This window comes from Anabaena sp. PCC 7108 (genome assembly GCF_000332135.1).
GTDB lineage: Bacteria > Cyanobacteriota > Cyanobacteriia > Cyanobacteriales > Nostocaceae > Anabaena.
Map to the genome: position 1 here is coordinate 1,204,807 of NZ_KB235896.1, position 56,902 is coordinate 1,261,708.

General features: G+C 39.1%; 54 protein-coding genes and 3 pseudogenes (2 of these 57 running past the window's edge). 23 read left to right on the top strand and 34 right to left on the bottom strand.

What is annotated here, in order from left to right; genetic code table 11:
- Together mreD and ribD are read left to right on the top strand one after the other, a co-directional pair.
- A protein-coding gene (gene mreD, locus ANA7108_RS0106240; RefSeq protein ID WP_016949913.1) for a rod shape-determining protein MreD crosses the window boundary here: on the top strand, positions 1-526 show its 3' portion. It extends 92 nt beyond the left edge of the window; the window shows 526 of its 618 coding nt (coding positions 93-618); its start codon lies off the left edge, out of view; the stop codon is at positions 524-526.
- A 22-nt stretch (positions 527-548) separates the two neighbouring features.
- The gene (ribD, locus tag ANA7108_RS0106245) at positions 549-1,757 is read left to right on the top strand and encodes a bifunctional diaminohydroxyphosphoribosylaminopyrimidine deaminase/5-amino-6-(5-phosphoribosylamino)uracil reductase RibD (RefSeq protein ID WP_016949914.1); all 1,209 of its coding nucleotides are present in this window, start codon (positions 549-551) and stop codon (positions 1,755-1,757) included.
- Positions 1,758-1,792: 35 nt separating this feature from the next.
- On the opposite strand, the gene ANA7108_RS0106250 is transcribed toward ribD, so the two are convergent.
- Complete coding sequence (locus ANA7108_RS0106250; RefSeq protein ID WP_016949915.1) at positions 1,793-2,011, bottom strand: hypothetical protein; 219 nt, start codon at positions 2,009-2,011, stop codon at positions 1,793-1,795.
- 457 nt (positions 2,012-2,468) lie between these two features.
- Here ANA7108_RS0106250 and ANA7108_RS0106255 point away from each other — a divergent pair, with 457 nt between their 5' ends.
- Complete coding sequence (locus ANA7108_RS0106255; protein WP_016949916.1) at positions 2,469-4,664, top strand: DNA phosphorothioation-associated putative methyltransferase; 2,196 nt, start codon at positions 2,469-2,471, stop codon at positions 4,662-4,664.
- Positions 4,665-4,677: 13 nt separating this feature from the next.
- Here ANA7108_RS0106255 and ANA7108_RS0106260 read toward each other — a convergent pair whose 3' ends face one another.
- Positions 4,678-5,256: a hypothetical protein gene (locus ANA7108_RS0106260; protein WP_016949917.1), complete on the bottom strand. Its 579-nt coding sequence runs from the start codon at positions 5,254-5,256 to the stop codon at positions 4,678-4,680.
- 83 nt (positions 5,257-5,339) lie between these two features.
- Complete coding sequence (locus tag ANA7108_RS0106265) at positions 5,340-6,323, bottom strand: Rieske 2Fe-2S domain-containing protein (RefSeq protein ID WP_016949918.1); 984 nt, start codon at positions 6,321-6,323, stop codon at positions 5,340-5,342.
- 97 nt (positions 6,324-6,420) lie between these two features.
- On the opposite strand from ANA7108_RS0106265, the gene ANA7108_RS0106270 reads away from it, so the two are divergent.
- The gene (locus ANA7108_RS0106270) at positions 6,421-7,107 is read left to right on the top strand and encodes a TetR/AcrR family transcriptional regulator (RefSeq protein WP_016949919.1); all 687 of its coding nucleotides are present in this window, start codon (positions 6,421-6,423) and stop codon (positions 7,105-7,107) included.
- A gap of 19 nt (positions 7,108-7,126) precedes the next feature.
- Positions 7,127-7,696, top strand: coding sequence for a pentapeptide repeat-containing protein (locus ANA7108_RS0106275; RefSeq protein ID WP_016949920.1), 570 nt, complete (start codon positions 7,127-7,129; stop codon positions 7,694-7,696).
- A gap of 21 nt (positions 7,697-7,717) precedes the next feature.
- Here ANA7108_RS0106275 and ANA7108_RS0106280 read toward each other — a convergent pair whose 3' ends face one another.
- On the bottom strand, positions 7,718-8,158 hold the full coding sequence (locus ANA7108_RS0106280; protein WP_026104012.1) for a hypothetical protein: 441 nt from the start codon (positions 8,156-8,158) through the stop codon (positions 7,718-7,720).
- Between the two features lie 175 nt (positions 8,159-8,333).
- Positions 8,334-8,553: pseudogene (locus ANA7108_RS30850) on the bottom strand (DUF72 domain-containing protein); the annotation flags it as partial.
- Between the two features lie 227 nt (positions 8,554-8,780).
- Between ANA7108_RS30850 and ANA7108_RS0106290 the strand changes: the two are divergent.
- Entirely contained in the window at positions 8,781-9,215 is a 435-nt protein-coding gene (locus ANA7108_RS0106290) for a molybdopterin-binding protein (protein ID WP_016949923.1), read from the top strand.
- A 156-nt stretch (positions 9,216-9,371) separates the two neighbouring features.
- On the opposite strand, the gene ANA7108_RS0106295 is transcribed toward ANA7108_RS0106290, so the two are convergent.
- The 3 genes from ANA7108_RS0106295 to ANA7108_RS0106305 form a co-directional block, all read right to left on the bottom strand.
- Complete coding sequence (locus tag ANA7108_RS0106295; RefSeq protein ID WP_026104013.1) at positions 9,372-9,656, bottom strand: DUF427 domain-containing protein; 285 nt, start codon at positions 9,654-9,656, stop codon at positions 9,372-9,374.
- 217 nt (positions 9,657-9,873) lie between these two features.
- On the bottom strand, positions 9,874-10,959 hold the full coding sequence (locus ANA7108_RS0106300; RefSeq protein ID WP_084777006.1) for a formylglycine-generating enzyme family protein: 1,086 nt from the start codon (positions 10,957-10,959) through the stop codon (positions 9,874-9,876).
- Between the two features lie 645 nt (positions 10,960-11,604).
- Positions 11,605-12,048 carry a DUF29 domain-containing protein gene (locus ANA7108_RS0106305; RefSeq protein WP_016949926.1) on the bottom strand — a complete coding sequence of 148 codons (444 nt, stop codon included), beginning with the start codon at positions 12,046-12,048 and terminating at the stop codon, positions 11,605-11,607.
- A gap of 161 nt (positions 12,049-12,209) precedes the next feature.
- Here ANA7108_RS0106305 and recQ point away from each other — a divergent pair, with 161 nt between their 5' ends.
- On the top strand, positions 12,210-14,375 hold the full coding sequence (gene recQ, locus ANA7108_RS0106310) for a DNA helicase RecQ (RefSeq protein WP_016949927.1): 2,166 nt from the start codon (positions 12,210-12,212) through the stop codon (positions 14,373-14,375).
- A gap of 469 nt (positions 14,376-14,844) precedes the next feature.
- Here recQ and ANA7108_RS0106315 read toward each other — a convergent pair whose 3' ends face one another.
- From ANA7108_RS0106315 to nagA, 4 genes are all read right to left on the bottom strand, one after another.
- The gene (locus tag ANA7108_RS0106315; RefSeq protein ID WP_016949928.1) at positions 14,845-15,225 is read right to left on the bottom strand and encodes a DUF423 domain-containing protein; all 381 of its coding nucleotides are present in this window, start codon (positions 15,223-15,225) and stop codon (positions 14,845-14,847) included.
- A 30-nt stretch (positions 15,226-15,255) separates the two neighbouring features.
- On the bottom strand, positions 15,256-15,768 hold the full coding sequence (locus tag ANA7108_RS0106320) for a hypothetical protein (RefSeq protein WP_016949929.1): 513 nt from the start codon (positions 15,766-15,768) through the stop codon (positions 15,256-15,258).
- 376 nt (positions 15,769-16,144) lie between these two features.
- On the bottom strand, positions 16,145-16,828 hold the full coding sequence (bchM, locus tag ANA7108_RS0106325) for a magnesium protoporphyrin IX methyltransferase (protein ID WP_016949930.1): 684 nt from the start codon (positions 16,826-16,828) through the stop codon (positions 16,145-16,147).
- Positions 16,829-17,115: 287 nt separating this feature from the next.
- On the bottom strand, positions 17,116-18,297 hold the full coding sequence (gene nagA / locus ANA7108_RS0106330) for an N-acetylglucosamine-6-phosphate deacetylase (protein WP_016949931.1): 1,182 nt from the start codon (positions 18,295-18,297) through the stop codon (positions 17,116-17,118).
- 98 nt (positions 18,298-18,395) lie between these two features.
- On the opposite strand from nagA, the gene purE reads away from it, so the two are divergent.
- Together purE and ANA7108_RS0106340 are read left to right on the top strand one after the other, a co-directional pair.
- Entirely contained in the window at positions 18,396-18,914 is a 519-nt protein-coding gene (purE, locus tag ANA7108_RS0106335) for a 5-(carboxyamino)imidazole ribonucleotide mutase (protein WP_016949932.1), read from the top strand.
- A gap of 457 nt (positions 18,915-19,371) precedes the next feature.
- Positions 19,372-20,841, top strand: coding sequence for an ammonium transporter (locus tag ANA7108_RS0106340; protein ID WP_016949933.1), 1,470 nt, complete (start codon positions 19,372-19,374; stop codon positions 20,839-20,841).
- A 205-nt stretch (positions 20,842-21,046) separates the two neighbouring features.
- Here the strand turns inward: ANA7108_RS0106340 and ANA7108_RS0106345 are convergent, their stop codons facing one another.
- From ANA7108_RS0106345 to ANA7108_RS0106360, 4 genes are all read right to left on the bottom strand, one after another.
- Entirely contained in the window at positions 21,047-21,313 is a 267-nt protein-coding gene (locus ANA7108_RS0106345; RefSeq protein ID WP_016949934.1) for an NIL domain-containing protein, read from the bottom strand.
- 108 nt (positions 21,314-21,421) lie between these two features.
- Positions 21,422-22,261 (bottom strand): sulfate ABC transporter permease subunit CysW, encoded by an 840-nt coding sequence (gene cysW / locus ANA7108_RS0106350; RefSeq protein ID WP_016949935.1) that lies wholly within the window; start codon positions 22,259-22,261, stop codon positions 21,422-21,424.
- Positions 22,248-23,117, bottom strand: coding sequence for a sulfate ABC transporter permease subunit CysT (cysT, locus tag ANA7108_RS0106355; protein WP_016949936.1), 870 nt, complete (start codon positions 23,115-23,117; stop codon positions 22,248-22,250). The genes cysW and cysT overlap by 14 nt, the downstream gene beginning before the upstream one ends.
- A gap of 175 nt (positions 23,118-23,292) precedes the next feature.
- Positions 23,293-24,405, bottom strand: a complete 1,113-nt coding sequence (locus ANA7108_RS0106360; protein WP_016949937.1) for a sulfate ABC transporter substrate-binding protein — start codon at positions 24,403-24,405, stop codon at positions 23,293-23,295.
- A 518-nt stretch (positions 24,406-24,923) separates the two neighbouring features.
- On the opposite strand from ANA7108_RS0106360, the gene ANA7108_RS0106365 reads away from it, so the two are divergent.
- The 3 genes from ANA7108_RS0106365 to ANA7108_RS0106375 all read left to right on the top strand — a co-directional run bounded on the left by ANA7108_RS0106365 (position 24,924) and on the right by ANA7108_RS0106375 (position 28,290).
- Entirely contained in the window at positions 24,924-26,027 is a 1,104-nt protein-coding gene (locus tag ANA7108_RS0106365; RefSeq protein ID WP_016949938.1) for a sulfate ABC transporter substrate-binding protein, read from the top strand.
- 384 nt (positions 26,028-26,411) lie between these two features.
- A complete protein-coding gene (locus ANA7108_RS0106370; protein WP_016949939.1) occupies positions 26,412-27,179 on the top strand; it encodes a hypothetical protein in 768 nt (255 codons plus the stop codon).
- Positions 27,180-27,540: 361 nt separating this feature from the next.
- Entirely contained in the window at positions 27,541-28,290 is a 750-nt protein-coding gene (locus ANA7108_RS0106375) for a hypothetical protein (RefSeq protein ID WP_026104015.1), read from the top strand.
- A 259-nt stretch (positions 28,291-28,549) separates the two neighbouring features.
- Here the strand turns inward: ANA7108_RS0106375 and ANA7108_RS0106380 are convergent, their stop codons facing one another.
- The gene (locus ANA7108_RS0106380) at positions 28,550-29,533 is read right to left on the bottom strand and encodes a PRC-barrel domain-containing protein (protein ID WP_016949942.1); all 984 of its coding nucleotides are present in this window, start codon (positions 29,531-29,533) and stop codon (positions 28,550-28,552) included.
- A 176-nt stretch (positions 29,534-29,709) separates the two neighbouring features.
- A pseudogene (locus ANA7108_RS28605) lies at positions 29,710-29,912 on the bottom strand (hypothetical protein); the annotation flags it as partial.
- Between ANA7108_RS28605 and ANA7108_RS31170 the strand changes: the two are divergent.
- A complete protein-coding gene (locus ANA7108_RS31170) occupies positions 29,897-30,025 on the top strand; it encodes a hypothetical protein (protein ID WP_255344871.1) in 129 nt (42 codons plus the stop codon). The pseudogene ANA7108_RS28605 and the gene ANA7108_RS31170 sit on opposite strands and share 16 nt — an antisense overlap.
- A 235-nt stretch (positions 30,026-30,260) precedes the next feature.
- Here ANA7108_RS31170 and ANA7108_RS0106400 read toward each other — a convergent pair whose 3' ends face one another.
- Positions 30,261-30,611 carry a MarR family transcriptional regulator gene (locus ANA7108_RS0106400; protein WP_016949946.1) on the bottom strand — a complete coding sequence of 117 codons (351 nt, stop codon included), beginning with the start codon at positions 30,609-30,611 and terminating at the stop codon, positions 30,261-30,263.
- Positions 30,612-31,020: 409 nt separating this feature from the next.
- Between ANA7108_RS0106400 and ANA7108_RS0106410 the strand changes: the two genes are divergently transcribed.
- A complete protein-coding gene (locus ANA7108_RS0106410) occupies positions 31,021-31,272 on the top strand; it encodes a type II toxin-antitoxin system Phd/YefM family antitoxin (RefSeq protein ID WP_015081441.1) in 252 nt (83 codons plus the stop codon).
- Positions 31,265-31,681, top strand: coding sequence for a putative toxin-antitoxin system toxin component, PIN family (locus ANA7108_RS0106415; RefSeq protein WP_016949948.1), 417 nt, complete (start codon positions 31,265-31,267; stop codon positions 31,679-31,681). Before ANA7108_RS0106410 ends, ANA7108_RS0106415 begins: the two co-directional genes overlap by 8 nt.
- Before the next feature lie 635 nt (positions 31,682-32,316).
- Here ANA7108_RS0106415 and ANA7108_RS0106420 read toward each other — a convergent pair.
- The 6 genes from ANA7108_RS0106420 to ANA7108_RS0106440 all read right to left on the bottom strand — a co-directional run bounded on the left by ANA7108_RS0106420 (position 32,317) and on the right by ANA7108_RS0106440 (position 35,396).
- Positions 32,317-33,153 (bottom strand): hypothetical protein, encoded by an 837-nt coding sequence (locus ANA7108_RS0106420; RefSeq protein ID WP_016949949.1) that lies wholly within the window; start codon positions 33,151-33,153, stop codon positions 32,317-32,319.
- Positions 33,154-33,203: 50 nt separating this feature from the next.
- Entirely contained in the window at positions 33,204-33,347 is a 144-nt protein-coding gene (locus tag ANA7108_RS30115; protein WP_158318345.1) for a hypothetical protein, read from the bottom strand.
- A 5-nt stretch (positions 33,348-33,352) separates the two neighbouring features.
- Positions 33,353-33,772 carry a type II toxin-antitoxin system VapC family toxin gene (locus ANA7108_RS0106425; RefSeq protein WP_016949950.1) on the bottom strand — a complete coding sequence of 140 codons (420 nt, stop codon included), beginning with the start codon at positions 33,770-33,772 and terminating at the stop codon, positions 33,353-33,355.
- Positions 33,759-34,037 (bottom strand): CopG family transcriptional regulator, encoded by a 279-nt coding sequence (locus ANA7108_RS0106430; protein WP_190382954.1) that lies wholly within the window; start codon positions 34,035-34,037, stop codon positions 33,759-33,761. Before ANA7108_RS0106430 ends, ANA7108_RS0106425 begins: the two co-directional genes overlap by 14 nt.
- Positions 34,038-34,812: 775 nt before the next feature.
- Positions 34,813-35,163 carry a DUF5615 family PIN-like protein gene (locus tag ANA7108_RS0106435; RefSeq protein ID WP_016949952.1) on the bottom strand — a complete coding sequence of 117 codons (351 nt, stop codon included), beginning with the start codon at positions 35,161-35,163 and terminating at the stop codon, positions 34,813-34,815.
- Positions 35,160-35,396, bottom strand: coding sequence for a DUF433 domain-containing protein (locus tag ANA7108_RS0106440; RefSeq protein WP_016949953.1), 237 nt, complete (start codon positions 35,394-35,396; stop codon positions 35,160-35,162). The genes ANA7108_RS0106435 and ANA7108_RS0106440 overlap by 4 nt, the downstream gene beginning before the upstream one ends.
- A gap of 60 nt (positions 35,397-35,456) precedes the next feature.
- Between ANA7108_RS0106440 and ANA7108_RS29505 the strand changes: the two genes are divergently transcribed.
- Complete coding sequence (locus tag ANA7108_RS29505) at positions 35,457-35,633, top strand: hypothetical protein (RefSeq protein WP_158318346.1); 177 nt, start codon at positions 35,457-35,459, stop codon at positions 35,631-35,633.
- 178 nt (positions 35,634-35,811) lie between these two features.
- On the opposite strand, the gene ANA7108_RS31350 is transcribed toward ANA7108_RS29505, so the two are convergent.
- The 3 genes from ANA7108_RS31350 to ANA7108_RS0106455 are packed head-to-tail and all read right to left on the bottom strand — an operon-like array spanning position 35,812 to position 37,513.
- Positions 35,812-36,138 (bottom strand): nucleotidyltransferase domain-containing protein, encoded by a 327-nt coding sequence (locus tag ANA7108_RS31350; RefSeq protein WP_144052358.1) that lies wholly within the window; start codon positions 36,136-36,138, stop codon positions 35,812-35,814.
- Positions 36,096-36,761: a hypothetical protein gene (locus tag ANA7108_RS0106450; RefSeq protein WP_016949955.1), complete on the bottom strand. Its 666-nt coding sequence runs from the start codon at positions 36,759-36,761 to the stop codon at positions 36,096-36,098. The genes ANA7108_RS31350 and ANA7108_RS0106450 overlap by 43 nt, the downstream gene beginning before the upstream one ends.
- Positions 36,761-37,513, bottom strand: coding sequence for a hypothetical protein (locus tag ANA7108_RS0106455; protein ID WP_144052359.1), 753 nt, complete (start codon positions 37,511-37,513; stop codon positions 36,761-36,763). Before ANA7108_RS0106455 ends, ANA7108_RS0106450 begins: the two co-directional genes overlap by 1 nt.
- A gap of 454 nt (positions 37,514-37,967) precedes the next feature.
- On the opposite strand from ANA7108_RS0106455, the gene ANA7108_RS0106460 reads away from it, so the two are divergent.
- A complete protein-coding gene (locus ANA7108_RS0106460; RefSeq protein ID WP_016949957.1) occupies positions 37,968-38,705 on the top strand; it encodes a Uma2 family endonuclease in 738 nt (245 codons plus the stop codon).
- Positions 38,706-38,719: 14 nt separating this feature from the next.
- On the opposite strand, the gene smc is transcribed toward ANA7108_RS0106460, so the two are convergent.
- Positions 38,720-42,436, bottom strand: a complete 3,717-nt coding sequence (gene smc, locus ANA7108_RS0106465) for a chromosome segregation protein SMC (RefSeq protein ID WP_016949958.1) — start codon at positions 42,434-42,436, stop codon at positions 38,720-38,722.
- Between the two features lie 421 nt (positions 42,437-42,857).
- Here smc and ANA7108_RS0106470 point away from each other — a divergent pair, with 421 nt between their 5' ends.
- On the top strand, positions 42,858-43,598 hold the full coding sequence (locus ANA7108_RS0106470) for an amino acid ABC transporter ATP-binding protein (protein ID WP_016949959.1): 741 nt from the start codon (positions 42,858-42,860) through the stop codon (positions 43,596-43,598).
- Positions 43,599-43,768: 170 nt separating this feature from the next.
- On the opposite strand, the pseudogene ANA7108_RS26920 reads toward ANA7108_RS0106470, so the two are convergent.
- From ANA7108_RS26920 to ANA7108_RS0106490, 4 genes and pseudogenes are all read right to left on the bottom strand, one after another.
- Positions 43,769-44,131: pseudogene (locus tag ANA7108_RS26920) on the bottom strand (sulfite exporter TauE/SafE family protein); the annotation flags it as partial.
- 76 nt (positions 44,132-44,207) lie between these two features.
- Positions 44,208-45,413, bottom strand: coding sequence for a serine/threonine-protein kinase (locus ANA7108_RS0106480; protein WP_016949961.1), 1,206 nt, complete (start codon positions 45,411-45,413; stop codon positions 44,208-44,210).
- A 155-nt stretch (positions 45,414-45,568) separates the two neighbouring features.
- Positions 45,569-48,253 carry a PAS domain S-box protein gene (locus ANA7108_RS0106485; protein WP_052311090.1) on the bottom strand — a complete coding sequence of 895 codons (2,685 nt, stop codon included), beginning with the start codon at positions 48,251-48,253 and terminating at the stop codon, positions 45,569-45,571.
- A 168-nt stretch (positions 48,254-48,421) separates the two neighbouring features.
- Positions 48,422-49,723, bottom strand: a complete 1,302-nt coding sequence (locus ANA7108_RS0106490; RefSeq protein ID WP_016949963.1) for an adenylate/guanylate cyclase domain-containing protein — start codon at positions 49,721-49,723, stop codon at positions 48,422-48,424.
- Positions 49,724-49,776: 53 nt separating this feature from the next.
- On the opposite strand from ANA7108_RS0106490, the gene ANA7108_RS0106495 reads away from it, so the two are divergent.
- From ANA7108_RS0106495 to ANA7108_RS0106515, 5 genes are all read left to right on the top strand, one after another.
- Positions 49,777-51,519 (top strand): DEAD/DEAH box helicase, encoded by a 1,743-nt coding sequence (locus tag ANA7108_RS0106495; protein ID WP_016949964.1) that lies wholly within the window; start codon positions 49,777-49,779, stop codon positions 51,517-51,519.
- Positions 51,449-52,669: a DUF790 family protein gene (locus ANA7108_RS0106500; protein WP_016949965.1), complete on the top strand. Its 1,221-nt coding sequence runs from the start codon at positions 51,449-51,451 to the stop codon at positions 52,667-52,669. The genes ANA7108_RS0106495 and ANA7108_RS0106500 overlap by 71 nt, the downstream gene beginning before the upstream one ends.
- Positions 52,670-52,844: 175 nt before the next feature.
- On the top strand, positions 52,845-53,204 hold the full coding sequence (locus tag ANA7108_RS0106505; protein ID WP_016949966.1) for a hypothetical protein: 360 nt from the start codon (positions 52,845-52,847) through the stop codon (positions 53,202-53,204).
- 100 nt (positions 53,205-53,304) lie between these two features.
- A complete protein-coding gene (locus ANA7108_RS0106510) occupies positions 53,305-54,648 on the top strand; it encodes a histidine phosphatase family protein (protein WP_016949967.1) in 1,344 nt (447 codons plus the stop codon).
- 248 nt (positions 54,649-54,896) lie between these two features.
- Positions 54,897-56,195 (top strand): dihydroorotase, encoded by a 1,299-nt coding sequence (locus ANA7108_RS0106515; protein ID WP_016949968.1) that lies wholly within the window; start codon positions 54,897-54,899, stop codon positions 56,193-56,195.
- Between the two features lie 165 nt (positions 56,196-56,360).
- Here the strand turns inward: ANA7108_RS0106515 and ANA7108_RS0106520 are convergent, their stop codons facing one another.
- A protein-coding gene (locus tag ANA7108_RS0106520; RefSeq protein WP_016949969.1) for a 4Fe-4S single cluster domain-containing protein crosses the window boundary here: on the bottom strand, positions 56,361-56,902 show its 3' portion. It continues 82 nt past the right edge of the window; the window shows 542 of its 624 coding nt (coding positions 83-624); the start codon falls outside the window, past its right edge; its stop codon occupies positions 56,361-56,363.

Below are 56,902 nucleotides of genomic sequence, written 5' to 3' on the forward strand. Positions count from 1 at the left end.
GTATCCTTGGGTGCGTCAATTATTGGATTGGGCAGTAACATCTGGATCTGTGCTGTTATGTTTACTGATGTTACCAACCCGTTTACCAGGTATGGAATTATTGGGTATTGGCCCTAACTGGGTACTAATTTGGGTGGTGGCGTGGAGTGTGAAGCGATCGCTCTTTGTTGGTGCATTCGCGGGTATAGTAATTGGCTTACTACAAGATGGGATGACATCGCCTAACCCTACTCATGCAATCAGTTTGGGGATAGTAGGGATGCTCACGGGTTTAATTCAGAAGCAGCGTTTTATTCAAGAAGACTTTATTTCTATCGCTTTAATTGTCTTTGGAATGGCGGTGTTAGCGGATACTATTTTTGCTGTGCAATTGTCTTTCACAGGCGATCGCAAAGTGGAAGACATTTGGACATACTACCAGCGTGTTGCCTTAGCATCTGCAATTCTCAGTAGCTTGTGGGCCCCTGTAGTTTATTATCCCTTAAATCGCTGGTGGCAACAGACAAAATTAATTCGTAATTCTTAAGATTATTCAAGAGTTAGTTAACATGAATAACTCCCCACCTGTAGCTTCAGCAGATGCATCTTCATCCAAAGACACTCAAGAAAATCAACTTCTGGGACAATCTGTCATCAGCGTAGATATCCCAGCCCCAAAAATGGTGGGTAGTGAATTTGACTCTCGCATGATGGAACGGTGTATAGAACTAGCCCGTCGCGCTTTGGGGCGCACCTCACCAAACCCGTTAGTAGGGGCAGTAGTTGTCAAAGATGGGGAGATTGTGGGAGAAGGGTTTCATCCCCGCGCTGGTGAACCTCATGCCGAAGTTTTTGCCCTCAAAGCCGCCGGAGATAGCGCCCGTGGAGCGACAATCTATGTCAGTCTGGAACCTTGTAACCACTACGGACGAACTCCGCCCTGTTCGGAAGGATTGATCAATGCTGGTGTATCTAAGGTTGTAGTGGGTATGGTTGATCCTAATCCTCTGGTAGCTGGAGGGGGGATTGCCCGGTTACGTGCAGCGGGAATAGAAGTGGTGGTAGGGGTAGAAGAAAGTGCTTGTCGGCAGCTAAATGAAGGTTTTATACATCGTATTCTCTACAACCGGCCTTTAGGAATTTTGAAATATGCCATGACCTTAGATGGCAAAATTGCTGCTAGTTCTGGTCATAGTACTTGGGTGACAAATCCAGATGCCCGCAGCGAAGTACATCAACTTAGAGCAGCTTGTGATGCTGTAATTGTCGGTGGAAATACTGTACGGCAAGATAATCCTTATTTAACCAGCCATCAGGTAGGTGGGCATAATCCCCTGCGGGTGGTGATGAGTCGCAGTCTAAACTTTCCAGAAAATGCCCACCTCTGGGAAGTTGCTGAGGCACCAAGTTTAGTTTTGACAGAAATTGGCAGTTCCCGCGATTTTCAAGAAATGCTGCTCAAAAAGGGGGTAGAAGTGGTGGAATTTCCATCACTAACGCCCGAATTAGTGATGACTCATTTATACGAGCGAGGTTTTTGTAGCGTGTTGTGGGAATGTGGTGGTACTTTAGCAGCCAGTGCGATCGCTCAAGGAGCAGTACAAAAAATCTTGGCTTTTATTGCTCCCAAAATCATTGGTGGTACTAATGCCCCTACACCTGTAGGCGACTTAGGTTTTACTACCATGACTGAGGCGTTACCCTTAGAACGTGTTCGTTGGCGTGTCATCGGTTCTGATTGCTTAGTGGAAGGTTATTTGCCACAAAGCATTCAGTAATGATTGGTGATTTTCTCCCCATCTGCCTGGGATGTTCATGACTGCTCACGTTCATAAGCAAGATCACGGATAAGAGTTAATCTAGCTTGAATATAGTCGCAAAGGTAGTCAGCTTCACTGGGGTCTAACAAGGCTTGCTTTGTGGTCTGTTTGACTAACCACTGTACCAAACTAGCATCATCAAGCTGTAAGAGAGTCACTGCTTGGGCGGCTTCAACTATAGACCAAAGCTGACGCATAATTGTAGGAGTCATCAGACCTCTATTAAATCTTGAGATTAGTTGTTTTTAGGTTACACAATTTCGATATGAGTTGTCGAAATAAAGCTACAACATGAGACAACTGTTATTACAAACTTAACAAACAGATTTATAACTTTATGAACGTTCAGAATTTGTAAAATACATTGCTGAATTAACAAAAGTTAATCTAATTATTAACCACAATCATTGGACATTATTAACTTAACTAATATTTCTCTATTATACAAATTACATATCTAAATTCACACTATCGTTCAGATATCAGTAGTTTAATCCAGGTATATGAACCCTCAGATCAAAATAGTCATAGAAGGAAACATAACTTAACTCTAAAGTCTAAATTTATTTTATGTTTCAAGAATAAAAATTCTAAAATGCTGATTATGACTTAAAATTTTAAACATAAAACAGGGTAAATAACTTTCTTGTTAGCAGTAGTTCTTTACTAATGACTGCAATGATTAAGCCTGAAAACAACTGGAAAATACTTGAAGAAACCTGCTTAATTGCAGAACCGATTGAACAGAGTCATGTACCTACGGACAAAGAAGCGATCGCATCTAACAGAGATTTCCGTATTGCTGATTATTGCCAAAACAGTAAATTTGGTAAATTATTACCTGATGCCTTTTACATTCATGTATTAGCACTGCAAATACTTGACCCCTGGCTTCAGGAATATGAAAGCCGCGCCCGTATGATCGTACCGGAAGTAGAAGGAGCTACATTAGTTAAATTTAGTACTAATAAAGCCAAAATTTCTTATTTATTTTATCCTGATTTTGATACTGACCCTCATCCTGAATTACGAGCCAGTATTCAAGTTGATTTAGAAACCCATGAAGTTGGCTACCGCGATTACAGCGATTCAGCAAATCCCCCCATTTTGCACCGCAAAGAAACTTTTGTCACACCAGACTATCCCTTTTATCAACAGTTTGCAGCCCTAACCCGCGCACAAGAAGCTTTAGGATTACTGAATAATACCAGAGGAATTGGGACAAGAGAGGGTTGGGAAAAGCGGTTACAAGCTTATGGAGTGGAAATACAGGGACACAACCTGATTCAACGACAAATCACTAATACAGTAAATTTAACCCCAAAAATTGAGCGCCACAAAGCAGCAATTATTCGTCCTGATTTATCCCGTCCAGTTAGATTGGCCTTAGAATCTAGCTTATTTAGCCCAGAAACAAACTTTTTTGATTATGGTTGTGGACACGGTGGAGATGTCAGCCGGATTGCAGAACAAGGTTACATTAGCAGCGGTTGGGACCCTTTTTACTCTCCAAATACTCCCCGTACACCTGCGGAGATTGTCAATATTGGTTTTGTAATTAATGTTATCGAAGACCAAAGTGAACGCCGGGAAGCTTTAATACAAGCTTGGGAACTAACTCAGAAAGTGCTGCTAGTAGCCGCCCAAGTGTTAATAGCTGATATTAAACGCGGTGTAATTGCTTATGGTGATGGAGTAATTACTAGACGAAACACATTTCAGAAATATTATGAACAAGAAGAATTAAAAATTTACATTGATCAAGTGTTAGGAGTTGATGCAATTCCCGTGGCTTTGGGCGTTTACTTTGTGTTTCGGGATGAAGCTGAAGCACAGTTATTTAGGTCTTCGCGCTTCCGTTCTCGTGCTAGTACTCCAAGAATACGTGCTTGTGTGAGGCGGTTTGAAGAACATCAGCAACTGTTAGCGCCTTTGATGGCTTTTATGACGGAACGAGGAAGACTTCCTAGTAAGGGGGAATTGTCTCAAGAAGTGGAAATTTGTACAGAATTTGGTAGTTTACGGCGTGCCTTTAGTGTAATTATACAGGCGACGGACTCTGAAGAATGGGAAGCGATCGCAGACAAACGCCGTCAAGATTTGATGGTTTATTTAGCGCTGTGTAACTTTAGTCGTCGTCCCAGATTAGGACAATTAGCCCCAGCGGTACAAGAGGATATAGTTAGTTTATATAGTACTTATAAACAAGCTTGTTTAGATGCTGATCAAATGTTACGCAGTCTGGGGAATACAGAACTAATTATTAAAAGTTGTCAAGAAAGCAAAATAGGTAAAAAATTACCTAATTCCCTTTGGGTGCATATTTCTGCATTACAATCTGTTGATCCTTTACTGCGTCTTTATGAAGGTTGTGCTAGTAGGACAATTGGGCGTTTAGAAGTAGCAAATGTGATTAAATTTCATATTCAAACACCCAAAATTTCTTATTTGTTTTATCCTGATTTTGATATTGATCCTCATCCAATTTTATCAAAAGTGATGACAATTGATTTGCGAGATTTACACGTTACTTATCAAGACTATGATCTTGAAGATGATCCACCAATATTACACCAAATAGATGCTTTAGTGACTCCAGATTATCCCCAATATGAGAAATTTGCTAAATTAACTCTTCAAGAACAAGACTGGGGACTTTTGGATGATTGGCGGAGTATTCGTCGTCTTTCTGGTTGGAAACAATGTTTAAAAGAAAATTGTGCTGTTCTCAATGGTTATAAGTTAACTTGGAGCAAAGATTGTGATGCTTATAAATTGAAAATACTGAAGGCTGCTTTGAACTCTCGAAAAAGAAGGAAGAATGTATCTCACACAGAGGCGCAGAGTCGGAGAGAGGAGGAATAGATGTTTTGTTTTTTCAAATTTCTTTTGCTAGTTTTATCCAATTTTCAAGTCCTTTTTTTGTGGGTATTCCTGAGTTGTTAAATGTCCAAATATCGCGTTTGTGTTGAATTCCATAACTAATGTGAATTGGTTGTTGGTTACTGTAAAAGTAAAGGGAATCAAAAGGTAGTTTATTTTGTAAAATCCATTCTACTAATTCTGTACTTGGTAAGTCTGTAATCAAGAAATCACAAGCTGCACCTAATCTTTCACAGTAGTATTTGCCATTTTTATTGATTTCATAGCTCATGTGTTGGTCGAGATTAGGAGCTACACGCCCATTTTTTCGACCTGTAATTGGGTCTTTTTTCTCTAGATATTTTTTTAGGTCTGGAGAACAAAATCCGTAGGTAAGTTGAAATTTTTCTCTTCCGAAATAATCTATAATTGGGTCAATGATAAATTTATTTAAATCTTCTAAAGCAGGAATTACTTCTGGTAAGTTTTGAGGATAGGGGTTGATATTTTGGGAATATTTCTGATAAGTTTGGGTACAGGTACAAAATTCTTCTAAAGTTAGATATTTACTGATTTTTATTTCTTTTATATTCATAAAGTTTTAAGATTTTATTTTACGAAATAATAGAGACGTTTTGTGAAACATCTCTAAATTATTATTTTTGAGTTGTTGATGATTTATCGAGATAGATTCGGTTCGACAATCATAGGAAAATTAGCAAAGTTACGTTTTGCCCAATCCATGCCAATTTCGTTACTCATTTTTATATTTTGAGGGATGTTGGTATAGAGTTTACCTAAAATATCAGCATCTTGTTCAACTATTACTTCTGCTAATCGGACAAAATTCTTTTTAATTAAATGGGCGATAGGATGTTTGGCTTTACCATAAACCAAAACATAGGTGCGAGTATGTGTTTGTGATTCGGGAACAAAGAAATGAATTTGTTTAACACTAGCAAAAGGACTTTCACCATGTACAATTACACAGAAAGGAAAGAAATTTTCTAAATGAGCGTTAATTGTGTTTGGTATAGCTAATAGTCCGGGATTTTTGAGCAAGTCATTTAATTTAGGCTGCTTTCTAATTAAATCAAAGTAAGCATGAGAGTGATGTCCGTTGTCAATAAATTTTTTAAATTGTACTTCGGTGATCTCAAATAAAGGACGGTGTGTACCATTTTGATGATCATAGTCGTGCATATTTAGCAACATTGTCAATAGTTCAGTTTTGACACTGAAGTTTTTGCTATGTCCGATAAATTCATATTCTGCGGCAAAATCTTTTAAAATTGTCGGGATAGAAATTATAGCTTCATATCCGCCATAAGTCCAAATAAAATCACCTTGAATAATTAATTCTAAGGGTTTGCTTAAAGATTTTGTCTGCTTGTCGCTATTGGGTAATACTGTACAGCCATTGCTATCAAATTCTAAAGCATGAAATGGACAAACTACGGTACTACTACCATCTGCTTTTGTCACGCACCAACCTTCAGAAAGCATTGCACCTAAATGAGGACAAGCGTTAGGTAAGCAGCTAATTTTACCAGCGCTATCTAACCAAAGTACGTAGTCATTCCCATATAAAGAAACTTTAAAAGGCTGATTTATCTTGAGCATGGAGCGATGAGCCAATAACCAGGGTGCGCCTTGTAACATGATTATAAAACCCTATAATTTAATTAACTAATTTTTTAATTAGTTTAACGAGCAAGTTAGATGGCTGTCAACTCTTGTTACACTAAACAAGCAAAATATGTCTGGAAATGCTGTGGTGAAGTTTGTTAAGAATGAGAAAGTTGCTAGATCTGTGAGTCAGGTACGAGATGCGGAGGTGACGCAGAAGCAAATTCTTGATGCAGCGGAGATGGAGTTTGCTAGACAGGGGTTAAAGGGGGCGCGGTTAAGTGCGATCGCTCATCGTGCGAAAATTACCACAGCGATGATACATTACTACTTTGAGAATAAAGAAGGTCTATACAAAGCGGTTTTGCAGCGTCCGATTAATCAGCTAGAATTAGTAGTAGGTCAAATGAACCTTGACCATTTGCACCCAGAAGCGGCGTTAAAGGAAATTATACGATGTGCGATCGCTTATGAAGCAACTTATCCCCATCGACAGATGCTGTGGTTTCAAGAAGCGATACAAAATCAGGGTTTGTATTTTAAGCAGGTTAACCCTGGTAGTTTATACGCACCACTGCTAAAAGTTCTAGAAAGAGGAATAGAACAGGGCTGTTTCCGCCCATTAGACCCATTTTTAACCCTGACTCATTTAATTAGTGTTTGCATTTTCTATTTTGTAGTCCAAGAAAACTGGAAGCATTTGACACCAGAGATAGATCGCCTCAGTCCAGAAATGATAGATAAACATACAGAAAGTGCGATCGCCCTAATTTTAGGCGGTGTAAAGCAAACACCATCAACTCAGTGTTCCAACTAAGTACGAGAAATAAAAAACTATGAATGTTCAAGAACTTCTAACTAGGTATGCTAAAGGAGAAAGAAGCTTTCAAGGTATTGTATTACCGGAAGCAAACCTAGAAGGAGCTAACTTAGGTGGTGTAGACTTTGGTAGAGCCGATCTTAGAGGTGCTAACCTCACAGCAGCATCATTAAGTGGCGCTAATTTAAGCAAAGCCAATCTCCGAGGTGCAAAACTAGAACGAGCGTATCTATCTGAAGTTATTTTATGTGGTGCAGATTTAACTCAAGCAACTCTCACCACTGCTCATCTAAATGAATCAGACTTAAGTGGTGCATCATTAAATGGTGTAAACTTGTGTGATGCTAATTTACACATGGCATCAATCACATCAGCAAATTTGCAAGGTGCAAATCTGAGTGGTGCGAAAATGGGCGGAGTGCGGATGTGGAAAGCAAATTTGCAAGATGCTAATTTAAGTGGGGCTGACTTAAGTGAAGCAAACTTGTGTGAAGTGAATTTAACAGGAGCTAATTTAGATGACACAGATATGAGTGAAACCTTCTTAACAGGGGCGATTATGCCTGATGGGAGTATTCATAATTGATACAGCATTTGCATCAATTTTTCAATGATATTTTTTCTTGATATTTCGCCCATCTAGTCCTTCTTGAACCCATCTCAGACATTCATATTCTGATTTAAATAATTTTGGTGCTGCCAAATTATTTAAAGATTCTGGTGGATAATGATCATAAAAATATTGATTGTTTTCTTTAAATACAATTACTAAATTGTGGCGATAGACGTAGCGTGATCTAAACCCATCTTCATAACTGATAAACTCCGCATTGATATCAATATGTTCTTTGGCAATATCAACAATATTTCGCACACTGATTCCATATACTTTGGCTGGATTTTCTATTTTATGAAACTGGCTTTTTCGACCAATTTCTGACAATAGTTTGTATGAAAAAATTTCATAATTATCTACTTTACCAAAAGTAAATGGAATGATCAGATATCCTTTGTATGAAACTGAGCTTTCATATAGCAATCGACTCATCTCACCCTCTTTTGGGATAAATTCTTCCATAAATTCACCATTTTTACCTAAATTATATATACAAATATAAAACACATTGCGTACTTAGTCACTCATAACACTTTATACTTTTTGTAAAGATAGAAGTTGATAATATCGTGTTTTGAGCATTTTTATGTCAGAGTTTTAATAACTATTGCAAATAACCAGCATTATGAGGAGACATCTCTTCGGTGAGATCATGAACAAGGAAAGAAAACCGTACTCCTACTTGTAACCACTGTTGAATCTGCATTATCCATTCTTCCATAAATTGCTGATTAATTAGACAACTGCGGATGAGAAATAAAGCAAATTAAACTAAAAGGTGCTGTAAGGCTCAATTTCACGGGGAGTTGAGGTTTGCGTCGTTCCGAATTACCTCTTTTCATTAAGCAGTTAACAAGAGTAGATTGAAAATGGATCTCCTATTGCTATAGGAATAATATTTGATTTTTAAAATACACGTAGGGCTGATAATACCCACCCTACGAGACTTAAAATTTTTTAGATATTATTTAAGATATTATTTTAGATATTATTTATGATTCCTGTAGGATTGTACCAAGATAACTAAATATATACCAAATATATTGGTAATTATATGCCAAGAAAAGAACAGGGTTGGGTGACATTTCAAACATCAGAAGAGGAAAAAAAGATTTTAGAGGAGTTCTGTCAGCACTCTCAGCGAACCAAAACTGAGATTTTGCGTGAATTAGTACGAGGTCTTAATAAATACTCTTCACCACCAGTATCGCTACCAACTTCACAGGAACACGTGGAAACTCACACTTCTGAGTTGGAAATTATGAATCCCAAGAAACCATTAAAAGTTAGTTCGCGCAATGTGCTAAAAGGAGTTGTGAAACGAGTAACTACAGGAACTGTGAATACTGAAGTGACTTTAGAGATTGTTCACAGAGTTGAGTTGACTTCAATGATTACTAGAGTTTCAGCAGAGGAGTTAGAACTAGTTGAAGGTGCAGAAGCTTATGCTGTGATTAAATCTAATGATATTGTGATTGCTAAAGAATAGAGACAGATGTCAATATTTGTCGGTTAAGGTGAAAAGGGAAAGAAAAACTGGTCTTGCTGATTTGATGTATGAACGTGATTTTTGATGATGTGAAAACCTTTGTAGAGACGTTCCATGGAACGTCTCTACAGCTAAAATATCGTAATTTAAGTTAGTCTAAGCTTCCACTTTCACACCTTTCCAGAAGCCAATATAACCCTCAATATTTTTCGCTTTTTCTTTAGCACTGGGATAGTACCAAGCTGCATCTTTATTGACTTGTCCATCAACTTCAATATTATAGTAACTAGCAGTTCCTTTCCAAGGACAAGTGGTGTGGGTGTTGCTGTCTGTAAAATACTGTTTGTTAATAGCGTCAGCAGGGAAGTAATGATTTCCTTCGACGACTACGGTGTTATCGCTTTCGGCTAAAACTGTGCCGTTCCAAGTTGCTTTCATAATGAGGATTGAAAAAAGTTTACAATTATTATTGTGACATTATAAACTGCTATAAATTCACATCTGTCAGATAAACTCATGTTTTTTAATAACTTAGAAAATAAGTTTTTTGAATAACTGCTAATTCACTCATTTTTGAAAAAAAAATTCGCTCGCAAGCGCGAGCAAGGGTAAATAAAAGAAAGAGCAAAGAGCAAAAGCGCAAGAGTGCAAAGGGCTACTAAGTCCTTGCCGCACCACTACACACAACCCGAAAACCGACAACGGCGCTGAAGCCGAAGAGGAAGTTGACGCGAGAAGCAGATCGGCAATACCCAGGATTGAAGCCCCACGAACCACCGCGCAGCATTCTTATATTACTATCTGTAGTAATATCTATCCATACGCTTTCATCCATAGGCGCAGCGTTATAACTATTATGCCCATGGTCTTGACACCATTCCCATACATTTCCGTGCATATCATATAGTCCAAAGTTATTGGCTACTTTAAAACTTCCTACTTCTGTTGTTTCTCCTCTATAACTTCCTTTAACTCCATTACCATAGATGTAGTTACCATCATAGTTAGCCAAATCTGTTGTAATTGTTTCCCCAAAGTGAAATGGTGTGGTTGTTCCTGCACGACAAGCATATTCCCATTGTGCTTCACTTGGTAGGTGATACTCTCTCTTTGTATGGTTTGAGAGGCGTAAACAAAACTCAACGGCATCATCCCAAGAAACACCCTCTACAGGGCGATTTGCTCCTTTAAAATAAGATGGGTCAGGATTGAGTTGTTTATTTGCTTTTTGAAAGTGACTAGCTACCTCTTGCCATTGTGCCTGGGTAACAGGATACTTACCCATAAAAAAGGGTTTTATAATTACTTCATGTTGGGGAGATTCACGTTTAAAATAATCTATTGTATATTGTTTACACAGTTTCTTGATTTCTTGATCGTCTGTTCCCATTTGGAATTCTCCACCTGGTATATATACCATTTCTAGGTTTATATCTTCAAATAATTTCTCGATAAAGTATTGAGTAGGTTGATTATTTATATCTATGCATTGATATGATTTATTTTGGCGAGTAACTTTGACCCCATTTGTTGTATTTGCACTGACAGTAGCGACTTCAAAATAAGAAAATTTTATGGACTTAGAAGCATCATTCAACATTCGATAAGCATAAGCTTCCAAATCTGGATCATGCTCTTTTCCTTTAACATTTGTATGAATAAAATTATTTCGTAAATCTTGAAAGAGTTCTTTATGTGTTGCTTCATCAACATACAACCAACCAGGTTCTGCTGCTGTAACCATCCGGGAAACTGTAAATAGAACACGGTGTCCTATTATTTTGTCAATACCTGATTGAGATTTATCATATCTCACATCTTGCACCTACCGAATAAACCCAGAAATAGCAGATGCAAATTACAAAAAAATCACAGTGTATCCATGCTAAGTATCCAGGAGTGATAGTCATAAAGATAACGTAAGTGTTGGCAATATTACACAAAAAATCCCAGAGTGATGTTGATGTAGTGGAAGCAATCGAAGAATATAAAATCAATGCCTATGTTTGCATTTGGGACTAAAAACATGAGAGAAAAGGCGTGAAATATATCATAAAAAAGCAAGAACAATGCTTGCCCACGCCCAGAAGCTAGTCTACACCCTATCTGAATTGATGCCTATTTTCAGGTGCAAGATGTGAGTTAGTAGAAACCTCATCCATAAGAAATTTTTATGTATATAAAGCAACGGATGTATATAACATCATTACACACAGATATTATCACTCTAAGTCGCTTTTTTATAACTCTGGATAGAGGAAATTGGAGAAATTTAATAAAATAGAACTTTAAGGTGCGTCAGACTGCATAAATCTAGTAAATAAACATATTTTTGATATCTGACGCACCCTACAATAGATTTTTGGTGTGACACGCAGCTTTAGTCCTATTAAGGCAACCAATTTTTATCCAAAATTTGCTCTAAGCTATAAGGACAGATTTCAGTTAAAATAGTTAGCTGTGTTTTAGCTTTGACATAATCCAAGGCATTACTATAAATTGTGCTGAAATTATCCTCTAAATGGTTGCGTAGATTTGTGGTTATATCTTCATTTAATTGATTACGAAAACTGGTGATTTCTGCTGCCCAATGATTAGCATTTCTTGGCTTTTCTAAATCCCAATATTGATAAAGTAATAAATGTCTAAGAATCTGCTCTAACAGACTTCTTACTCGCCTTTTCTCGTTTTTAGCCAAGTCTTCCAACTCTTCTATTAAATTTTCATAATCAATGTCTGCCAATTGACCATTTTTGAGACATTTAATAGTCTCCTCTAACCATTGCAGGTAATTGGATTCATATAATGTCTTGATGTCAATGATTACAGTCATTAGCTGATTTTGTAGTTTTGATGTTTAATCTCTATGAATGGATTTTAACTAATTATGTTAATTTTTGTCGATGTATTCCCCTTCCCTATTCGTCAACGTGAGTTAAAATCCTAATATCTTTATCACAACCCACGCAGACAATACAGAAATAGCCATCTACCATGCTTCAGTATCCTCACTTAGAAAAAGCTTTAAAACATCATTTTGGTTATGATCAATTTCGCCCTGGACAAAGGCAAATTATTGAAGATGCGCTGGAAAATCGTGATTTAATGGTAGTCATGCCCACAGGTGGGGGTAAATCTCTATGCTTTCAATTACCGGCACTTTTGAAACCAGGTTTAACTGTAGTAGTGTCACCGTTGATAGCTTTAATGCAAGATCAAGTGGAAGCACTGCGAAATAACAACATTTCTGCCACATTTCTGAATAGTAGTCTTAACAGTTATAAAGTTCGCTCTCGTGAAGAAGCGATTATGAATGGTAAGATAAAATTACTTTATGTCGCTCCAGAACGCCTGATTAGTGACCGATTTCTCCCGCTTTTAGATGTAGTTAAAGAAAAAGTCGGAATTTCTACATTTGCTATAGATGAAGCACACTGTGTCTCAGAATGGGGACATGATTTTCGCCCAGAATATCGACAGTTAAGATTACTGCGGAAACGTTATCCTGATGTGCCTACAGTTGCACTGACTGCTACCGCTACAGATAGAGTCAGGGCTGATATTATCGAACAATTAGGATTAAAAAAACCAAGTATTCACATTGCTAGTTTTAACCGTCAAAATCTTTATTATGAAGTTCGTTCTAAAAGTAACCGTGCTTATGCTGAATTATTAGAAATAGTTAGAGAAAATGAAGGTTCAGGAATTATCTATTGTTTAACTCGGAAAAAAGTTGATGAAATAACTTTAAAATTACAAAATGATAAAGTTTCTGCTTTACCTTATCACGCTGGTTTAAGTGATAAAGAAAGGTCGGAAAATCAAACTCGCTTTATTCGGGATGATGTGCGGGTAATGGTAGCCACAATTGCCTTTGGTATGGGCATTAATAAGCCTGATGTGCGGTTTGTAGTTCATTCTGATTTACCCCGAAATTTAGAAAGTTATTATCAAGAATCAGGAAGAGCCGGCAGAGATGATGAACCTTCTAAATGTACACTATTTTTTAATTATGGTGATATTAAAACCATTGAGTGGAGTATTAATCAAAAACCAGATCCACAGGAACAATTAATTGCGAAACAACAATTACGCCAAGTTATTGATTATGCAGAAGGGACAGATTGTAGAAGGACAATTCAATTAAGTTATTTTGGGGAAAGATTTCCTGGAAATTGTGGAAATTGTGATAATTGTCGTTATCCCAAACCTGTACAAGATTGGACAATTGAAGCCATGAAGTTTTTATCTTGTGTGGCTAGGTGTAAAGAGAGATTTGGGATGTTACACATTATTGATGTGTTAAGAGGAGGAAAAAACCAGAAAATTATTGTTAATAAACATGATCAACTTTCTACTTACGGCATTGGTAAAGATAAAACTGTAGATGAGTGGAGGATGTTGGGGCGATCGCTCTTACATCAAGGTATACTAGAGCAAACCCCTGATGGTTACTCGGTTTTGAAGCTTAACGCCCTGAGTTGGGAAGTAATGCGAAAACAGCGTCCAGTCTTGATTGCGGTTCCTGTAATGCAGAAAATTACCTTAGATGAGGGAAATATCAAAGCCGCAGAGGTAGAAATTCTGATGCAAAGGTTGCGATCGCTTCGTAAACAACTAGCCGATGAACAATCTGTTCCACCTTACGTCATCTTTCATGATTCTACCCTAAAATTAATGGCACAAGTACAACCTAGAACTTTATATGAATTTGGTGAACTTTCTGGGGTAGGTAGTCATAAATTAGCTCAATATGGGGATAAATTCTTAGCAGAAATTCAAGCCTATCGTCAAGAACAAGGTATACAAACATCAACAGTTAATCAAGTTAATTACGCACCAGTTAATAACTTTCCTTCTGATACCGAATTAACAACACTTCAGTTATATCAGCAGGGTTTCAGTATTGAAGAAATTTCCCAAAAACGTAACATTCGCCCCACAACAATTATTCGTCATTTAGCAGATTTAATTGAGAAAAATCAACCTATAGATTTAAGCCGGTTAGTAACTCTAGAACATCAACAAAAAATTTGGCAAGTTTTAGAAGTTCTCGGCGATATTTCACTTACTCCCATTCGAGACTATTTAGGTGAAAGCTACAGTTTTGATGAAATTCGCTTAGTTAGAGGAAAGTGGAGACGAGAAAAAATTAAGTAAATTTACAAACTCTGACTTTGACCACTAGATAGTTGATGGGGATGATAGCTTTGAGGGAATTTTTCCGGGTCTAAGTAGTAGGTGGGCGTTAAAAATTGTCGTTGGGGTAAGGCAGGGAGCAGGGGGCTTTCTAGCAGGGAGAAAGAGGGTTTCAGCCCTATTTACTTTTCTTCACATACCTTTAAATTTTTCTGTTTACCTACTTAAACTAACCAAGTTTAACATTTTATCGACTCTCTCCTCTATTCGTTGTGGTGTCCATTTTTTTAAAGAGGGTATAATGACACTGTTTTTTTCGTGTCACTCTCCTTGTAAAAACATCCTTTTTTTGACTGAGCTTTAAACTCTTAAACTTTAGTTTCTTATCTGTTCCCTGTTAAGAGTTCCCTGTTCCCTTTTTTTGTAATTAAAACTCTTATAGAGACGTTGTTCGCAACGTCTCCAATCTCAAAAATCAGATCAATCACTGTCAGAATTTCATACTTCCAGCACTAATAGCCAAAACACCCCAACCAGCCATTAATGCTATTCCTCCTAAAGGGGCTATTGCTCCCAAGGACTTGATACCAGTTAAGCTGATAGCATACAAGCTACCGGAGAATATAACCACACCAACAATAAATAACCAACCACTGACTACAAGGGTAGTTGGGGGTGATTCGAGACGACTCATCAGGATAGCAATCAACAAAAGTGCCAGAGCATGATACATTTGGTAGCGAGCGCCAGTGTCGAAAATTTCCAAAGATCGCTCGCTGATTTTTTCCCGCAAAGCATGAGCGCCAAAAGCCCCACCAGCAACAGACAAACCGCCAAAAATGGCAGCTACAGTTAAAAAAATCTGCGTCATCAGACTTAGCCGTAAATTACTGGAGTGATACTAAACATCAAAATGATATGATACAGCTCCTTCTTCGGTGACTTGAAAATTCGCATTAAACTCTTTAGCTTTTTCATCTAAATATTGTCTAGCTTCAGTTGCTGGTAATTGCGACTGCATGGCAAAGTTTAACAGAGTTATTTTTCCTTGATTTTCTTGTAACATTTGATAAAATTTTGATAGCTTTGCTTGTTCTTGGCATCGCAAATATTCGTGCATTTGTTGATTAATCGCTTTTTTATCTTGTTGGTTTTGCTTGTACAATCCCAAAGCTAACCATACCCCCAAGATTGCTGTAGGAACACCAAAGATGATACCTTGCATAGCGGTATTATCAAGTTGATAGATGGCATCTTTATTGATAATATCTTTTGTCAAGGCTTCATTTTCTAACCCTGGTAAAATGGGCTTGAGTGTGGTGTTTTTAGTACTTACTGCTGAGACTGATATGGTTAAAAACATGAATCCGAGTGTAAGCAACCAACCAGCAGCCAATTTTTCAGCCGTTTTCATAGTTTTGCTTTAGAGTTAGACTTTGCTTGCGATTTTAACCCCACTTGAGTCATGTTTCCAGTCATATTTCCACAAATCCGTTATAAAGATATTAAATAAAATACTTCCTATAAAGATATAGAACTTACGCATTGACAAAGTTCATCAAATATGAGTTGTGGATTTTATCTCTTCTATGGTGCGTCAGACCCGATAATTTACCCACAATTAACAAAATTCTGCCATCTGACGCACCCTACTAATATGCCGGAAATAACTAATTTTAGTATAGTGCGTAAGTCCTAAGATATTAATTCAGAATCAAAGCTGAAACAAATATGTAAGTTGTAAACCGCAGCAAAATCAATACTGTGTTTCTGCTGCGATGTTTACTTAATTATCTTGTAGCTTCTAACAACCGAGAAAAGTAGAAGCGAGTCTGAGTCATTGCTTGTCTTTGGACTGTAAATCCATTTTTTTCCAGAATTTTCACCACATCAACTTCCCGGTGTAAATAAGCGCGAGTGGCTTTACTTGGGCCAGGAAAGAAACTACCAATTTTCTTGAGAATAGTCAAAAAGAAGGTTTTAGGTGCAAAACTCAGGATAATTCGTGATTGTGCTAAAGAACAGAGGTGAGAAATCATTTCATCTGCTTTTTCTTGAGGGTAATGAATCAAAACATCTAAGCAAATAACTGTGTCATAATTACCAGTCAAAGATTCCAAATCCTGAACAGCAAAGGTAGGATTTACAGTATTAAATAAAACCTGCACAGCCCTATCTTGGGCTTCAGAAACCATTTTGGCAGAAATATCACTGGCGTAAACTTTAGCACCATCTATGGCTAAGGGAATACTCAAACTACCTACACCACAACCAGCATCGCAGATTGACAATTCTGCTAAATTTTGGTCTGCTTCCAACCAGCCGATGACTGTATCTACGGTTTGTTGGTGTCCAGTGCGAATATCTAGTTGGACTTTGTTAACTTGCCCATCACCGTAGATGCGTTGCCAACGGTCAAAACCTGTTGAATTGAAGTACTCGCGTACAATTGTTTTATCGTCGGCTGCGTTCATAAAGTCACTATTTAACGGTTCACAATTCTTAAAATTATCATTTGTTCGTGGTCAGTTGTCAGTTTTTAGGGCATGGGCAATAGAATGTAGAGACACGGGGACGCGGAGACAGGGGGATGCGGGGACACGGTGACGTGGAGACACGGTGACGCGGGGACACGGAGACACGGGGACGCGGAGACACGGGGACGCGGAGACACGGGGACACGGTGAGTTTTTTTGATAAGTAATTAGACACAAACAGGCTTTCAACTCTGTCACCTGTCACCTGTCACCTGTCACCTCCTCTACCTATCACCTGTCAACCTTTGCCAAGAAAGTTCTCCTGTGGCTTCATCTTGATGCCAGCGTAAGAAATTAGCAGGTTGATTGGGGGTAAGTGTGGGTAAATTAATAGCCTTTCTGGGTGCGTCTGTAGCTAGATAAATGGCTTTTTCTACGTCGCATATTCCCCACTTCACCAAGTTCTGTACTCCTACTAATAAGGGCAAAGTCGTCCCTGATAAAGTACCATCAGCTAATCTGGCTGTACCGTTAATAATCTCAATTTGCCGACTATCCCAAGGATATACGCCATCTGCTAATCCTAATGGTGCTAGGGCATCACTGACAAGAAACAACCCTTTACTGGCACGGAGGAGAATTTCTAGCATGATCGGGACAACGTGCTGTCCATCAGCAATAAAACTACACATCACACCGGGATTGTTCATAGCTGCACCTAATAATCCTGGTTCGCGGTGATGTAATGGTGGCATGGCGTTGAAGGCATGAGTTATCATGGTTACACCCATTTCAAAGGCGCTTTGTGCTTCCACTGCGGTTGCTTGAGAATGTCCTAAACTGACGATGATTCCTAAAGAACGCAAATATGGGATAACTTTACCTGTGGTATCTAATTCTGGTGCTAAGGTGATGATTTTGATAATGGAAGCATAATCGCCAATAAGTCGCTTGACTTTATCAATGCTTAGGGGGAGAAGGTATTCTGCTGGATGTGCGCCACGTTTGTAGTAGTTTAAAAAAGGACCTTCTAGATGCACTCCCAGAATTTTGGCTGAGTTGACAGAGATGGAAGAAAAATTAGCGATGACGGCAAGCGATCGCTGTATATTTTCTATAGACGTTGTCACCAGGGTTGGTAAATATCCATCAACACCGACATTCCACAAGAATTGAGAGATATTTTCCAGCATTGGGGCATTTTCTGCCGTTAAATCAGGAAAAGCCAAACCTAGCCCACCGTTAATTTGCAAATCCACGCCACCTAAGGAAATCCAGTCACCAGCCACATCCAAAATTTGTAAATCTTCTGCTGGAAGGCGTTTGCAGACTGTACCCATAGGCAAAATTTGCTCAATTATACCGTTTTCATTTACCCAGATCATCTGCAAATCTTGATAACCGGGTACTCTTGCATTGATAATATCTACGTTTGAGAGGATGGGATTTGGTGTTGCTTTGGTCATTACCCTAGCCAGAAAAAGCTAAATCTCAATTGATTGTAGATGGAAGCATCAGCAATTAATCCAAAATCTAAAATCTAAAATCTAAAATCTAAAATTATATGAGTCTGCAAATTGGTATTATCATGGGCAGTGATTCGGATTTGCCCACAATGAAAGATGCGATCGCAGTTTGTGAAGAATTCGGGATTGAATGCGAAGTTGCGATCGTCTCTGCCCATCGTACCCCAGAACGGATGGTGGAATATGCTCAAACAGCACATCAACGCGGTATTAAAGTCATTATTGCTGGTGCAGGCGGTGCAGCGCATCTGCCTGGAATGGTAGCATCTTTAACCCCACTCCCTGTAATTGGTGTCCCCGTTGCCACTCGTAACTTACAAGGTGTGGATTCTTTATATTCAATTGTGCAGATGCCAGCAGGAATACCCGTAGCTACGGTAGCCATTGGTAATGCCAAAAATGCTGGACTTTTAGCAATACAGATTCTTGCGACTCACCAACCAGAATTATTGCAAAAAGTCCAAGAATATCGTCAAAGTTTGTCTGCGTCAGTTATGGAAAAGCAAGCCAAATTAGAACAATTGGGCTATCAGCAATACTTGCAGCAAATGTTTTAATTATTACATTAACCTCAGCAAAATTTGCCATAAGTGAATTATGATTTTTTATCCTATAAACATAATTCATTAAATTTTTATATAGCTTTAAAAAAGTTTTGACTGTGCAGTTTTCATAACCGCAAATCCCGATATAGTAAGGAACGCAGCCACATCAATCTTGACCGCTAGAAAGATTATTTACGATCCACACAAAAAAATGTATTTTCTGATACAGAATGTTTGACTTTATTAAACACAAAATCAGGCAAATTTACTGTAATAGTAATTTCAACCACTTATAGCAAGAAATAACTGAATTATTTCTGTGCTTAATCTGTGTAATTTCGCCATTCGTCAAATATATTTTCCAGATTTCTTGGCAAATACCTTGTTTAGTTACCCCAATTAAACTAATTTATTTTAGTACGATTCTAAACAACATCAAATAGGGCTTTTATAGCAGGAAAAAACAGCAATGAATAAACATATCAAACCATTACATCGCCTACTAGCACTAGCTATAGGCTCAATGGTGTTTGCAATTTTTGCTCCCACAGTTGTCCAAGCCGCAGATCCTCCTACTGTTCAATCTTTAGCAGAGACAACCACAAAATTACAAATTTCAATTGATACTACTTGGGTGCTACTCACAGGCTTTTTAGTATTCTTCATGCAGACAGGCTTTTCCATGTTAGAAGCAGGTTTGTTGCGCCAAAGAGGAGTAGTTAACGCTTTATTAGAAAACTTCGTTGATGCGGCTGTCACCATTTTGGTATGGTGGGGTATCGGCTTTGGTATTGCCTTCGGTACAAGTGCTGGCGGTTTTATTGGCACAGATACCTTTTTTCTCAGTCAGCTACCAGGTGCAGATGGTAGCTACCCAATGGGCGCACCTGGTTCTAGTGCGGCAATTAATACCTATACCTTATTTTTCTTCCAATTCGCTTTTGCAGCCACTGCTAGTACCATTACTACCGGTTCAATGGCGGGAAGAACAGACTTTATTGGTGACTTAATCTACAGCGCCATTATGGGTGCATTCAGTTACCCGCTAATTGTTCACTGGGTTTGGAACGCTGATGGCTGGTTAGCTAAAATGAGTTTCCATGACTTTGCGGGTAGTTCTGTAGTTCACAGTGTTGGTGGTTGGACAGCCCTAGTCGGTGCATATTTACTTGGGCCTCGTCCCGGCCGTCCGGCTTGGGGAACGCTACCACCAGCCCATAATTTAGGTTTAGCAGCTTTGGGAACCATGATTTTGTGGTTTGGCTGGTATGGGTTTAACCCTGGTTCTACTCTCAGCACTGGGAATACAGGTTTAATTGGTTTAGTTACGATCAATACCACCCTTGCTGCTGGTGCTGGTGCTATTGCCGCAATGCTTTATCAGTATTTCCGCTCAGGTAAATGGGATTTAGTTTATTGTCTTAACGGTTCCTTAGCTGGACTTGTAGCAGTCACAGCAGGTTGTGCCTATATTTTGCCTTGGGCTGCGGTACTAATTGGGCTGACTGGTGGGATTCTGGTAGTGTTAGGAATTGATTTAATTGAAGCACTGCATATTGATGATCCAGTCAGCGCCTTTGCTGTTCACGGTATCAATGGAATGATGGGTACTCTGGCTATTGGTCTATTTGGTCAACCAGAATTGACCATGAACACAAAAGCTGGATTATTTTTAGGTGGTGGCTTTGATTTACTCGGTGTACAGCTTGTCGGTGTAGCTGCAATTGGTGCTTTTAGTATTGGGTTTGCCTTTTTAATGTTTAGTGGACTCAAAGCAATTGGACATTTGCGTGTTAACTCTGAAGCCGATAGAGTCGGTATTGATGCTTACGAACATGGAACTACTGTATGGCCTGATGTCTATGCAGTTGAAGAGTTTGTAGAAGAACAACAAAATCGTTCTCAAAATCCTAAAATGAGCGCTTTTGAAGGTGAATAATCTAGCTATTACCGCTGTGCTGTACTAAATATCTCCGCAAAAGAAAGTAGAGACGTTGCTAGTAACGTCTCTCTTCAAGGTTTATGGAACAAGCGCATTAATTATAGGACTTACGCAAGTGTCACACTCAAAATCTGTTGTAGGGTGTGGTTCGGTAAGCTCACCCTACCAATGTGCCAGTTGCGTAAGTCCTGAATTAATTGAATTACCAATTACTAATTTTTTTGTCATCCCAAACTTCTAAATCCAGTTCATGGAGATAGATTAATCCGTTTTGAATTTGTGCTTCTGTTCCTTGTAAATCAAGCTCAAACCAGCCATCACCAACAGCATCACGTCCTAGAATTGCTACTTTGATATTCACAGTTAGTCCGTAGTCTGACACTAAACGAGAAATTACAGGTTCTTGGTGATAGTCTTTAGGAATTCTCACCCGAATTCTTTGATAGATCAACGCATTTTCACTAGCCATAAAAACCTCCTACAAAAGAATTTGATATTTTTTCTAGTAATGCCAATTTTATGTAAGGCTGCACAAAATCATCAAATCCATTGATATTTGAATCATTGCAATTACGAATTATTCAACTTCTTTAATTTTGGTTTTCCGTTCTAGAATCTCCTTCAGCACCAAAGTTACTACTGCTAAAAGTGCCAAAATTACAGCGGCAGAAAAAGCAGCTTCGGACTCATACTGTTTATAAGCCTCTTCAACAAATAACGGTAGACTCTGAGTTGTATTGGCAATGTTACCAGAGACGACTGAAACAGCACCAAATTCACCCATTGCTCTGGCATTGGTTAAAATCAAGCCATAGAGTAAACCCCAACGGATACTGGGTAAGGTGACACGCCAAAATGTCTGCCAATCATTTGCACCCAAGGTTCTGGCCGCTTCTTCTTGATCTTTGCCATATTCTTCTAAGATGGGAATTACTTCTCTAGCTACAAAAGGCATACTCACAAATGCTGTTGCTAGTACCATGCCGGGAAAAGCAAAGATAATCTGGATATTATGTGCCTGAAGCCAAGGACCAAACCAACCCTGTCTTCCATAAAGCAGCACAATCATTAATCCAGCCACGACTGGAGAGATAGAAAACGGCAGGTCAATTATACTCAGAACTATAGCGCGTCCTGGGAATTTATGACGAGCGATCGCCCAAGCTGCACATAAACCAAATACTGTATTTATAGGTAAAGAAATCAATGCCAGTAACAAAGTTAACCAAGCGGCATGAAGAAATTCCGGTTTGGTGAGGTTAGATAAAAATGGGGTGAATCCGGTTTTGAAAGCTGCAAAAAAAAGGTTGATCGTGGGGATATATTGGACTAAAAATAAATAAGCGATCGCAATCGCAATCAAAACACCTGGAACCCAACTTTGCTGTTTAGGCTTATTTCTCTTATCTGTTGTCATATCTTCTAGCCCAAGCTTGTAAAAAATTAATTGCCAGTAACATTACCAAAGAAATTGCTAGTAAAACTACACCAATGACAGTTGCACCAGAATAGTCATATTGTTCTAACCGCTGAAAAATTAACACAGGTGCAATCAAATCTCGAAAAGAGGTATTAGAAGAAATAATTACCGTTGAACCATACTCCCCCACTGCGCGGGAAAAACCCAAAGCTACACCAGTCAAAATTGTGGGAAATAAAGGCGGTAAAATGACTTTCCAGAAAGTCTGCCATTGAGTCGCACCCAGACACCAAGCTGCTTCTTCAATTTCCTGTTCCATTTCCTGAAGCACAGGTTGCACAGTCCGCACGATAAAAGGCAGAGATATAAATATCATTGCGACTCCAACCCCTAACCGGGTAAAAGATACCTTAATTCCCAGTGGTGCTAACAGTGAACCAATCCAACCATTATCGCTGTAAACAGTCGCTAAAGTTAAACCCGCAACGGATGTTGGTAAAGCAAAAGGTAAATCTACCGTGGCATCAATTATCCTTTTAAAAGGAAAATCATAACGTACTAATACCCAAGCAATCAAAGTTCCAAAAACGCCATTGAGTAGCGCCGCAAACAGTGAAGTGACAAAAGTAACGTTGTAAGTAGACAATGCCAACTCATTGGTAGCGATTTCCCAAAACTTAGCTGGAGGTTCTGTACCGGCTTTGAGGAACATCGCTGCTATGGGAACAAACAACATCACAAATAGGTATCCGATGGTAATTCGCCAAGTCCAAGGCAGGTGAATTACATTATCTAGAAATACCTTCCAAACAGAAGGTTTAATGTTAGCTTTCACAGGAGGAGATACAGTCATAATTCAATATTTAAGTAGGTGGGCATAAATATTTATCGTTGAGACAAGGCAGGAGGCAGAGGGCAGGAGGCAGAAGGGAAGAGGTTTTTGGGCAAATTTACATTTCGTTGCATACTTTGGTTTTTTAGTGTCTACCTACTTAGTCAATCTTTAATCAATAGTTATTTTTCACGAATTACCGCTTCTTTGTGGCTTGGATTTTGTCAAAAACTCCCCCATTAGCAAAAAACTTATTCTGAACCGTATCCCAACCACCAAAGTCCTCAACTGTTCCCAAAGTTTTTACTGGAGGATATTTATCTGCAAATTCCTTGCTTTTCGCTACTGTCTCATCTACAGGACGAAATCCCACCTTGGCAAATTCCTGTTGTGCTTCTGGGGTAAATAGGTATTTGACGAAACCTTCTGCAACTTCACGATTACCATGTTTATCAACATTCTTGTCTACTACAGCAATGGGATTATCAATGGAAATATTTACCTCAGGGATAATCGCAGTCACTTTTTGACCCTTTTGTTCTGCTAAAACAATTTCATTTTCGTAGTTTATCAGCACGTCACCCTGACCTTGCTTGAAAAAGGCATCTGTAGCTTCACGGGCATCTTTTGTTAATATCGGCACATTATTATAAACTTTCGTCACAAATTCAGTGGCTTTGGCTTCATCACCACCAGTCTTAATTACTGAGTTCCACAGTGCTAAAAAATTCCAACGGGCAACTCCTGACGTTTTGGGATCTGCGGTAATTACTTTAACGTCATCTTTTGCTAAATCTGCCCAAGTTTTTATACTTTTTGGGTTGCCTTCACGAGTGACTAAAGCTGCTACAGACTTAGAAACAATAGCATTGTTAGGAGTTTCTTTTTCCCAGCCCGGTTCAATTAATCCCGCTTTTTCAATCTTTGCTGTATCTCCAGCTAGTGCTAAGTGAACAACATCTGCTTCTAAACCATCAATTACAGCCCTAGTTTGGGAACCAGAACCACCATAACTTTGTTTAAAGGTGACAGTTTGGTTATGTTCCTGCTGCCATTGTTTCACAAATTTAGGAATAATGGCTTGATGAGCAGCTTTGGTGACGGCAAAGGATACCAGGGTTAGTTCTACATTCTGCTTTTTTTCGCCCGCAGCAGTTTCAGTGGTAGTATTACTGTTATTGGCACCAGAGCAAGCAGCAAGTGCTACACTCAGAAATCCCCCCACTAAAAAAAGTGATACAAAGCCTTTAAGCGAATTTAGTCTGAGTCTAAATTGCGATCGCTGCAATAAGCACTGCCACAAATTCATTTTTTCTTCCTCCTGTTAAACTACAGTTAATTGATAGAAATAAAGTACATATACTTTATCGTCATAGATGATTACAGCTATCTAGTGATGAAATCTAGATAAAACCTCATATTAACGATAGGGAATATGGGGATTTTAGCAGATTTATAAAAAATTACAATACCAGAAATTAGCTAGTATAAATTAATTGGCATAATTATTTATTTAAAATATACGAATAGTCACGGATTTATAAGTTACTTTTAATGTTCTTATTAAATAAGTATTTAAAATAAATTCTTGAGTTTATTTCCTAGATTGCTTGTCATGTATTGGTTATAAAAACTTCGCCTCTCTAGAGAGTATATTTATTTTAGTAATAAAAAATACTCAATATACTTGATAGATAAATAGTTGTTTTTAAGTGTAAAGCCTATTGATTTTCTATGTCGCATCTGATACGCTTTTTTTTAGACATTAAATACGGTAATTCGACCAATTAACCGTTGATTAGACTTATCCTCACCTAAGGCCATCCCATGAGATATAATTTCTCCAAAACTGCGAAACTCTTTCCCACAACAAGACCAGTATTTTTACCTTTTAAATTCTATTCTGCGTTGTTTTTAGTAGCAGGATTGAGTGCAAGCGCCATACTACCTGTATCTGCAGGTACAGCCCCAAAAAATCAACTGATTAGTCAAAAAAGTAAGACAGTTGAAATTACCTTAGTTTCTTACGCAGTAACCAAAGCTGCTTACGCGAAAATTATTCCCAATTTTGTGGCGAAATGGAAGAAGGAAAAAGGTCAAGAAGTGACAATTAAGCAAAGCTATGGTGGTTCTGGCTCCCAAACTCGTGCTGTAATTGATGGTTTAGGCGCAGATGTAGTAGCTTTAGCATTAGCTTTAGATACCAAAAAAATTGAAAAAGCAGGATTGATTAACCCAGGTTGGGAGAAAGAAGCCCCCAATGGTTCAATTGTTACCCATTCAGTAGTTGCATTAGAAACTCGTGCTGGTAATCCGAAAAAGATTAAAACTTGGAATGATTTAGTCAAACCAGGTGTGAAAATTGTCACAGCTAATCCCAAAACTTCTGGTGGTGCTAGATGGAATTTCTTAGCTTTGTGGGGTGCAGTGACTAAGAATGGCGGAAATGAGTCCCAGGCGCTTAATTTTGTCACCCAGGCTTTTAAAAATGTTGTTGTACTACCCAAAGATGCGAGAGAATCTAGTGATGCTTTTTACAAAAAAGGTCAGGGAGATGTCTTACTCAATTATGAAAACGAGGTTATATTAGCTGCACAACAAGGAAAAACAGACACTTCTTACGAAGTTCCCTCAACTAATATTTCCATAGATGCACCTGTGGCAGTTGTCGATAAGAATGTAGATAAGCATGGAACCCGTGAGGTGTCAGAAGCTTTCGTTAAGTTTCTTTTCACTCCAGAAGCACAGCGTGAGTTTGCTAAAGTTGGTTTCCGACCAGTTAACGCCACTGTAGCTAAAGAAGTACAAAGTAAATTCCCCAAAATTACTCGACTATACACTGTAGGGAATCTTGGTGGTTGGGATGCTGTTCAGGAGAAGTTCTTTGATGATGGTGCTATTTTTGACAAAATTCAAGGTGGACGGCGTTAACTCTTTCTGAAACTAACTCCAAAGAAACACATTCGGTAGCGTTGGAAATAGGGATGATTTTCAATACTTGTCGGTTAAGCTCAAAAAATAGAATTAAGTAGGTTGGGTTAAGGAACAAAACCCAACATTTATAAGCATTTGTTGGGTTACGCTATCGCTTAACCAAACCTACAAAAGTCCTTAAACGAACAGTATTGGGATGATTTTCAACTTAAAAAATATTAGTATCAGTAATATCCCTGCTTTAGCTATAGCTTCTGTAGCAAATTAGCTTGAATTAGTAGAAGTAGAAACGGCAAACTCAGTAATTGCACTCTAGCAAAATAGAACAATTGTATACAAAATAGGAGTTGTCACATACATAACAACGGTAATTGTCATCCGATGAATAACCCAATGATTTGTAGCCGCCAACTAACAAAGTATCTGCGATTCCCCACTTTATCAGTAATCTTAGCTGCTAATTTAGGAATCACAGCCATAGATGCACCGACTTTAGCCCAAACTACTACAGTTTCATCTGTCAAGAACAGTGTTAACTTTACTTGCAACGACACTGAAGCAACAATCAAAGCGAAAAATGGAGCAAAGGTAACTATTGGCACAACAAATATATACATTGGTTATCAGCAAGTGTCATCTAATAACAAAGACCCTCGGATCATCCGTTTTGATAAAGGTGTGAAAAAATGGTGTCGCAGCGACTATGAAACCACTGGTGATGATGGTAGTGGTTATGGACTGCTTTCAAATGGAGGAAGTGTTTTATACGGTGTTTTCTCCTCCACTGGTAGCCAAACTGGAAATGATTTTCGGCGTTTTGCTACTGGACGTTGGCTACCCAGCTATGGTAGTGGCGGCGGTGCAAAAGTAGCGGTTATAGCCCGAATTGATCCCGCCAATGGCAACGTAAATTATGCTACATTTCTCACTGCCAAAAAGACTAGTGATGGTAACAGCAACTCTTTGACGGTGAAGTCACTGTCATGGAATGGCACAAAGTTGACTGTACAGTCAGATTCCTGGTGGAGTCCCCGTCGTCCTGATAAAAATGCCATGAATTGTTCTGGTTCTTCACCTTTCCCATATACAACAGTATTCACTAGTGACTTAAAAACAGTTAGTTCTGCCTCAGCAACTGGCTGTAGTTAATTACAGGTTTGTAGTGAGGGCTTCAGTCCTCTCTATCTCCTTTCAGAGACGCTTCGCTAACAAATAAGGGCTAAAACCGTTTTTTATAAAGATGCAATTTATCCGTTCTTGTCGAGTCGAGAATCCCTACCTATGGAACGTCTCTACAAGGGTTTAGACATCATCGAAAATCATTTTCATACCTCAAATCAGTAACTCCATTATCAGTAATATCCCTGCTTTAGCTTCCATATCAAATCAGCCTGAATTATTAAAAACGGCAAAACTAGTAATTACACTCTATTAAAAATTAAACAATTATATACACAATAGGAGTTGCTATATACATAATAATGATAATTATCATCCGATAAAGAACCCAATGATTTGTAGCCACCAACTAACAAAGTATCTGCGATTTCCGACTTTATCAGTAATATTAGCTGCTAATTTAGGAATCACAGCCATAGATGCACCAACTTTAGCCCAAACTACCACCGTTTCATCTGTCAAGAACAGTGTTAACTTTACTTGTAACGACACTGAAGCGACAATCAAAGCACAAAATGGAGCAAAGGTAACTAGTGGCACAACAACTATGTACATTGGTTATCAGCAAGTGTCATCTGAGAAGAAAGACCCTCGGATCATCCGTTTTGATAATGGTGTGAAAACATGGTGTCGCAACAACTACGTAACCACTGGTAATGGTGGTAGTGGTTATGGACTCCTCTGGGATGGGGTAAGTGTTTTATACGGTGTTTTCTCTTCCACTGGTAATAATTTTCAGAACTATACTACTGGCTGGCTAACCAGCTATGGTAGTGGCGGCGGACCAAAAGTAGCTGTTATAGCCCGAATTAACCCCGCCAATGGCGATATACAAGATGCTACATTTCTCATTGCTAAAATTCTCAGTGGGGAAAGTAACAATTTAATTGTGAAGTCACTGTCATGGGATGACACAAATTTGACTTTGACTGTACAGTCAGATTCCTGGTGGCGTCCCCTTCGTCCTGATAAGAGTCCCATGAATTGTCCTGCTTCTTCATCTTTCCCTTTAACATATACAACAGTATTCACTAGTAACTTAAAAACTGTTAGTTCTGCCTCAGCAACTGGCTGTAGTTAATTACAGGTTTGAAGTGAGGACTTCAGTCCTCTCTATCTCCTTTCAGAGACGCTTCGCTAACAAATAGGGAACAGGTGACAGTGCTAAAAGTCTTTTGGTGTCTAAGTTTTAGCATTGGTTGATGTCCTAACCGCCTTGTCCTTTGCTATACTAGTTTTTTCACCCCTAAAAAACTAACCCCTCCTCGCTGTTTTGAAGAAGGGATTGGTAAATCAGTAAATTGTTGGATTTGAAACTGTTAGGTAATTTCTACAAGTTATTAATATCCGCCTTCTTCTTCGTACTCTGGTTGTCTTTCCTTCACCTTCTTAGGAATATTAACTGGCTGTGGTGCATCTTCCCAAGCGTCACCTTCGACATCGTCATAATCGTCATAATCGTCGGTGTATGGCTTTTTGTAGGTTTGAGCTTTTAGTGGTTCTTGATATCTATCTTGACCACTTGCTTCACTCCAGTTATCCTCTTCATCTTCTTCATATTGAATAGATTCGTATTGGCGTGCTTGCATTACCCGCCTTTGTGGTCTTTCTTCTTCTATATAGTCTTCAGTCCATTCCTCTTCTTCCCTCACTACTGGTTCAGGAGTGCGGAGTTTTGCTCTAGGAGGCTGTAATGGGACTCCACTAGGTAGTTGATTGGCTGGTGAAACTGTACGTGGTGCAGAATAGCCATACTCTTCTTCTGCATTTCTTTCCCAAGGTGCTTTACCAACTCCTAATCTTTCTAGGATACCGACTGTCAACTGGTTAACTCGTTCTTCAGCACCTTCAAAGACAATCAAGCGACTGGGGCCTGTACTGACAATTTCATCTATTGAGATTTCGTAGGTACTCAAAAATTGGTCAGGTATTTGAGGAACTCCCAAGGAAGCTATGACTATGGAGTAAATTTTTCCCGTTTCTCCATTAAATTTAAAGCCTCGCACCTTACCTAGTACTTCACCAGTTTCGGTGATAACTTCCCAGTTCATCAAGTTGCTGAGGACTTCAACCTCAATATCTTCGATTACGTCTTCGTTATCAACGAGTATGACATCACCGATTTGATTGATATTATTGAGGTACATTTGGCGAGGCAGTCCAGAGATAGAGATCAGGCTGTCTCGTAAACCAAGTGCCACAACCTCTCTTTGATCAATGTCAATCCAGACTTGACTCACGATACCTAGCCGCTTGCCGTTGTCGCGGGTGATTACCTGAGTGTTTAATATATCGGAACGTCTAATAACTTGTTCAGAGGTCATTCTATAGGTCGTCCTGTTCGCTTAACGTGCCGTAGGCAATCTCGAATCTGGTTTATACATATACTATTTTTAACAGAAACTCAAGTTTATATATTAACTCAAGTTGTTAATTATCTATTTTAGGCTGGTAATTGGTAATTGGTGATATCTTTATCTGTTGCCTGTCACCTGTCACTTTATTTAATACCCAAAACTTGAGTATACGCTCCCCTGGCTTGAGTTACCCCTATTGTGCGTTGGGCTGATTCTATCATCGGCCGACGCAAGCTCACAACAATGAACTGCGCTTGTTGTGCCTGTTGTTTAACCATTCTAGCTAATCGTTCGACGTTTGCCCCATCTAAAAACATATCTCTTCGTCAAATGCGTAAAATGGGCTTAGGTGCGGCTGAAGGGGAAAGCGGATGTTTTTTTGTGGATGCTGATGCTGCGATCGCCCCAGATGCCATTAATCGGGTAAAATTGCATTTGGCTGAATATGCAAATAATTGATAAAAAATGGCATATCTTCCGATTTTATAACAATTTTTGTTGTTTCGGCAGAAGATTACTTTCACTTTTGACTTCCCAAGAGAGTTATCTTCTTAATCGTTAATTGTGGATATTTTATTCTTAGAGAATCGAGATAATAACTGGTTGCCTACACCAGTAGAACAGGAAAAACAACGTGCAGATTTAGCCGAAGCAGAATTAGCTAAATGAAGACAGTTACTAGCAGAAAAAGAAGTTAATTTTTCGTTAGTGGCATGAATATTTCAACGGCTTCAAACGGTACAGATATTTTGTCTTCTTCTGTCCGTTCAATTAATCCCAGTTCTTCCAGGCGATTTACGTCTGTGTGTACGTTTGAATAGTTTCTTTCGGCTGTTTTTGCCAGCGCGTAAATACTGCATGGCTCTATTTTGCTTAAAGTATCAAGCAAATCAAGTCGAGCAGGCGTTAGCTCGCTAAAAAGTGATTTTGCAGATTCAAATGAAAGTCTAAAATTTACTGGCTTTCCAATTTCGGAGTCTTTAATTTGTTGACGAGCGGCTCGGATTGCAGAACCACCTTTGGCTACTTCAATAATTGCTTTCATGATTCACTCCAGGTTTCAATGTCTTTGGTGGTGTTGGCTCTGGTAATTCCCATATAACAACCTCGACGATTGATCCGTCGTCATGAACTTCTTTTGCTTTGGCGATTAGAGTGGCCTTCATATATTGCATTGTAGCAATACATTTAAATTCTGTCGAGTAGCAATATTATGGGACGAAGGATGGGCAAGCGATCGCCCTAAATTTTTTAAAATAGTAACAGTAGGATGTGTTAGCGTAACGCATAATAATTACAAATTAATCATAATTAAAAGCAAAAAGACGCTTTAAGTAACGCACCCTACAAAATATACATCAACGATGGAAACTGCGATCTGCTTGCAGCAGCACTTCTCTATCGCCCTACAGGGTATGTTAGAATGACCAGAGTTATTTCTCAAACAAAATGTAATGCGACAAGTTTCAGTTTCAGAAGTAAAGGAAGATTTTGCTTACATTATGGATAGCGCCCAACAAGAACCCATTCTTGTAAAGGAACATGATCGCAATTATGTGGCTATTATTTCGATGAATGATTATGAGGATTTGGTAAAGATTAAAAATCTTCGTTTAAAAAATATATCGGCGGATTTAGGGGCTGAAGCTCAGGCAAATGGACTAACCTTAGAACTGTTAAACGAGATACTTAACAGTGATGCTTAATCGCTATGTTTTGGACGCTAATGTCTTGGTTAGTGCTGTTTTATCTCCTGGTTCTACTGCTAATCTAGCTTACCAAAAAGCTCTTGAGACTGGCATCTTATTGATTTCAGTTGAAACTTTTGCGGAGTGCGAAAGTGTGATATTTCGTTCTAAGTTTGATCGTTACATTTCTGTAGCACGTCGTCAAAAATTTTTAGCGGAATTTAGGGCAGCCGCCGAGTTAGTCTCGATTCTTGAGTTAATTAATGATTGTCGAGATACAAAGGATAACAAATATTTAGATGTAGCAATTAATGGTTCGGCAAATGTTTTAATTACAGGTGATCAAGATTTGTTGATTCTTCATCCTTATCGGAGAATATTACCAATTTTAAGTCCGTCGGATTTTGTTAGGGATGATGTTTACTGAAAAGTACCTTTAAAATTTTAACTTTTAGATGAATAGAATATGTAAATCAGCAACAGTAGGATATGTTAGCGTAGCGTAACGTAACGCATAATTATTACAAATTCGTCATAATTAAAAGCAAAAAGGCGCGTTAAGTAACGCACCCTACAGCGACTACAAAAGTTAACACCTGATACTGATCTTCCGTCGGTAATACCTCTACCGTTTGTAAAATTTGTTTAGATAAGGCAGACATACTAGTTATTCCTACAAAAGAAACGACCTTATAATTATGAAAAATAAGTAATTGGACAAAAATATTTACAGTCATTGCGAGCGAAGCGAAGCAATCCCAGCCCTTGCGATTGCGTCATTCCACTGCGTTCCATTCGCAATGACATTGTGTAATTAATTCTGTCCTAGTACTTATAACATTAACTTCTCCATTATGAAAGGCGAACTGCTTGCAGGGAGATCACACTGTAGGTTGAGTTAAGGAACGCAACCCAACCAGTTAAGCGAGAACAATGTTAATTAATTTTGGAAGGGAATATTGTTTGTGTGGAAATGTTGGGTTTCCTTTCGTCAACCCAACCTACAAGATCGGCGATCGCACTAAATAATTATTCCTACTTTTCGAGTCTAAAATTTCATTTCTAGATTGTTTGAGAACTTGTCAAAACGGAAAAATTCTTTTCAGCATATTGAATAAATCTAAGCAAAAGGATCAGCGAAGTAAAAGCTTCTTCTTCTCCAATATTTAAACTTGCCCCATGAGCAGCATCATCTCGCCAATACTTTAATAATTCACTATACTTACGAAAATCAGCTTTAATAAAACCATTAAGCTGACCAATAAGAATATTCTCAATTGTAGTTCTGCCTCGACTTGACTTGTATTTGTCAAGAATATCTTGCTCATTTCCACTTTTCTTAATCGCAAGAGCTAGTAAGACTGATTCGTATGTTGCTCCACACATCACGCAACAAGCAAAATAGTTTTGTGAACGATAGCAACTCAGTGCTTCTTGGCTACGCGATTGATAACCCTGACCAAATAAATTATCTCGATCACTTAAAAGTTTAGAAAATCTTCCATGTTCTGATGGTATACATTCATTTATTTCACACTTTGAGATCCATTTTTTTCCAAAGCTTGTAAGTAAAAATTTTGCACAAAAGTTTTTGGGATATTGAAGCTCTTCTTGATTGTTCAGAGGTGCAGGTCGAAGAATACCTCTTGAACAAAAATACCAAGCCGCATCATAGAAAGCTTCTACGCTAGTTTCAGTATCATAAAATGTGGGACAATAAACACCAGATTTAGTGTCCCACCCGTTAGGTTTGTGTTTTTCAAGATAATCTTCTATTACTTTATCTATGTTAATGACTTGATGATTAGTGCTATTACGAGTTACCCAGCTTACAATTTGTTTACAAGCATCTTCCTCAGTGAAATTTTGTGTGATATCAGTAAGTTTAAGTTCATTCATAAATATCAATTTTATTGGGATGTAGGATTTCACAAGATATTTTTTCACATTTAACTGTGTTTTTGGCTAACTGTCAAGTTACTGCGATCACTTTCTTCTATGAAGTGAGATCGCCTCAACAATCTATCTTCTAAAGGGTTTGCGGTATTGCGATAGCGAAGCGCTCCGTAGGAATCGCTATTACTGTGAGTCATGATTTTTAGTTAATAGACATCAAATTCTCAAAAGGATGACGATTTTTCCAGCGGTAAGTATTAAAGTCCCGAAAATCAACAGATAGAATCCGCCCATGCCCCAAATGTTCGGCAAGAATAATCAATGAAGCGTCCGCTAAATCCATTGGCAGAGAACTATATTGATTCATCAATTCACTGATTCTTTTCCCATCTTGAACGTTGAGATCAAAAACCTCAAAAGCACCAATTTCTAGGCTATGAATAAACGTCTGTTGAGCATTTGTGCCTGTACGTTTCAAGAGAATATGACAAGTTTCCGTAATCACACACCATGTTGTAACCAGAGGCTCATCAATCGTATCTAGAACTTCTTGAGCGAGAACATGATAATCATCACGGCGATTGATTAGTGCTATCCAAAAGCCAGAATCAACGATGACCATATTTTTCGTTAAGACTTTCAGTGAGATATTGCTTGTAATTAACCGACAAATCAGAGTCCCCTTCAGCACAACCAATCAACCCTGATTCTCTAAGGAGTTGCAAAGGTTTTACAGGGGATTCTTGATGTAATTTTTCATAATAAAGATCGATCGCCACTTTCATAATGTCAGACGCACCTTGATTTGTACGCTGGCGAATATAATTAAACTTACTAGCGCGATCGCTATCAAGCCTTGCATTAACTCTCATATTTTTGCTTGTCATAACTCTGTATGACAATACTATAGCTCAAAAAATTCAAAGTTAAATAGTTCTCAAATAGTTTCCTCATAGGGCGATAGCGTATTGCTAACCCAAGGCTAACGCCAACGCAAAGCGTCCCGGAGGGAACTAGCGCGACCTAGTAATCGCTATTCCTGTGAGTCGTTATTTCTAAGCGATACCTGCGGCGAGGGAAGCGATCGCTTGATGGTAGTTTGAATATCTGATCTTTAAGTTCTTGTAACCTATCTTCCGCACCCTCAACTGTCACAATCGGTTTTTACTCTTTTTTGTGATGATATGAGGATGTATTGTATACCACATCTCAATGAATTAACGGATACATGATGTCGATAAGGCATAATTTATATCCAAAAATCAAGAGAGAATTAAGTGATAATACTATGTGACACCCCAGGGTGCGGAATGTGGGTTGTAACAACATAGATAGCTCCTATGTTTGAATGGTTGTCTAATATATGTTGTCTATTCAATATATTTAGGACTTACGCATTGACAAGATTCCTCAAATATGTAATATGAATTATATTTCTTGTAGGGTGCGTCAGACACGATATTTTCACAAAAAACAGATTCTCTCTATCTGACGCACCTTACTCAATAAGTTATTCCCAAAGGCGAAAACGACGCAATTTCGTTCATTCACATCATGGCAGATTCGTACAGTGCGTAAGTCCTAATATTATAAACAGTCTCGCTTTATAAGTCTAATGTGATTGATCATCGATCACACTTAACACCAATAGGCGAACTCGCACTAATGAATAATCAAACTATCTCTGGTCATTTCTAAAAAATCATACGTCAAAAACAATTCTATTATTTGATTAATATTTTGTCGAAAAAGTTGTTCAATTTGTTTGTTACTAATATTACCTGTCGTTATTAGTAGTAGTTTGTAAGGCTCTTGTTTGATTAAAAAAGAATCTAAAAAATCTTTATCTTTGGTAATAACAATTCTCTGTTCCAGGATTGATAGTTTGTTGATTTCTGAATCTGGAGTTGCATTTTTTAAAGGAAGATTCTTAGTATGTATAACATCACAACCTAAGTTCTCTAATAAATTAGCAATTCGCATTGGTAATTGAGCATCAATCAAGAATTTCATGAAACTAATTGGAGGATACTTTTAACTTGAGTGAGTCGAGTAGCAAAGCTGAGAACTGCTAAAATGTCTTCGTATTCTAAATCATCATAATCTTCTAAAATATCATCAATATTCATGCCTGAACTCAAAAGTTCTAAGATCATTTCCACTGGATAGCGTAATCCACGAATACACGGTTTACCATGACAAATATCATGGTTAATTGTTATTCTATTTAATATAAGATTATTCATGATATTAGATGTTATGTTGGCACTAAATTAATTGTACTTGATTTTTCGAGTTCTATGAAAATGGAAAAAATCGAACTGAAAGTCAGCGTTGTGCGATTCCTGCGGAGCTTCGCTATCGCACTTGGTCAACCGAACTTACGAGCGATCGCACTTGCTCAATCCAACCTACAAGCGATCGCACTACAAAATCACCGTTCACACTTAACCCCAATAGACGATCGCACTTTATCCATCTAACCTACAAGCGATCGCACCTTATCAATCCAACCTACAAGCTAACCTACGAGCGATCGCACTTTATAAATCTAACCTACAAGCGATCGCACTGTAGCGGGGTTGACGAAGGATTAAAGCTAATGATTCAACAGTTCATCTAGGTAAGCAAGAATCCTAAAGTGAAAACTTTATTAGAAGGCTATAACGGGAAAATGCACATTGCAGACTGTTCAGCAATAAAACTAAGTTCCGACTCCTCATCTTCTCTAAGCAGAAGTAGATCTATAGGTAAGCGCAGGCACATTGCACTAAGCTTAGTACGAAGCTTTCCAGTGTCAACTCCACACTGGTAAATAATGAGAAGATCAACATCACTGGGCAGAGCCTCTTGTCGTAATAGTGAACCGAAAAGATACCAGCGTAAATTTGGGAACTCTTTAGAAAGTTTATTTGCAAGGCATTTAAGATATTGAACTACCTCCTTCAATTCCACGGTTTGTTTAAAGCTCCTAATAACTCTGCCCACTTATAAATCTGGACTCCGGCAGAATCAGCAGCCTCCTTTGCTAAAGTCGTTGGACGACAGTTTTGATTTGCAGCAAGAATTGCATCACAGTGACCATACTTATCGAGACCATTTCGTATGGTATCTGCTGATAAGTCATAATCATGAAGAGCTAATATTACAACCTGATGTAGCCCTATTCTTTCTAACTGATATCGTCGGTCATCAAGGCGCTTCACAGTAGAAATACGAGTGTGTTGCTGTAGTCCTCTTAAAATAAACTTTACATCTGGGTTAATGTATGATCTCGGATGCTCCGCTCTCATGGCACGATAAAGGTCACCAAGATCACCTATTACTATCTTATTTTCTTCCGCCAGTTCAATCGCACTACCGTGATAATAAGCATTCTTTGAAATATTCGTAACAAAGCTGACCCCTGTCTCAAAGGTTAAAATATCTAAAAGGTCAGACTTCTTAACATCCATTAGGGCTATTGTAGCGACCTCATATTCATCCCCGATTGTTCTCTTGACTCTTACGCGATTGGGGGAGACGCTGAAGGCTGCTGTGATGTTATCATGACTTTCTAATTTGTTGACTAGCCATGATCCAGTCCATGTATCTTCTCGGCTTTGAGGCATTAGAAATCTCCCAATATCTGATTCATCTCTGCTGGAAATTGAGACCCATGTTCATCAGAGATACCTAAATGATAAGCTTCAAAATCATCTGCATGTTGACGGAAGACTTCAAGCGTTTCAAGCTCTTGTTCATTTAGATATTTTTGGTTAGCATCAAGCAGATGAAGAATATGGCGATTATTGGGTAATATTGTGCTTCGTATTTTTCTAAGCCATATTACTGGAAAGCCACTTTCAGGATTAAATCTTTCATCCGTTTCCGGACCATATCTCAAAAATATCATCCTATTCTCTTTCAACTTTGGCAGAATTGCCAAGCGTACCGAACTTCGAGAAGGGTATTCAGTAACTGCAAATCGTTCAGCAATTTTTTCACGATGAGAACACTTCCATTCTTGAAGAATAGAATCAGGGTATTCTTCTTCAGCCTTATCAATAATAGTGTGACAAGTAGGACACAAAAGAATCAGGTTTTCGTAAGCACCCCTTTCCTCTTCAGAAAGCTTTTTATTTGCACGCGGTCCTACATTACTAGCACTAAAAACATGAGCCATCTCAGCTATATGAATTTGTTTGTCTCCAATCTCCTTAAAGAGTGGTACGAGACATTGAGGGTTCTGGCAGTAGCCCCCGGAGTCAGAAAACAACCTAAGTTTCGTGTTTGTATCAGGAGATGCTTTGCCGCGTGAACAGGTCATAGCTAAACCAACTGTACTTAAATAGTTAATTAATCCATCTAAAGTTTGGGACAATTGCCCTATGTTCAATTTTACCGGATGACTAGAGGTAGGCGAACGAACTGGAATCGCTCCACAATTATATATCTTACGCAATCTTGCGGACTGGTTCAATGATCAGATGATTGCAATTTAATACCCAAAACTTGAGTATACGCGCCTCTGGCTTGAGTTACACCAATTGTGCGCTGTGCTGACTCTATCATCGGACGACGCAAACTCACAACTATAAACTGTGCCTGTTATCTCATGATTTTAGTGCAAGATGTGAGCTTTGGTCACGTCTATGTTAGGCTAGGTGCTTATAATAAGTTTAAATGCACAAATTGTAGACATTTTATTATTAGAGATAGAAACGGCACACTACATCTAAGCATATTCACATATATTCAAGTTTCACGTATCTGAAGATAATTTTTAAATTACAATATCTTCAATCAGCGACGCTAAGGCAAGGAGCTAATCAATCATGTATCAAATAGATCCACCATTATCTCCTCAAGAAGTATTGCCAACTATGTATGATTTACCTAGTGAAAATCAGGAGGAACCAGGATTGCCAGATGAATTTCACCTATTACAACCAGAATTACTACGCAGTACATTTCGTCCGCCCAACTATACTGAAGATAATGTATTCACAGGTAGTGATTTAAACTTATATTATGATTCCCGTCATACCCAATGGTATAAACGCCCAGATTGGTTTGCAGTATTGGGGGTGTCTCGATTTTATCAAGAAACAGAACTCCGATTAAGTTACGTTACTTGGCAGGAGGGAGTAAATCCTTTTGTCGCTATAGAATTGGTATCACCAGGTACAGAAGCGGAAGATTTAGGGAGGAGTTTAAGGGAAGTTAATCAACCTCCTAATAAATGGTCTGTTTATGAACAAATCCTGAGAATCCCTTATTATTTTGTTTATAACCGTTATAGAGATGAGTTTAATTGTTTTGGGTTGGTAATGAGTCGTTATCAACCTTTGCCCATCAATGGACTAGGAGTATGGTTAGAAGAAGCAGAATTGGGTTTAGGATTATGGCATGGAGAATATCAAGGATTAACCAGATTGTGGCTACGTTGGTATGATCGAGATAATAACTGGTTGCCTACACCAGTAGAAAAAGAAAAACAACGTGCAGATTTAGCCGAAGCAAAATTAGCTAAATTAAGACAGTTACTAGCAGAACAAGGGGTTAATTTATAGCATTTTTAGCCATATCATCTGTCACTTAACTTAATCCCCAAAACTTGAGTATATGCGCCTCTAGCTTGAGTTACACCAATTGTGCGTTGCGCTGATTCTATCATCGGACGGCGCAAACTCACAACAATGAATTGGGCTTGTTCTGCTTGTTGTTTAATCATTCTCGCTAATCGTTCCACATTTGCCCCATCTAGAAACATATCAACTTCATCAAAGGCGTAAAATGGAGATGGACGATAACGTTGCAGGGAGAATATAAAACTTAATGCAGTTAAGGATTTTTCTCCCCCAGACATGGAAGCTAAACGTTGTACAGGTTTACCTTTGGGGTGTGCGACTAAGTTCAAACCACTGTTAAAGGGATCTTCAGGATTATCAAGTTGTAAATAACCATCACCGTCGGAAAGTGTGGCGAAAATAGATTGAAAGTTTTCGTTTACTGCGTCGAAAGCTTCTTTAAAAGCAATTTGTCGCAAGGTAGTAAAGTTTTCAATTCTTAAAAGCAATTCTGTCCGTTCTGCTTCTAATGTCGTTAATTTATCGGTAAGTTCTTGGAGACGACTTTGTACTTTATCATGGTCTTCTAACGCTAACATATTCACAGGTTCCATTGCCTGTAAGCGTTTGGACAAACTTCTCAATTCTTTCTGCAATTCATCCAAATCGACTTGATTGGGAACTTCTGGGAGGGGATTTGGTAGTTCTGCACCTAATTCTCGCAATTGGGTTTGCAAAGCTGCTAATTCTTCCCGTCGCTTTTGCTGGATTTCTTGCAGTTTTTCAATTTCCCATTGTAATTGTTGTTGACGCAATAAGAGCGATCGCACTTCGGTTTCTGTCCCATCCCGTTTTCGCTTCTCTTCTCCTAAATTCTCCTCCATTTTCCGCAAAGAAGCCTGAGTTTCAGTAATTTGGATATTCAGTTCTACTAGTTGATTGTTGACTGTTTCCTGTTCCCTGTTCCCTGTTCCCTGTTCCTGTTGATATTGTAAAACCCGCGTTTGCGCTTCTTGGATTTTTTCTTGTAAACGCTGTTGTTGATTTTCCAGATTTTTCAATCTTTGTTCTGCTTCTCTTAAATCACTTTCTTTTTGTCGTAATTGTTGCTCTTGAGTTTTAATGATTGCTTGGATTTGTTGCCATTCACTAGGCGTTTGCGAAGCTTCCAACTCTGATAAAGTATGTCTTAATTGTTGCAGTTGAGCTTCTTGTCCTGGTAATTCCCGATCTAGAACTTCCAAACGAGATTGTGCCGTGGTGAATTTTTCGGTATTTTGGGAAAGTTGAGCGCTTGTAGTTGCCAATTGCGCTGTTAAACTCTTAATATCTTTTTGCAACTGTTCCAACTGTAACTGCTGTTCCCGTCTTGCTTGACGTGCTTCCGTCAGTTCTTGAGTTAGAGTTTTGGTGCGAATTGCTAAAGTAGAAATTGCTTCTCCACAACGTTCTAAAACACGTTCAATATCTACCAAGCGAGTTCTTAAATTCGTAACTTCGTCAGATTCTGCGGCTTCCCCAGTTCCAAAGCGTAACGCTGAACGCTGAGTATTACTCCCACCAGTCATCGCACCGCTAGTTTCTAATAATTCACCTTGTAAAGTGACAATGCGATAAAGTCCGATATTTTTTCGCGCTTGTGCAAGACTAGCAAAAACTACAGTATTCCCAAAAACATAGTTAAACACATCTCGATAACGGCGATCGCACTCCACCAAATTAGCAGCATAATTCACAAAACCATCTGCAAAACGCAAAGTTGCATCTTGGACAGATTTAGGTGCTTGAATTTTATTCAAAGGTAAAAAAGTTGCTCTGCCGGCGCGTTTTTGTTTCAGCAGTTCAATTCCCGCCGAGGCAATACTATCATCTTCTACCACAATATGTCCCAAACGTCCACCAGCAGAGATTTCCAGCGCCAACTGATAACGAGGATCTACCTTTCCCAACTGCACAACCAAACCACATAATCCTGGCATTTCCGACTGTAAAATTACTTTACTGGCTTGTGTTCCTTGAACTTCTTGTTGCGCTTGAGTTTGTGCCTCTAATTTATCTAACTGACGTTGCTTTTCCCGTTGTTCTTGCAAAAGACGCTTTTGGGTTTCTTGTTGAATTTGTAACTCTTGTTCAGTCGCAGCCAGATTTTCAGCTAAATTTTGGATAGGCTGACTAGAAGCATTGAATTCCGTTTCCACCCGTAAACCTTCAGCTTGCTTTGCTGTTAATTCAGGTTCTAAAGTGGCAATTAGCTGAGATTGTTCAGAAAGCAGTTGCTGTAATTGAGTATTTCGTTCTTGTAATTGCGCTTGTTCAGTGCGTTGAGGTTCTAGAGTTTGCAGCAAAACTTCTATTTGGCGATTTAAAGCCGTTTGTTGTTGTACCCAAGCCTCCGAAGCAGTTGCAATTTCCGCCGCAGCAGCACGAGAAGATTCTAAAGCTTGTTGTGCGTCATTTCGTTCTGTTTGTAAAGACGTTACTTGCAACGTTTCTACATTTTGTTGTTGTGCAGCTTGTTCTAAAGAAAGCTGATATTGTTGAATATCCTGATGAGATTGATGTAAACGCCTTTTACATTCTTCCAAAGCAGTTTCCAAATCTTTTTGCTGACGTTGGAGTTGCTTGCGTTCAGCTTCTTGAGTAGCCAGAGAAGCTTGTACCGCCAAAAGTTCCTCCTCACCCAAAGCTTTGACGTGGAGATTAAGTTCCTCAAGTTCAGCAGTTTTTTGAATAATTTCTGCGTTAACCGTTGTCAGTTGGGTAGTGAAATCGGTAAAATTGCGATCGCCCGTTTGAATTTGCGCCGTTAACTTTTCCTGCTGTGCTTGGAGAGAACGCCAAGATAGAACCGCTTCCCAAGACTGCTTATGTAGAAACTCCGTTTTTAGCTTTTGATATCTTTCAGCCTTAGCTTTATCTTGAGAAAGGCGATCGCGCTGTACAGTTAATTCAGTCTCAATAATCCGACAACTGTCTTCCTTTTCCTTCACCTCATCCAAAGTAGCCTTAGCTTGACGAATCTTCCTATCAAAAGTCGCCACCCCAGCCAACTCATCAATAATTTCCCGACGTTCCCGCGCATTCATCGAAATAATGCTAGTCACATCACCTTGCAACACCACATTATACCCCTCAGGATAAACCCGCAGGTCACTTAGTTGCTCATGTAACTCAGTCAGAGTACAAGCAACACCATTAATATAATAATTCGACGTATAAGTTCCTTGATGAGTAACCCGTAACCGCCGAGTCACACTCCATTCATTCGATTTTGGATTTTGGATTTTGGATTTTGGATTTTCTTCCGCAACCTCCCCAACTTCTTCCTCTCCCCTGCGCCCTGCGCCCTGCCCCTCCGCCTCTTCTACATCTCCCCTGCGCCCTGCACCCTGCCCCTTTGCCTCTTCACTTTGCGCCTCTGCGCCTGACGCACTTTCGTGCTTCGCTGCGCTGGTGCGTGAGACATCAGAAATATCAAAAGTCACAGTCACACTAGCTTCCAGCGCCGAACGTCCCTTATGTTTTTGAGCATTATTTACCAAATCAGGTAAACGTTCAGCCCGCATACCCTTAGAACTAGCCAGTCCCAAACAAAACAGCAAAGCATCGAGAATATTAGATTTACCAGAACCATTAGGTCCAGATATGACAGTACACCCCGGCAGCAAAGGGACAGAAGTAGTCCCACCGAAGGATTTGAAGTTTGTGAGTTCAACGCGCTTGACGTACACCATAGGCGCTGGTTAACCGAAGCTCAAAGAACAAGTGTATCAATTATTTTAATATTCGCAACCAATAACAAAGAATTTTATTTATGGAGTCAGGGAACAGAAAGACAATGCGTATAATTAATTTTTATCACGCAGAGGAGCCAGTGCGTTGCGCGGGTTTCCCGCGTTGTAGCAACTGGCGTAGCGCAGAGAACGCGGGGAGGAAGATTAAAATAATTCGTAATTCGTAATTCGTAATTCGTAATTCGTAATGCTCCCTTCGGGAGAGCTACGCTAACGTAATTTGTAATTCGTAATTAGTTAAATATGCCGGATATAATTGATGTTAAAAGATATCCAAAGCAAATTTTTTAATTATCTAAAATCTGATACATTTAAATAAATAATTCACGCTCTCATATTAATCATTAGGTATAACAATAATATGTTAGAAACAGTACCGATAATTATTGCCGAAGATGTCCATAAATGGTATGGTAAATTTCATGTTCTTCAGGGTGCAAGTTTAACTGTCAATCGTGGTGAAGTTGTGGTTTTAATGGGTCCGTCAGGTTCCGGTAAATCTACTTTTATTCGCACTTTTAACGCTTTAGAAGCATATCAAAAAGGTTCAATTACTATTGATGGAATTACCATCAGCAACGATTTAAAAAATATTGACACCATTCGCCAAGAAGTAGGCATGGTATTTCAACAATTCAATTTATTTCCCCATTTAACAGTTCTGCAAAATATTACTTTAGCACCGATTTGGGTACGTCGTTTGTCGAAGCCAAAAGCTGAAGAATTGGCAATGCAACTGTTAGAAAGAGTTGGCATTTTAGAACAAGCACAAAAATATCCAGGACAGTTATCTGGTGGACAACAACAACGAGTAGCCATAGCCCGTGCTTTAGCCATGCAACCAAAAATTATGCTATTTGATGAACCTACTTCAGCTTTAGATCCAGAAATGGTTAGAGAAGTATTAGATGTGATGCAAAATCTTGCCCATGAAGGGATGACAATGGTAGTCGTTACCCATGAAGTTAGATTTGCTCGTGAAGTCGCAGATCGAGTTATTCTCATGGATAGCGGTTCTCTCGTTGAATCAGCTACTCCAGAAACCTTTTTTACCAATCCTCAAGAAGAAAGAACGCGCAAGTTTTTATCACAGATTCTCTAACAAATATGCGGCGGAGAATTTACAGCAGATGGGAGCATCCCAATTTTGTAAAAATGCAGAATAAGTATCTGAAAACTCTCTTCTTTATTCTTACCTTCGCGTCCTACCCTTCGGGAAGCCACCCTTCGGGTGTCTATGCGTCTTTGCGGTTCGTTCATTTCATATCTTATTTAATTCTGATGAAGAAAAAAGTAAGTAGTCATGCTAAAGGCAACTACCATCACAAATTTACGCACTAAGACAGGATCTAGTCTCCGGGCATAATGAGCGCATAAGTAACCACCCAGGGAACCGCCAACCGCCATTAAAATAGCTTGATGCCAAACAATCAAACCCTCAACCATAAAGGGAATAATGGCGATACCATTGATGCAACTGCCGAGAAACGATTTAAAGGCATTCATGGCGTGAATATTTTTGATACCTAAAAAGGTGAGGGTAGCCAACATTAAGATTCCTAAACCGGCACCAAAGAAACCACCATAAATTGCGATCGCTAGTTGAGCAAGTGCGAGAATCAATAAAGGTGGAGGCTCTGATACAGAATCTTTGTTCTGAAGTTGAAGCCATTACTTCAGAGGTTTGCTAGAGTAAAATAGGCAGTTGAACTCAAAATTTAAGCATTGATTTTATGACAGTATAAGCAACTCCCCAAAATAGAATACTTAAAGGTACACCAATCATCATGCCAGCAATTGCCCAGCCTCTCTGATGATCTTTAAAATGTTGAATACTTCGCCAGTGCCTACTTTTCCAAGCCCATTCATTACCTTTTGCGCCTAGAGCGATTGTCATTACCCAGCCAATCTGCGGGATAAAACATACTAATCCATATAGCCAAACATAATTAGGCCAAATCCATAACCAAGGCATCAAAAATGCGCCCCAATTCCAACCCAGAATTTCTTCTGGAACCTTTACTGAACTATTAAAAGTACCACACCCAGAATTATTGATAAATTCTTTTGTGCGTAAAGATTGATCTTCTTTTTCTGCTTTTTTAACAACTTGACCAGATTTGAGAACATCCAGGGCTTGACTGGCACTAGTAAAGCGTTGTTCTGGTGCAGGTTCTGTCAACTTTTCCAGCCAATTCACAAAATATTGACTGAGACTAACTTGGTTTGCAAATTGTAACCGTAAATCTTTCTGAGGTAAATCTGCTGGAGCAAGACCTGTTAACAAATGAATTAAAGATGCTCCTAAAGCATATAAATCTGATGCTGGAACTGCCCGACCGCCAAATTGTTCTATAGGTGCATAACCATAAGTACCGACAACGGTAAAAGTCACACCTTCTTTAGCGGCTTTATCTTGAACTGCACCAAAATCAACTAAATAAATTTGATTATCTTCACCCCAAATTAAATTACTGGGTTTAATATCTCGGTGCAAAACACCTGGATTTAATTCATGTAAATAGGTGAGAATTTTTAAAACCTGAACAGCAATTTTCCGAGTTTGGTTTTCAGTAAATCTTCCTCCAGCAACCAGTTTTTCCTTGAGTGATTCACCAGGAATATATTCTTGGACTAAGCCAAACCAGAGACTGCGGTCATCCATGCAAAAATAGTCAATATACTGGGGAATGCGGGGATGATTTAGTTGTTTAAGAATCTGCGCTTCTCGCTCAAAGAGTTTGAGATCATCCCACTGGACAGCACCACCAAAAGCCAAGAGTTTGACCACAACTAAGGAATTTTTTTCGTCCGTAGCTTGTAAATCTTTGGCTAACCAAGTTTGGCGAATTCCATTATTACCAAGTTGGCGTTCGATTTGATAACGTTCTTGTAAGATTTGTTCTGCTTGCAGCATCTAGCACCTGCTGGCAATTTACATTCTGAGTATTCCCATACTATTCCAGGATACTCAAAAAATATGAAAAGAGGCAGGGGGCAGGACGAGAACTCATTACTCATTACTCATTACTCATTACTCATTACTCATGACTCAGCACTCATTACTCAGATTTAGGTTCTTCCAGCCAAATTAGCAACGACGACTGCTAACTCAGCGGGATTGACAGGCTTGGGAATATGTAACTGAAACCCAGCTAACAAAGCTTGAGTGCGGTCTTCTGTCCTGGCGTAGGCTGTCAACGCTACTGCGGGAATCCGTCCTCCTTCTTCAATAGAAAGGGTTCTAATTTTACGGATTAGTGTATAGCCGTCTTCTTGAGGCATCCCAATATCACTAACTAATATATCTGGATGGAATGTTCCTAAAGCTGTCATGGCTTCCATAGCAGAAGCAACTGCCATAACTTGAGCGCCATATTGTCCTAAAATTGTGGTGAGCAAGTGACGAGCGTCTGCTTCATCATCGACTACCAGCACCCGTAAATCTGCCAAGATAGGAAACTGCTGATTAGCATAGGTATCCCTGGCAATAGATAACTCTGGCTGTGGTGTATCGTAGTTGATAGAGACAACTTTCATGGGTAAATTGACAATAAATGTCGTCCCCTGTTCAATGCCTTGGCTGATGACTGAAACTGTTCCCCCGTGCAGTTCTACCAAGTGGCGGACGATCGCTAATCCTAATCCTAATCCACCATGTGATCGCGTAGTTGAGCTATCTGCTTGACGAAAGCGCTCAAATACATAAGGTAGAAACTCAGGAGAAATTCCGCTACCAGTATCACTAACTCGGATTTGCACGCGGGAGTTAATCCGCTCTAGTTGTACCTCAACTCTGCCTCTTTTAGGTGTGAACTTGACAGCGTTGGAGAGCAAATTCCATACTATTTGTTGCAAGCGGTTAGCATCGCCCATCACTATCCCTACCGCTGAGTCCTCTTGAAAATCAAGGCTAATTTCTTTCGCGTCAGCAGCTGGACGCACGGTGTCGATAGCCGCTTCCACCACGGGTACAAGCTCCACGGGACGGAGATTAAGCTGAAGTTTGCCGCGAATAATCCGCGAAACATCCAAAACATCTTCTATTAACTGTGCTAAAGCGTGGCTATTGCGATCAATAGTTTCCAATGCCCTAGCAGTGGTATTTTCGTCAAATTTGCGGCTTCTTAGTAGCTGAGTCCAGCCTAGCATGGCATTAAGAGGGGTGCGAAGTTCATGGGAGAGTGTCGCTAAAAACTCATCTTTGATTCGGTTTACGGCTTCTGCTTCAGCCCTTGCTGCTTGTTCACGTTCTAGTAATTTTTCCCGTTCTTGCTCTGCCAGCTTGCGCTCGGTAATGTCAATCATAAATCCATGCAGTAGCTGAGGTCTGTTTTCATCCCGCAGGACATTCACAATTTCATATAACCACACTATTCTGCCATCAGCTGCCAACATTCTATATTCAAATTCGTAATTATCCAGTGACAGCGAACAGTTAAGAAAATATTGGATTGCCGACTCTTGATCTTCTGGGTAGATGTGTTCTGCCCAAAAATTTTCTTTATACCAATTAGTTAAGGAATAGCCGAGAATCTCTTCAGTTTGTGGGCCAACATAGGTAAAATTTCCCGTATTTGGATCTGCTTCCCAAGGAATTACCCGCACTTTTTCTGTGAGTTTGCGAAACCGTTCTTCGCTTTGCTTAAGAGCAACTTCTGCTTGCTTTTGTTCTGTAATATCTCTAATCAAGGCTACAAACCCTTCCACATCACCCTGCTGATTGAATTGAGGCACGTATGTAACATTTGTATAATGGTTTATTCCATCTTTGTTCTTTAGTTTAGCTTCGTAGGTTACTTGCTCTCCTGACAATACTGTTTCTACATGAGGAGATATGGACTGATAAACAGAATCACCGAGGATTTCTTTGAGGTGTTTGCCATACATTTGTGAGGCGGAAATATCAAACCATTCTTCATATTTTTTATTATTAAAGCGATAGCGCTGTTGAGCATCAACATAAGAAATTTGCGCGGGCAGAGCATTTGTAATCACGCGTAGTTGTTCTTCTCTTTGGCGCAGAGACTCTTCTATCTTTTTGCGATCGCTTAAATCTAAAACGAAACCAATTACTTGTTTTGAATTATTTTCTAATAAAGCTAAACCTAATAAAATATTAACGCGACTACCATCTTTACAGATATATTGTTTCTCAAAAGGTTGACATACTCCTGTTTTTTTGATTTGCTGTGCCATGCGATTGCTTTTTTCCAAATATTCTGGAGGTGTCATTTCTCTCCACCGTAATTTTCCTGTTAGTAAATCCTCTTGTGTATAACCTACCATCTTTAAAAAGGCATCATTTGCTTCTAAAATTTTGCCGTTCATATCGGCTAGAATCACCCCGATGATGTTAGAAGTTTTCAAGCGTCTGAATTTAGACTCACTCTCTGCTGTCTGCTTTATACTTATTTCTAAATGCTGTTTAGCATTACGTAGCTCAGAGTTCATCCAAGAAATAAATATTGATATTAGAATAAACAAAGTTAAGCGGAGTATGCTGCTTGGATGATCAATATAAAAAGAAAATGTGGGATTAAGAAAAAAGTAGCTAACCACCAAACTAGATAAAGCAGTAGCAAATAATCCTGGTTGAATTCCACCATACCAAGTACTGAATGCTACAGATGCAAAAAATGGCATAAAAGTGGTTGACATTAACAGTGGCTTCAGCATCAGTGTTAGTATAAAAGCAATACCAACAGATGCAAATGCCACAGCATAGTTTGATAGAAGGAAAGATATTCCTTTCAATATGGCTTCTCCTTTGGTGCAGAGAGCTACTGAGATTTGTATCCAAATTTAGCTAGACACATTAATAGCCCCAGCATTATTATGCAACGGGCAAATACAAGAACAACAGTTACTGACTATGAATCTATCTAAAGTAGTACAATTATGTGAATTATGTGCGAAAGTTTGTTAATTTTTAACTTTGATTCCTTGCAGTAAATATGTAATCATTTCCCCTTTACCTTTAACTTTAATTAAACCGCGTTTTTCCAATAAATACTGGTCTTTTAATAGATGATAACTAGCTTCACAAACCTGGATACTACCTGCTATACCATGAGATTCCATTCTACTGGCAGTATTCACAGTATCTCCCCAAAGATCATAGGCAAATTTCTTTAAACCAATCACCCCTGCTACTACTGGCCCTGTACTAATACCTATGCGAATCCGAAATGATTGATTTTGTTCTTCGTTGAATTGAGTTACAGCTTGTTGCATATCTAATGCCATGTTAGCTATGGCTATGGCATGATCGCTACGATGATTTGGTAAACCAGCAACTGCCATATAAGCATCACCAATTGTCTTGATTTTTTCTACTCCATGCAGTTCTGCTAACTCATCAAATAAACAAAATATTGTGTTTAATAATTCGACTAATTGTGGCGGCGGGGTGTGAATAGAAAGCTCTGTAAATCCCACAATATCAGCGAATAAAACCGTGACTTCCAGAAAGCTATCGGCAATAGTAGTATGTTCCTGTTTTAATTGTTCTGCAATCACCCGTGGTAAGATATTTAAAATTAGTTTTTCTGACTGTTGTTGAGCTATTTCTAGTTCTTGCCTGGCTCGAAATTCTTTTTTTCTCAGATTTTCATATAAATAAACAGAAAATACACAAATTAACCCTGTCCAAAATAAATATAATCCCTGCTCAATATAAAAATATAAAGGTTGCTTAAATTGAGGATTGTACAAAAAATATAATGTCAAATAGCAGATAGTTGTGCCGACCTGGGAGATTAAATGTATTCGCCACATCACGGGAACCATAGTTGCTTGGGTGAGAAACATCAGATTCCAAAGATTAGTGAACGGCTCTACATAATTCAAGAGTAAAGCCGTATCAATTTGTACGGCGCAAGTTACAGACCAGCATAAACTCAAAAGAATTAAATGTGGGTAACGACGACCCAGAGATGTTCGGCATAAAAACCAACAAATAAAAATAAAAAATTCAGTTAACAACCCAATTTTCAAAGCCAGTATTTTCTCTCCTGGTTGGTTATTTACCCAGAGAAAATATGCCATTAGGGTTAAGCCTACAAGCAACATGATTTTTGTTTGCAATTGTAGGCGTTTGATCATGAACCGCTGTCGCTGTTCTCTGTAAGATTCTACAGCGCTTACATCTATGTGCCAGTCGGATATCTCTGGGGTAAAGAGTGCGTCTAGGTGGGTTTTGCCAAAATCTCTTTTGGGAATCATGCGCTTTTTGGGTTATTAGTAGTTAAATGTCAACGAGTAGGGAGAAAACCTAGATGGGTCGCAACCCCACTTTAACTTTTGATCGTGGCACGTTAATTTTACACCCACCGCCACGCAGCAAAGCTTGGATAGATTATGCGACATGGGATGATAGAATTGAAAAATTTCGCATTCCGGCAATTAGATATCGCTGTGTAGTCGAAGCAATGCAAGCTGATGAAACCAACTTTATCGATGAGGCTAAGGGATTTTATCCCCTAGAGTTGGTTCCCAGTTTAGAAATGACACCCTATCCCCATCAGAGTGAGGCTTTAGCAGCTTGGAAACTAGCGGGAAGACAGGGAGTAGTGGTGCTGCCCACGGCGGCAGGTAAGACTTATTTGGCACAAATGGCGATGCAAGCAACACCGCGCACGACGTTGATTGTGGTGCCGACTTTGGATTTGATGCATCAGTGGTATGCACATCTAACGGCGGCGTTTCCTGATGCTGAATTGGGGTTGCTGGGAGGTGGTTCACGGGATAAAACACCGATTTTGGTTGCTACTTATGATAGTGCTGCTATTCATGCGGAAAGTTTGGGTAATAAATATGCTTTGATTATCTTTGATGAATGTCACCATTTACCGACAGATTTTAATCGGGTAATTGCTGAATATGCGATCGCACCTTATAGACTAGGATTATCTGCGACACCAGAACGCACCGATGGCAAACACGCTGATTTAAACATCCTCATTGGTAGAGAAGTTTACCGCAAACGTGCTGAAGAGTTAGCGGGTAAGGCTTTAGCAGAACATCAAATTGTGCAAATTAAGGTTAAGTTATCTCAACTTGAGCGCGAAAGGTATAACAATTTAATTCAAACCCGCAATGATTTTTTGAAACAATCGCGGATTTCTTTGGGAAGTTTGCAAGGTTGGCAGACTTTTGTCCAAATGAGTGCGCGATCACAAATCGGCCGCAGGGCAATGTTAGCACATCGTCAAGCCAAAGAAATCGCTCTGGGGACTGATGGTAAATTAAGAATTCTGTCTGATTTATTAGCTGAACATTTCCCAGCCCACATTTTGATTTTTACTGCTGATAATGCTACGGTTTATCGCATTTCCCAAGATTTGCTAATTCCGGCTATTACTCATCAAACTCCTGTGAAAGAAAGACATCAAATTCTCACTAAGTTTAAGGAGGGAGAATATAATACTTTGGTGGCTTCTCATGTGTTAAATGAAGGGGTTGATGTTCCTGCGGCTTCGATAGCAATTATTTTGTCGGGAACCGGTTCTGCTAGGGAGTATATTCAGCGTTTGGGTAGGGTTTTACGTAAGGGAAATATTGAAAATAAACAAGCGATTTTATATGAAGTCGTGGCTGAAGATACTAGTGAGGAGGGAACTTCGGCTAGAAGACGAGGGGAAAGAGGTAATGAACCGCGAAGAAGCGAAGTACGCGAAGATAAGAATGAGAAGGAAGAGATGAAGGGACGCGGTGACGCGGTGACGCGGGGACACGGTGAGGAGGAGATGAAGGGACGCGGTGACGCGGTGACGCGGGGACGCGGTGAGGAAGATATGAAGGAAGAGAAGAAGAAGAAGAAGGAAGATAACAAGCAGGAAGATAAGAAGGAGAAGAGAGGGAATTTAAAGGTTGTTTATGGGGGTGGGATGGAAAAAAGTGCTAAGGCTGCTGAACAGTTAGAAATTAATTATTCAACTCAGAAGAAAGATGTTACCAACGGAGTTATTGATTCATCGTCAAAACGGGGAGGAAATTATCCCGAAAAGACTGAAACTTGATCAGAAGCATTTGCAGTTGGGGAATGATTTAATTAGTTTTTTTCAGGAGGCTGTTGGGAAAACTCAAGGATTACTTGAGCGTCAATTAACGGATTTTGAAGGTGATACGACTGATTATCGAATGAAGCGCGGTTTGGCTTATATTCTCAAAAGCAGTTTCTGCACTTTTGAAGTTGTTAGTCCTCTGGAACCTCCCATGTTAAGGGAACGGGTTTTTTCTTTGGCTGCAAAATCTTTTCCTAGTCGAGAAGCAACGGAAGTTACTTTAAAGAAAGTGGCTGATGAATTGAGTCAGGAATTACAGCAGGAAGTTTTACCTATTCAAGTGCGTGATGGTCTTTATGCTGATTTGTCTGAAAATAAAATCTTAACTGCTTTTGATGCGCCTAAATCAGAAGATTTATTACATCGCTATAATTTATCTCAGGTGCAAGGTGTTTTTTATAAAGCCAGTCAGTTGATATTAAATGCTCATCGCAATGTTCCTGGAGAATATAAGTTGTTATTTCGTTATTTGAAGTTGTTTCAATTAATGGCTTATATTGAAGGTGATGCTGATCATGGGTTTACAATTAGCATTGATGGACCAACAAGTTTATTTACTCCTAGTACTCGTTATGGTTTATCAATAGCTAAAATGATTCCGGCTTTACTTCATGTCACAAAATGGAGTTTAGCTGCAACTTTGCAAACACGAGATTTTTATACAAATGAATGGAAAATCGGCAGGTTTACTCTCAATTCTGAATGCGGTTTAGTCTCTCACTATCCACCTGGTAAGCCTTATGATAGTATGTTGGAACAGTCTTTTGCTGATAAATGGGATGGGTTAAAAAGTGGTTGGATTTTAGAGCGAGAAGTTGATTTAATTCCTATTCCTGGAAGTGTGATGATTCCCGATTTTCGTCTTGTTCATCCTGATGGGAGAAGTTTTTTATTAGAAATTGTCGGTTATTGGCGACCAGAATATTTACAAAAAAAGTTTTCTCAGGTGCGGCGCGCAAATTGTGATAATTTGATTTTGGCAATTTCGGAAAGATTAAATTTAGAAAAAGCCGGTGTTAAATTAGATGATGTCCCTGCGAAAATTATTTGGTTTAAAGAAAAGTTATTACCAAAATCTGTGTTAGCTGTGATTAATGAAGAATAAATTAAGTTACGTAAAAACAGTAATAGTATTTATGAATATAATTTATATTAGTTAATAATTTTATGTGTATATAAATACAAATCTATCCAAGGTATGATTTATAATCATCAGCAGTCAGAATATCTTTCTGATCAGATAAATTTACATCCTGTTAATAAAAAATTGGATAAAATCCATGCAAGCAAAAATTACTTTTACATTAGGAATTATATCTGCTCTTTTAAGTGTAGATCAGGCGGTATATGCACAGTCAAATTTAGCACAACCTCAGCCAGGAAGTTTTACTTTAAGTGGTGAGTCGTTACTTAATATTGATTACCGTAGCGCCCAAAATGACTTTGGTAGATTTTTTAACCAACAAAATCCCGGAAATACATCTAAAAATCCCAGTCAGCAAAACCTCATTTATGAGGAATTACCATTGGGTGAGTCAATATCCATACCAAGTAATGCGATTTTTCTCCAACCAGCAAATCAAACTATTAACGGTAATGATGGCTTACAACTACAGTTAGATGTGAGTGATGATCAATAATCGCCTCCTCTGTATGGGAGGATGATTTAATTTTTGAAATTGAAATATAGGACAACATTATGGAGTAAGATTAGTCCTTTAGATAGAGGAGGGGAAAAAGATGACTCGTGTCATCATTGTGCGTCATGGTCAGAGTACCTACAATACTGAGAAACGCATCCAAGGACGAACTGATGCGTCAAGACTAACCGAAAAAGGTCGTAACGACGCTAATCAAGCGGGTAAAGCTCTCAGTAAGATTTCATTTCAGGCAATTTATTGCAGTCCCCTCAACCGCGCCAAAACTACAGCAGAGATTATTCACAGCGAATTGGTTGAACAGTCTGCTCAAATCCAAGTTTCTGAAGAACTACTAGAAGTTGATTTGCCTTTGTGGGCAGAAATGCTGAGTAGTGATGTTAAAGAAAAGTTTCCTGAAGATTATAGCATTTGGAAAAAACGCCCCCACGAACTGCGGATGGTTGTCAATGACGCACAGGGGAGTAGAGAACATTTTCCCGTTCTGGCTTTATACGAGCAAGCACAGCAGTTTTGGCAAGAAATTTTATCTCGTCATCAAGGGGAAAATATTCTCATTGTTGGACATAATGGTATTAATCGCGCTCTGATTAGTACAGCTTTGGGAATTCCCCCCAGTGGCTATCATGGAATACAGCAATCTAACTGTGGCATTAGTGTCTTGAATTTTAGTGGTGGTTTGGGTGAACCTGTGCAACTAGAATCAATGAATCAGACGCAGCATTTGGGAGATACTCTACCCACTTTGCGACCGAATCATCAAGGATTCCGATTATTATTAGTACGTCACGGCGAAACTGAATGGAATCGTCAAGGCCAGTTTCAAGGTCAAATTGATGTTCCTCTCAACGATAATGGGAGACAACAAGCCGCAAAAGCTGGGGAATTTCTCAAAGATGTAAAAATTGATTTTGCTTTTAGCAGCACAATGGCGCGTCCGAAAGAAACAGCCGAAATAATTCTTAAACAGCATCCTGGCATAAATTTGGAACTACTTGAAGGTTTAAGAGAAATTAGTCACGGACTCTGGGAAGGAAAATTTGAAAAAGAAATAGAGCAAGAGTTTCCTGGAGAGTTAGAACGCTGGCGCACATTACCAGCAGAGGTACAAATGCCAGAAGGAGAAAATTTACAACAGGTACGGGAACGTAGTGTTGCTGCTTGGCAGTCAATATTAGCAGCCGCTGAGGTAAATAAACTCCAAATCGGTTTAGTGGTAGCCCATGATGCGACTAATAAAACCTTACTTTGTCATATTCTGGGTTTATCACTAGAAAATTTCTGGAATTTCCGCCAGGGAAATGGCGCAGTTAGCGTGATTGATTACCCCGAAGGAGCAAATGGTTTACCAGTTTTGGAAGCCATGAATATCACCAGTCACTTAAGTGGTGGTGTATTGGATAAAACGGCTGCTGGAGCATTGTAAAGGTTCATTCTAAGGCTGATATCAATTCACTTAATTAAAGCTACAAATGAACCTCCGCGTCAGAGCGTCTGTCCATTGGTATAAATTTTAAAGTGAAACGGTATTAGGCTACGCTATCAGCTGTCGTTTATTGAATTTTAGATGCTGAGATTTTTCCATTTATCCCCAATCCGAAATCTAAAATTTGCATATTGAACAAATAAAATAGACACACAGCTGAAGCACTCATAGGTAAAAGCTAATAGCACATGACAACTGAACTGTTGCAACAAGTAAGGGTAATCGACCCAGTTTCGGAAACTGACCAAATAGCTGATGTTTTGATTGTTGATGGTCATATTCAAGCAATAGCACCGCAAATTTCAGATATCAGTTCTGATACTTCTATTAGAGATTGTCGGGGGTTAGTTCTGGGTACTGGTTTAGTAGATTTATATAGCCATTCCGGTGAACCAGGGTTTGAAGAGAGAGAAACTCTAGTTTCTTTTTTACAAGCAGCATCTGCTGGTGGTTTTACTAGAGTGAGTGTTTTACCGGATACATTCCCCGCTATTGATAACCCGGCTCTCGTTGCACAGTTGCAGCAAAAGAGAAATGAGGAAATAAGGGAAAAGGGAAAAATAGATTCTGCTTCCTCTGCTTCTCCTCTCCCCCATCTTCATGTCTGGGGTGCAATAACTCTCGATTTAGCTGGTAAGCAGTTGACGGAATTTGCTGATTTAGCTACTGCTGGTGTTGTGGGTTTTACGGATAGTAAAGCTTGGGAAAATTTGGGACTGGTGCGAAGGGTGTTGGAATATCTCCAACCTTTTGGTAAACCTGTGGCGTTTTGGCCATGCGATCGCTCTTTATCCGCAAATGGGATGATGCGGGAAGGTGCGGAAGCTTTCCGTGTGGGTTTACCTCCTGTTCCAGCCAGTGCGGAAACAACTGCGATCGCAGCTTTGTTGGAATTAGTCGCCGCTATTCGCACACCTGTACATATTATGCGGGTTTCTACAGCGCGGAGTGTGGAACTAATTGCGACTGCAAAATTTCAGGGTTTACCAGTTACAGCCAGTACGACTTGGATGCACTTGTTACTTGATACGACAGATGTTAAGAGTTATCACACATCCTTGCATTTAGACCCACCTTTAGGAAATCCCAGTGATGTAGCGGCGTTGCGTGGGGGAGTACGTGGAGGAGTGATAGATGCGATCGCTATTGATCATGCAGCTTACACCTATGAAGAAAAAGTCCAAGCCTTTGCAGAATCACCACCGGGAGCAATTGGTTTAGAATTAGCATTGCCCTTACTATGGCAAAATCTCGTGGAAACTGGGGAATTTACAGCTTTAGAATTATGGCAGGTTTTGAGTAACAAACCAGCGGCCTGTTTACAGCAAGAAATGAAAGCTATAAAATCTGGTGAAAAAGCCGAATTAACATTATTTGATCCTCAGCAAACCTGGAAAGTCAACAGAGAAAATCTGCATACACTTTCTCAAAATACACCTTGGTTTGGGCAAGAAATCAAAGGACGAGTTTTACAAACTTGGTGCTGAGGTAAAGTACTGAGTATTGAGTACCGAGTACTGAGTTTTGATTTAACTAGGGCTTGCTGATAGCGTAGCGTGGCGTAGCGTGGCGTAAGCCATAAAAGTTATCTGTGGGGGCTAGGAGTCAGCAAGCCCTAATTACGAATTACGAATTATGAATTACGAATTATTTTAAGTTAGTTCTAACCAACCTTGATAACCGGTGACAATGCGATCGCCATCTTTGAGAATGTGAACTTCTATTTGATCACTAGCCCAACTAATTTGATCATTAAATTCAGGGTTAAATACATGAACCTGTTGGTTTTTAGAAGAAACAGGAGACAAAGGAGAATTAATTGCTTGAGATTCAATAAAAGGACCGTCAACTAAAATATCTAATTGTGCTAATAATTCTTGAGAACCTGGAGGTGCTGATTCAGCTTGTAATTGCTTGAGTGTAAAACCAGTAAAAGCCATCACATTTAAGCCAGCGGCTTTAACTTTACGTGCTAAACTAGCCAGTGCAGATGCTTGCCAAAAAGGTTCACCACCTGAAAAAGTTACACCTGTGTTATGGGGATTTTTGATAATATCTGCTGCCAGGCTATCAATAGCAACTAGCTGATTAATCTCAAATGTCCAAGAGTCGGGATTAAAGCAACCAGCACACTCACGGGGACAACCTTGCACCCAAACCACAGCACGGGAACCAGGTCCGTTGACTTCTGACT

What these genes read in the sequence shown, in the direction of transcription:
- purE (WP_016949932.1), top strand. Translation starts at nt 18,396, where the DNA reads ATGAGTCTGCAAATTGGTATTATCATGGGCAGTGATTCGGATTTGCCC.
- ANA7108_RS0106490 (WP_016949963.1), bottom strand. Translation starts at nt 49,723, where the DNA reads ATGATTCCCAAAAGAGATTTTGGCAAAACCCACCTAGACGCACTCTTT.
- ANA7108_RS0106400 (WP_016949946.1), bottom strand. Translation starts at nt 30,611, where the DNA reads ATGAAAGCAATTATTGAAGTAGCCAAAGGTGGTTCTGCAATCCGAGCC.
- ANA7108_RS0106440 (WP_016949953.1), bottom strand. Translation starts at nt 35,396, where the DNA reads ATGAATAATCTTATATTAAATAGAATAACAATTAACCATGATATTTGT.
- ANA7108_RS0106505 (WP_016949966.1), top strand. Translation starts at nt 52,845, where the DNA reads ATGCAAGCAAAAATTACTTTTACATTAGGAATTATATCTGCTCTTTTA.
- ANA7108_RS0106420 (WP_016949949.1), bottom strand. Translation starts at nt 33,153, where the DNA reads ATGAATGAACTTAAACTTACTGATATCACACAAAATTTCACTGAGGAA.
- ANA7108_RS0106415 (WP_016949948.1), top strand. Translation starts at nt 31,265, where the DNA reads ATGCTTAATCGCTATGTTTTGGACGCTAATGTCTTGGTTAGTGCTGTT.
- ANA7108_RS0106320 (WP_016949929.1), bottom strand. Translation starts at nt 15,768, where the DNA reads ATGAAAACGGCTGAAAAATTGGCTGCTGGTTGGTTGCTTACACTCGGA.
- ANA7108_RS0106450 (WP_016949955.1), bottom strand. Translation starts at nt 36,761, where the DNA reads ATGCCTCAAAGCCGAGAAGATACATGGACTGGATCATGGCTAGTCAAC.
- nagA (WP_016949931.1), bottom strand. Translation starts at nt 18,297, where the DNA reads ATGACCAAAGCAACACCAAATCCCATCCTCTCAAACGTAGATATTATC.
- ANA7108_RS0106470 (WP_016949959.1), top strand. Translation starts at nt 42,858, where the DNA reads ATGTTAGAAACAGTACCGATAATTATTGCCGAAGATGTCCATAAATGG.
- smc (WP_016949958.1), bottom strand. Translation starts at nt 42,436, where the DNA reads ATGGTGTACGTCAAGCGCGTTGAACTCACAAACTTCAAATCCTTCGGT.
- ANA7108_RS0106460 (WP_016949957.1), top strand. Translation starts at nt 37,968, where the DNA reads ATGTATCAAATAGATCCACCATTATCTCCTCAAGAAGTATTGCCAACT.
- ANA7108_RS0106305 (WP_016949926.1), bottom strand. Translation starts at nt 12,048, where the DNA reads ATGACTGTAATCATTGACATCAAGACATTATATGAATCCAATTACCTG.
- ANA7108_RS0106375 (WP_026104015.1), top strand. Translation starts at nt 27,541, where the DNA reads ATGATTTGTAGCCACCAACTAACAAAGTATCTGCGATTTCCGACTTTA.
- ANA7108_RS0106345 (WP_016949934.1), bottom strand. Translation starts at nt 21,313, where the DNA reads ATGGCTAGTGAAAATGCGTTGATCTATCAAAGAATTCGGGTGAGAATT.
- ANA7108_RS0106250 (WP_016949915.1), bottom strand. Translation starts at nt 2,011, where the DNA reads ATGACTCCTACAATTATGCGTCAGCTTTGGTCTATAGTTGAAGCCGCC.
- ANA7108_RS0106425 (WP_016949950.1), bottom strand. Translation starts at nt 33,772, where the DNA reads ATGGTCATCGTTGATTCTGGCTTTTGGATAGCACTAATCAATCGCCGT.
- ANA7108_RS0106430 (WP_190382954.1), bottom strand. Translation starts at nt 34,037, where the DNA reads ATGACAAGCAAAAATATGAGAGTTAATGCAAGGCTTGATAGCGATCGC.
- ANA7108_RS0106370 (WP_016949939.1), top strand. Translation starts at nt 26,412, where the DNA reads ATGAATAACCCAATGATTTGTAGCCGCCAACTAACAAAGTATCTGCGA.
- ANA7108_RS0106300 (WP_084777006.1), bottom strand. Translation starts at nt 10,959, where the DNA reads ATGGTTACAGCAGCAGAACCTGGTTGGTTGTATGTTGATGAAGCAACA.
- ANA7108_RS0106265 (WP_016949918.1), bottom strand. Translation starts at nt 6,323, where the DNA reads ATGTTACAAGGCGCACCCTGGTTATTGGCTCATCGCTCCATGCTCAAG.
- recQ (WP_016949927.1), top strand. Translation starts at nt 12,210, where the DNA reads ATGCTTCAGTATCCTCACTTAGAAAAAGCTTTAAAACATCATTTTGGT.
- cysW (WP_016949935.1), bottom strand. Translation starts at nt 22,261, where the DNA reads ATGACAACAGATAAGAGAAATAAGCCTAAACAGCAAAGTTGGGTTCCA.
- ANA7108_RS0106255 (WP_016949916.1), top strand. Translation starts at nt 2,469, where the DNA reads ATGACTGCAATGATTAAGCCTGAAAACAACTGGAAAATACTTGAAGAA.
- ANA7108_RS0106315 (WP_016949928.1), bottom strand. Translation starts at nt 15,225, where the DNA reads ATGACGCAGATTTTTTTAACTGTAGCTGCCATTTTTGGCGGTTTGTCT.
- ANA7108_RS29505 (WP_158318346.1), top strand. Translation starts at nt 35,457, where the DNA reads ATGGAAAAAATCGAACTGAAAGTCAGCGTTGTGCGATTCCTGCGGAGC.
- ANA7108_RS0106495 (WP_016949964.1), top strand. Translation starts at nt 49,777, where the DNA reads ATGGGTCGCAACCCCACTTTAACTTTTGATCGTGGCACGTTAATTTTA.
- cysT (WP_016949936.1), bottom strand. Translation starts at nt 23,117, where the DNA reads ATGACTGTATCTCCTCCTGTGAAAGCTAACATTAAACCTTCTGTTTGG.
- ANA7108_RS0106515 (WP_016949968.1), top strand. Translation starts at nt 54,897, where the DNA reads ATGACAACTGAACTGTTGCAACAAGTAAGGGTAATCGACCCAGTTTCG.
- ribD (WP_016949914.1), top strand. Translation starts at nt 549, where the DNA reads ATGAATAACTCCCCACCTGTAGCTTCAGCAGATGCATCTTCATCCAAA.
- ANA7108_RS0106340 (WP_016949933.1), top strand. Translation starts at nt 19,372, where the DNA reads ATGAATAAACATATCAAACCATTACATCGCCTACTAGCACTAGCTATA.
- ANA7108_RS0106280 (WP_026104012.1), bottom strand. Translation starts at nt 8,158, where the DNA reads ATGAGTCGATTGCTATATGAAAGCTCAGTTTCATACAAAGGATATCTG.
- ANA7108_RS0106380 (WP_016949942.1), bottom strand. Translation starts at nt 29,533, where the DNA reads ATGACCTCTGAACAAGTTATTAGACGTTCCGATATATTAAACACTCAG.
- ANA7108_RS30115 (WP_158318345.1), bottom strand. Translation starts at nt 33,347, where the DNA reads ATGACTCACAGTAATAGCGATTCCTACGGAGCGCTTCGCTATCGCAAT.
- ANA7108_RS0106270 (WP_016949919.1), top strand. Translation starts at nt 6,421, where the DNA reads ATGTCTGGAAATGCTGTGGTGAAGTTTGTTAAGAATGAGAAAGTTGCT.
- ANA7108_RS0106360 (WP_016949937.1), bottom strand. Translation starts at nt 24,405, where the DNA reads ATGAATTTGTGGCAGTGCTTATTGCAGCGATCGCAATTTAGACTCAGA.
- ANA7108_RS0106480 (WP_016949961.1), bottom strand. Translation starts at nt 45,413, where the DNA reads ATGCTGCAAGCAGAACAAATCTTACAAGAACGTTATCAAATCGAACGC.
- ANA7108_RS0106290 (WP_016949923.1), top strand. Translation starts at nt 8,781, where the DNA reads ATGCCAAGAAAAGAACAGGGTTGGGTGACATTTCAAACATCAGAAGAG.
- ANA7108_RS0106260 (WP_016949917.1), bottom strand. Translation starts at nt 5,256, where the DNA reads ATGAATATAAAAGAAATAAAAATCAGTAAATATCTAACTTTAGAAGAA.
- ANA7108_RS0106435 (WP_016949952.1), bottom strand. Translation starts at nt 35,163, where the DNA reads ATGAAATTCTTGATTGATGCTCAATTACCAATGCGAATTGCTAATTTA.
- bchM (WP_016949930.1), bottom strand. Translation starts at nt 16,828, where the DNA reads ATGAACGCAGCCGACGATAAAACAATTGTACGCGAGTACTTCAATTCA.
- ANA7108_RS31170 (WP_255344871.1), top strand. Translation starts at nt 29,897, where the DNA reads ATGCGTAAAATGGGCTTAGGTGCGGCTGAAGGGGAAAGCGGATGTTTT.
- ANA7108_RS0106275 (WP_016949920.1), top strand. Translation starts at nt 7,127, where the DNA reads ATGAATGTTCAAGAACTTCTAACTAGGTATGCTAAAGGAGAAAGAAGC.
- ANA7108_RS0106500 (WP_016949965.1), top strand. Translation starts at nt 51,449, where the DNA reads ATGTTACCAACGGAGTTATTGATTCATCGTCAAAACGGGGAGGAAATT.
- ANA7108_RS0106510 (WP_016949967.1), top strand. Translation starts at nt 53,305, where the DNA reads ATGACTCGTGTCATCATTGTGCGTCATGGTCAGAGTACCTACAATACT.
- ANA7108_RS0106365 (WP_016949938.1), top strand. Translation starts at nt 24,924, where the DNA reads ATGAGATATAATTTCTCCAAAACTGCGAAACTCTTTCCCACAACAAGA.
- ANA7108_RS0106410 (WP_015081441.1), top strand. Translation starts at nt 31,021, where the DNA reads ATGCGACAAGTTTCAGTTTCAGAAGTAAAGGAAGATTTTGCTTACATT.